The organism is Bacteroides intestinalis (assembly GCF_003464595.1).
Classification (GTDB): Bacteria; Bacteroidota; Bacteroidia; order Bacteroidales; family Bacteroidaceae; genus Bacteroides; species Bacteroides intestinalis_A.
In genome coordinates this window covers 1-57,671 of the sequence record NZ_QRZF01000007.1, presented here as the reverse complement: position 1 = coordinate 57,671, position 57,671 = coordinate 1, and the positions used below count along the sequence as shown (strand labels likewise).

Here is a 57,671-nt window from a genome sequence, read left to right as displayed (position 1 = left end):
GAGAAGCATACAACTAAACCGTTGATGGGTCACTTTAAGAAGGCTGGAGTAACTCCCAAGAAACACTTGGCTGAGTTCAAAGAATTTGAAACAGAGTTAAATCTGGGTGATACTGTTACCGTAGAATTGTTTAATGACGCAACTTTCGTTGATGTTATCGGAACTTCTAAAGGTAAGGGTTTCCAAGGTGTAGTTAAAAGACATGGTTTTGGTGGTGTAGGTCAAACTACTCACGGTCAGCACAACCGTGCTCGTAAGCCGGGTTCTATCGGTGCTTGTTCATACCCTGCAAAAGTATTCAAAGGAATGCGTATGGGTGGTCAACTTGGCGGCGACAGAGTGACTGTTCAAAACTTACAGGTATTAAAGGTTCTTCCGGATCACAACCTTCTTTTGATTAAGGGGTCTGTTCCCGGTTGCAAAGGTTCAATCGTAATAATTGAGAAATAATGGAAGTTAACGTATATAACATTAAAGGTGAAGACACTGGGAGAAAGATTACGTTAAACGAATCTATCTTCGGAATTGAGCCCAACGACCACGCTATCTATTTGGACGTAAAGCAATTTATGGCTAATCAGCGTCAGGGTACACATAAATCAAAAGAAAGAAGCGAGATTAGTGGTTCTACTCGTAAGATCGGTCGTCAAAAAGGCGGTGGCGGTGCACGTCGTGGTGACATGAACTCACCGGTACTTGTCGGTGGTGCTCGTGTTTTCGGTCCTAAACCGAGAGATTACTACTTCAAGTTGAATAAAAAAGTAAAGACATTAGCTCGTAAGTCAGCTTTGGCGTATAAAGCACAGAACAATGCGGTTGTTATTGTAGAAGACTTCAATTTCGAAGCTCCGAAAACGAAAGATTTTGTTGCAATGACAAAAAACCTTAAAGTTTCTGACAAAAAGCTGCTGGTGATTTTACCGGAAGCAAATAAAAATGTATATTTGTCGGCTCGTAACGTGGAAAGTGCAAATGTACAGACTATCTCAGGATTAAATACTTACAGAGTATTGAATGCTGGGGTTGTTGTGTTTACTGAAAGCGCTCTTTCGGCTATTGACAATATCTTAATGTAAAAAGGAGGCTTAAATAATGGGAATTATTATTAAACCGTTAGTAACAGAGAAAATGACTGCAATTACAGATAAGGCGAACAATCGTTTCGGCTTTATTGTACGTCCTGATGCTAACAAATTGGAAATTAAGAGTGAAGTTGAAGCCTTATATAACGTTACGGTAGTTGATGTAAATACAGTTAAGTATGCCGGTAAAAACAAAAGCCGTTATACAAAAGCAGGTATCATCAATGGTCGTACGAATGCATATAAAAAAGCAATCGTTACGTTGAAAGAAGGAGATACTATTGATTTTTATAGCAATATTTAAAAGAAATGGCAGTACGTAAATTTAAGCCCACAACACCGGGGCAAAGACATAAAATTATTGGTACCTTTGAGGAAATTACTGCGCGGGTACCAGAAAAATCTCTTGTTTTTGGCAAGAAATCTTCAGGTGGTCGTAACAGCGAAGGTAAGATGACTATGCGCTACATTGGTGGTGGTCATAAGAAGATTATTAGAATTGTAGATTTCAAGAGAAATAAGGACGGTGTACCTGCAGTGGTTAAAACAATTGAATATGATCCGAATCGTTCGGCTCGTATAGCTTTGTTGTTTTATGCAGATGGAGAAAAAAGATATATAATTGCTCCCAATGGATTGCAAGTAGGTGCGACTTTAATGTCAGGTGAGAGTGCTGCTCCGGAAATCGGTAATGCACTTCCTCTTCAGAATATTCCGGTTGGTACTGTAATTCATAACATTGAATTACGTCCGGGTCAAGGTGCAGCTTTGGTTCGTTCAGCTGGTAATTTTGCTCAGTTGACTTCAAGAGAAGGTAAATATTGTGTTATCAAATTACCTTCAGGTGAAGTTAGACAAATACTTAGCACTTGTAAAGCTACTATCGGTAGTGTTGGTAACTCAGATCATGGATTGGAAAGTTCAGGTAAAGCTGGACGCTCTCGTTGGATGGGCCGTCGCCCGCGTAACCGTGGTGTTGTAATGAACCCGGTTGATCACCCGATGGGTGGTGGTGAAGGACGTGCTTCAGGAGGACACCCAAGATCTCGTAAGGGATTGTATGCTAAGGGACTTAAGACAAGAGCTCCGAAGAAACAATCGTCTAAGTATATTATTGAGAGAAGAAAGAAGTAATCTGATTAATTGAGTAAACTATGAGTCGTTCATTAAAAAAAGGTCCGTATATTAACGTTAAGCTTGAGAAGAAAGTTCTTGCTATGAATGAATCAGGCAAGAAAGTTGTTGTTAAGACTTGGGCCAGAGCTTCAATGATTTCGCCTGATTTCGTAGGCCATACAGTTGCAGTTCATAACGGAAATAAATTTATTCCTGTATACGTTACCGAAAATATGGTAGGTCACAAGTTGGGCGAATTTGCTCCAACTCGTACTTTCAGAGGACACGCTGGTAACAAGAAAAAATAACAGGATTTATCTGAAATAATAAAGTATAAATATAATGGGAGCAAGAAAAAAAATATCGGCTGAAAAAAGAAAAGAAGCCCTTAAGACCATGTATTTTGCAAAGTTGCAGAATGTTCCTACTTCCCCTCGCAAAATGCGTCTCGTGGCTGACATGATTCGCGGGATGGAAGTGAACAGAGCACTTGGCGTTTTGAAGTTTTCTTCAAAAGAAGCAGCTGCCAGAGTTGAGAAATTACTGCGCTCTGCAATTGCTAACTGGGAGCAGAAAAACGAACGTAAAGCTGAAAGTGGCGAGTTATTCGTAACAAAGATTTTTGTTGATGGTGGTGCTACACTCAAGAGAATGAGACCGGCTCCGCAGGGTAGAGGTTACAGAATTCGTAAGCGTTCAAATCACGTAACGTTGTTCGTTGGTTCTAAAAGTAATAACGAAGATCAAAATTAAGGTAAATGGGACAAAAAGTTAATCCAATAAGCAACCGTTTAGGAATTATCAGAGGATGGGATTCCAATTGGTATGGTGGAAATAATTACGGCGATTCTCTGCTGGAAGATAGCAAGATTCGTAAATATTTGAACGCTAGACTTGCAAAAGCTAGTGTATCAAGAATCGTAATTGAACGTACACTGAAACTCGTGACTATTACCGTTTGTACTGCACGTCCGGGTATTATTATCGGTAAAGGTGGCCAGGAAGTTGATAAGTTGAAAGAAGAGTTGAAGAAGGTTACCGATAAGGATATTCAGATCAATATCTTCGAAGTGAAAAGACCTGAGTTGGATGCTGTTATTGTTGCTAATAACATCGCTCGTCAGGTAGAGGGAAAGATTGCCTATCGCCGTGCCATTAAAATGGCTATCGCTAATACTATGCGTATGGGTGCTGAAGGTATCAAAATTCAGATTTCAGGACGTTTGAATGGCGCTGAAATGGCCCGTTCTGAAATGTATAAGGAAGGAAGAACTCCGTTGCACACTTTCAGAGCAGATATCGACTACTGTCATGCAGAAGCATTGACGAAGGTTGGTCTTCTCGGTATTAAAGTTTGGATCTGTAGAGGTGAAGTTTTTGGTAAGAGAGAATTAGCTCCGAACTTTACGCAAAGCAAAGAAAGCGGTCGTGGAAGCAATAGCGGAAACAATGGCGGAAAGAACTTCAAAAGAAAGAAAAATAATCGCTAAACGAATTTGAATTTTTAGGAATTATGTTACAACCGAAAAAGACAAAATTCAGAAGACAACAAAAAGGCCGTCAAAAAGGTATTGCCCAAAGAGGTAATCAGTTGGCTTTCGGTTCTTTTGGAATTAAGGCTTTGGAAACAAAATGGATTACAGGCCGTCAGATCGAAGCTGCTCGTATTGCAGTGACAAGATATATGCAACGTCAAGGACAAATTTGGATTCGTATTTTCCCGGATAAACCTATTACCAGAAAACCTGCAGATGTACGTATGGGTAAAGGTAAGGGTGCTCCAGAGGGCTTTGTTGCCCCTGTTACTCCGGGAAGAATTATTATCGAAGCTGAAGGAGTATCTTATGAAATCGCAAAAGAAGCTTTGCGCTTAGCTGCACAGAAGCTTCCTATTACAACGAAGTTTGTTGTGAGACGTGATTATGATATTCAAAATCAAAATGCGTAATGGATATGAAAATAGCAGAAATTAAAGAAATACCTACCAATGATCTGGTAGAAAGAGTAGAGGCAGAAGTGACAAACTATAATCAAATGGTTTTAAATCATTCTATTTCTCCTTTGGATAATCCTGCTCAGATCAAACAATTACGCAGGACTATTGCGCGTATGAAAACAGAATTACGCCAAAGAGAACTTAACAATAAATGATGAGCTTGATGGAAGCAAGAAATTTAAGAAAAGAAAGAACTGGGGTTGTGCTGAGCAATAAGATGGATAAAACCATTACAGTAGCAGCTAAGTTTAAAGAGAAACACCCCATATATGGTAAGTTCGTTAGCAAGACTAAGAAGTACCATGCTCATGATGAAAAAAATGAGTGCAATATCGGTGATACTGTACTTATTATGGAGACTCGTCCTTTGAGCAAGACTAAAAGATGGAGATTGGTAGAAATAATTGAAAGAGCTAAGTAATTATGATACAAGTAGAATCCAGAATTACAGTATGTGATAACAGTGGAGCAAAAGAAGCTCTCTGTATTCGCGTTTTGGGCGGTACGGGTCGTCGTTATGCTTCAGTGGGGGACGTAATTGTTGTTTCTGTAAAGAGCGTCATCCCTTCAAGTGATATTAAAAAAGGTGCAGTGTCTAAAGCTTTGATCGTACGTACTAAGAAAGAAATCCGTCGTCCCGATGGTTCTTATATACGTTTTGATGATAATGCTTGTGTGTTGTTGAACAACGCAGGCGAGATTAGAGGTAGTCGTATTTTCGGTCCGGTAGCTCGTGAACTTCGTGCTACTAACATGAAAGTTGTGTCACTCGCTCCTGAAGTACTTTAATTTTGTAAAAGATTTAAGTAATGAGTAAATTACATATTAAAAAAGGCGATACAGTTTACGTAAATGCTGGTGAAGACAAAGGCAAAACTGGTCGTGTGTTGAAGGTTCTTGTTGATAAAAATCGTGCAATTGTTGAAGGTATCAACATGGTGTCCAAGAGCACTAAGCCTAATGCAAAGAACCCCCAGGGTGGTATTGTGAAGCAGGAAGCTTCTATCCATTTGTCTAACTTGAATCCCGTAGATCCTAAAACGGGTAAAGCCACGCGTATCAGTCGTAAAGTAACTATTGATGAAAATGGTAAGAAGACTATTGCACGTGTTTCTAAAAAATCAGGAGAGGAGATTAAGTAATGAGTAATACTGCAAGCCTTAAGAAAGAATATGTAGAGCGTATTGCGCCTGCATTGAAATCACAGTTCCAGTATTCTTCTGCAATGCAGGTACCCGTACTTAAGAAGATTGTTATCAATCAGGGTTTGGGTATGGCTGTTGCTGATAAGAAGATTATCGAAGTGGCAATTAATGAAATGACTGCTATCACAGGTCAGAAAGCTGTAGCAACCATTTCTCGTAAAGATATCGCTAACTTTAAGTTGCGTAAAAAAATGCCTATTGGCGTTATGGTAACTTTGCGTCGTGAGAGAATGTACGAATTTCTTGAAAAATTGGTTCGTGTAGCTCTTCCTCGTATCCGTGACTTCAAGGGTATTGAAAGTAAGTTTGATGGAAAGGGTAACTATACTCTTGGTATTCAGGAACAAATCATTTTCCCTGAAATTAATATCGATAGTATTACCAGAATTCTCGGAATGAATATTACCTTTGTAACCTCTGCACAAACAGATGAAGAAGGTTATGCCTTGTTGAAAGAATTCGGTTTACCGTTTAAAAACGCTAAAAAAGATTGATAATATGGCAAAGGAATCAATGAAGGCACGTGAAGTAAGACGTGCTAAATTAGTAGCCAAATATGCCGAGAAGAGAGCTGCATTGAAACAAATCGTTAGAACAGGTGATCCTGCTGAAGCTTTTGAAGCTGCACAGAAATTACAGGAACTGCCTAAGAATTCTAATCCGATTCGTATGCATAACCGTTGCAAATTGACTGGTCGTCCTAAAGGATATATCCGTCAATTCGGTATCTCCAGAATTCAATTCCGTGAGATGGCTTCTAACGGTCTTATTCCCGGTATTAAGAAAGCAAGCTGGTAATTTTTGTTTTAAATATTGTCAGGGTAGGCCTGATTAATTTAATTTTTTATTATATGACTGATCCAATAGCAGATTATTTGACGAGGTTGCGGAACGCTATTCAAGCAAAGCACAGAGTTGTAGAAGTTCCCGCTTCAAATTTGAAAAAAGAAATCACTAAGATTCTTTTTGAGAAAGGCTACATTCTTAATTATAAGTTTGTAGAAGATGGTCCTCAAGGTACAATTAAGGTAGCCTTGAAGTATGATCCGGTTAACAAAGTAAACGCAATTAAGAAACTGGAAAGAATTTCTTCTCCGGGTTTGCGTCAGTATACCGGTTATAAGGACATGCCGCGAGTTATTAATGGTTTGGGTATTGCTATAATATCTACTTCCAAAGGTGTAATGACCAACAAAGAAGCCGCTGAACTGAAAATCGGTGGTGAAGTTTTGTGTTATGTATATTAATAGGAGGAATTAGCAATGTCAAGAATAGGAAAATTACCCATTAGTATTCCCGCTGGAGTAACAGTTACTCTGAAAGAAAATGTGGTTACCGTGAAGGGACCCAAAGGCGAACTTAGCCAATATGTAGATCCTGCTATCAATGTTGCCATCGAAGATGGTCATCTGACTTTGAGCGAGAATGAAAATGCAATGTTGGATAATCCCAAACAAAAGCATGCATTCCATGGCTTGTACCGTTCTTTGGTACACAACATGGTAGTTGGTGTATCTGAAGGATATAAAAAAGAATTGGAGCTTGTAGGTGTAGGTTACCGTGCTTCTAACCAAGGTAATATCATTGAATTGTCTTTGGGTTATACGCACAATATCTTTATACAGTTGCCTCCTGAAGTTAAAGTAGAGACAAAATCTGAAAGAAATAAGAATCCACTTATTATTTTAGAGTCTTGCGATAAACAATTGCTGGGTCAAGTTTGCTCTAAGATACGTTCTTTCCGTAAGCCCGAACCGTATAAAGGTAAAGGTATTAAGTTTGTTGGTGAAGAAATTCGTAGAAAGTCTGGTAAATCTGCCGGCGCTAAGTAATTTACATAAAATTAGAATGTTATGACAACAAAAATAGAAAGACGAATTAAGATCAAATATAGAGTACGCAACAAAATTTCAGGTACTGCTGAACGTCCGCGTATGAGTGTATTTAGAAGTAATAAGCAGATCTACGTTCAGCTTATCGACGATTTGGGAGGTAAGACTTTGGCTGCTGCATCTTCTTTAGGTATGACTGAAAAGTTACCAAAGAAAGAACAAGCTGCAAAGGTTGGAGAGTTGATCGCTAAGAAAGCTCAGGAAGCAGGTATTACTACTGTTGTTTTCGACCGTAATGGTTACTTGTATCATGGGAGAGTAAAAGAAGTGGCTGATGCTGCTCGTAACGGTGGACTTAAATTTTAATCATTATGGCAATTAATAATAGAGTTAAGATTACAAACGATATAGAACTGAAAGACCGTTTGGTTGCTATTAATCGTGTAACCAAAGTAACCAAAGGTGGTAGAACTTTTAGTTTCTCTGCAATTGTGGTTGTAGGTAATGAAGAAGGTATCATCGGTTGGGGTCTTGGTAAAGCAGGTGAAGTAACCGCAGCTATTGCTAAAGGTGTTGAATCTGCTAAGAAGAATCTGACAAAGGTGCCTGTTCTGAAGGGTACTGTTCCTCACGAACAGACCGCTAAGTTTGGTGGTGCAGAAGTGTTCATCAAACCTGCTTCTCATGGTACAGGTGTAGTTGCAGGTGGTGCAATGCGTGCAGTACTTGAAAGTGTTGGTATTACGGATGTTTTGGCTAAGTCAAAAGGATCTTCCAACCCGCACAACTTGGTGAAAGCTACTATCCTGGCGTTGGGTGAAATGCGTGACGCACGTATGGTTGCTCAAAACAGAGGTATTAGTATTGAAAAAGTATTTAGAGGATAAGGAGGAAATATGTCGACTATAAAGGTTAAACAAATTAAAAGTAGAATTGGTGCTCCGGCTGATCAAAAAAGAACTCTTGATGCACTGGGACTTCGTAAGTTGAATCGTGTGGTTGAACACGAGTGTACTCCTTCAATTCTTGGAATGGTGGATAAGGTTAAACACTTGGTTACCATTGTTAAGTAATTATTTGTTGAATATAAAACGAATTACAATATGAACTTAAGTAATTTAAAACCTGCTGAAGGATCTACTAAAACAAGAAAGAGAATTGGACGTGGTCCGGGTTCTGGCTTGGGAGGTACTTCTACCAGAGGTCATAAGGGAGCTAAATCAAGATCTGGTTATTCTAAAAAAATCGGTTTTGAAGGTGGTCAGATGCCTCTCCAACGTCGTGTTCCTAAATTCGGTTTTAAGAACATTAATCGTGTAGAGTATAAAGCTATCAACTTGGATACAATTCAGAAACTTGCTGAAGCTAAAAAGTTGGAGACAGTTGGTATTAATGATTTTATCGCTGCTGGCTTTATTTCTTCAAATCAGTTGGTAAAAGTATTAGGTAATGGAACTTTGACTACAAAGTTGGATGTGCAAGCTCATGCATTCTCTAAGACTGCTGTTGCTGCCATTGAAGCTGCTGGTGGAAGTGTAGTAAAACTCTAATTCAATGAGAAAAGCTATTGAAACATTAAAGAATATATGGAAAATTGAGGATCTGAGACAACGGATCCTCATTACCATATTGTTTGTGGCAATCTACCGTTTCGGTTCGTACGTTGTGCTGCCTGGTATTAACCCGGCTATGCTGACACAATTGCATCAACAAACAAGCGAGGGCCTCTTAGCCTTATTAAATATGTTTTCGGGAGGAGCATTCTCTAATGCATCTATTTTTGCATTAGGAATTATGCCTTATATCTCTGCTTCAATCGTTATTCAGTTGTTGGGGATTGCGGTTCCGTATTTCCAGAAACTTCAACGTGAAGGTGAGAGTGGTAGAAGAAAAATGAACCAGTATACTCGTTATTTGACGATTATTATTTTATTAGTTCAGGCTCCTTCTTATTTGCTCAATCTTAAAATGCAGGCCGGTCCTTCCTTAAATGCTTCATTAGATTGGACTCTGTTCATGGTTACCTCTACCATTATCTTGGCAGCTGGTAGTATGTTTATTTTGTGGCTTGGTGAGAGAATCACTGATAAGGGTATTGGTAATGGTATTTCATTTATCATCTTAATCGGTATTATCGCTCGTTTACCTCAGTCTTTATTCCAGGAATTGATTTCCCGTATGACTGATAAGACAGGTGGTTTGATTATGTTCTTAATTGAAATCGTATTCTTATTACTGGTGATTGCTGCTGCAATTTTGTTAGTACAAGGTACAAGAAAAATTCCTGTACAATATGCTAAAAGAATTGTTGGTAACAAGCAATATGGTGGTGCCAGACAGTATATTCCGTTGAAGGTAAATGCTGCAGGTGTAATGCCTATCATTTTTGCTCAAGCAATCATGTTTATTCCTATTACCTTTATTGGTTTTTCAAATGTAGATCATGTGAGCGGTTTTGTGCGTGCATTTACTGATCATACAAGCTTCTGGTATAATTTCGTATTTGCAATAATGATTATACTATTTACGTATTTCTATACTGCAATTACGATTAATCCGACTCAGATGGCTGAGGATATGAAGAGAAATAATGGTTTCATTCCAGGTATCAAACCAGGAAAGAAGACTGCAGAATATATTGATGACATAATGTCTCGTATTACATTGCCCGGTTCTTTCTTCTTGGCTTTAGTAGCTATTATGCCTGCATTTGCTGGTATTTTTGGTGTGAAAGCTGAATTTGCTCAATTCTTTGGCGGTACATCTCTGTTAATTCTTGTAGGTGTAGTTCTTGATACACTCCAGCAGATTGAAAGTCACTTGTTGATGAGACACTATGACGGTTTGTTGAAGTCTGGGCGTATTAAAGGACGTAGTAACGTAGCTGCATATTAATCTTTTATAAGATGATATTTCTTAAAACGGAAGATGAAATAGAGCTGCTCCGTGAGAGTAATTTGCTTGTCGGGAGGACATTGGCTGAAGTTGCAAAACTAGTAAAGCCTGGAGTTACTACAGGGGAACTGGATAAAGTGGCAGAAGAGTTTATCAGAGATCATGGTGCTGTTCCTACTTTTAAAGGTTTTCCAAATCAATATGGTGATCCATTTCCAGCTTCGCTATGTACATCGGTAAATGAACAGGTAGTACATGGTATTCCTGGAGATATAGTACTGAAGGAAGGTGATATTGTGTCAGTTGATTGTGGTACTTATATGAATGGATTTTGTGGTGATTCTGCCTATACATTTTGTGTAGGAGAAGTAGATGAGGAAGTTCGCAAATTACTGAAAGTTACTAAAGAGGCATTATACATCGGAATAGAAAATGCCGTTCAAGGAAAACGGTTGGGTGATATCGGATATGCAATACAAGAACATTGTGAGTCCAATTCATTCGGTGTAGTGCGTGAGTTTGTTGGTCATGGCATTGGCAAGGAAATGCACGAAGACCCTCAGGTTCCTAATTATGGAAAACGTGGTTATGGAACTATGCTGAAGAAAGGTCTTTGTATTGCTATAGAACCGATGATTACGCAAGGTAGTCGTCAGATAGTAATGGAGCGTGATGGTTGGACGGTGAGAACAAAGGATCGGAAGTATGCAGCTCATTTTGAGCATACAGTGGCTGTTGGAGCTGGTAAAGCTGATATCCTATCATCGTTTGAGTTCATAGAAGAAGTATTAGGAGATAAAGCAATTTAAAAAAATAATATGGCTAAGCAATCTGCAATAGAACAAGATGGAGTTATTGTTGAAGCATTGTCTAATGCAATGTTTCGTGTTGAATTAGAAAACGGACATGAGATTACTGCACATATTTCCGGTAAGATGCGAATGCACTACATTAAAATCCTGCCGGGTGATAAAGTAAGAGTCGAAATGTCTCCTTACGATTTATCGAAAGGAAGAATTGTATTTAGATATAAATAAAATTAAGATATGAAAGTAAGAGCATCTTTAAAGAAACGTACGCCAGAATGTAAGATCGTTAGACGCAATGGCCGTTTGTATGTTATTAACAAGAAAAATCCTAAGTATAAACAACGTCAAGGATAATATTATTATTTTTGCAAAAAAAATAATTTAGTATATGGCTATAAGAATAGTTGGTGTCGATTTGCCTCAGAATAAGAGAGGTGAAGTTGCGTTGACCTATATCTATGGAATAGGTCGTAGTAGTTCAGCAAAGATTTTGGATAAAGCTGGTGTAGATAAAGACCTGAAGGTGAAAGACTGGACGGACGATCAAGCTGCCAAGATTCGTGAGATCATTGGTGCAGAATTTAAAGTAGAAGGTGACCTTCGTTCGGAAGTTCAATTGAATATCAAACGTTTGATGGATATTGGTTGCTACCGTGGTGTACGTCATCGTATCGGTTTACCTGTAAGAGGTCAGAGCACTAAGAATAATGCTCGTACTCGTAAGGGTAGAAAGAAAACCGTTGCAAATAAGAAAAAAGCTACTAAATAATAATTGTTGATATGGCAAAAAAAACAGTTGCAGCAAAGAAGAGAAATGTGAAAGTTGACGCTAATGGACAGTTGCATGTTCATTCATCTTTCAACAATATTATTGTTTCTCTCGCAAACAGTGAAGGGCAGATCATTTCTTGGTCATCTGCCGGTAAAATGGGATTTAGAGGTTCTAAAAAGAACACTCCTTATGCAGCGCAAATGGCTGCCCAGGATTGTGCAAAGATTGCATTCGATCTTGGCCTGAGAAAGGTAAAAGCATATGTGAAAGGTCCGGGTAACGGACGTGAGTCTGCTATTAGAACTATCCATGGTGCAGGTATTGAAGTTACTGAAATCATTGACGTAACTCCGCTTCCACATAATGGTTGTCGTCCTCCGAAAAGACGTAGAGTTTAAGATTTACCTTTAATAAAAATGATCTTGATTTTGTTATTTGGATTACATTAATTTCTCTCTGTAATCGCGGCTGCAACAAATTGAGTTCATGAATAAAACAATTAAAATTTAAAAGAAATGGCTAGATATACTGGACCAAAATCAAGAATAGCCCGTAAATTCGGTGAAGGTATCTTCGGAGCAGATAAAGTTTTGTCTAAGAAAAATTATCCTCCCGGACAGCATGGCAATTCTAGAAAGAGAAAAACTTCTGAATATGGTGTTCAACTTCGCGAGAAACAGAAAGCCAAATACACCTATGGAGTTTTAGAAAAACAATTCCGCAACCTGTTTGAAAAAGCAGAAACAGCTAAAGGTATTACCGGTGAAATTCTGCTTCAGTTGCTAGAAGGTCGTCTTGATAATATTGTATTCCGTTTAGGTATTGCTCCTACTCGTGCAGCTGCTCGTCAGTTGGTGGGTCACAAGCATATCACTGTGGATGGTGAAGTGGTAAATATCCCTTCATTTGCAGTAAAACCGGGTCAGGTAATTGGCGTTCGTGAAAGATCTAAATCTTTGGAAGTAATTGCTAATTCACTGGCTGGCTTTAACCACAGCAAATATCCTTGGTTGGAATGGGATGATAACTCTAAGGTTGGTAAATTACTGCATGTACCTGAAAGAGCAGACATTCCTGAAAACATTAAAGAGCATTTGATCGTAGAATTGTATTCTAAATAAAATAATTAATTTCATGGCGATATTAGCATTTCAAAAACCTGATAAAGTATTAATGTTGGAAGCGGATTCTAGATTCGGTAAATTCGAATTTCGTCCGTTGGAGCCCGGTTTCGGTATTACCGTAGGTAATGCATTGCGCCGCATCCTGCTTTCGTCATTAGAGGGTTTTGCTATCACTACTATCAAAATAGATGGTGTTGAGCATGAGTTCTCTAGCGTACCGGGAGTTAAAGAGGATGTTACTAACATTATCTTGAATCTGAAACAGGTGAGATTCAAGCAAGTAGTTGAAGAATTCGAAAGTGAGAAAGTAAGTATTACAATCGAAAATTCTAGTGAATTTAAAGCAGGTGACATAGGTAAGTATTTGACTGGATTTGAAGTGTTAAATCCTGAATTAGTTATTTGTCATTTAGATTCTAAAGCAACTATGCAAATCGATATTACGATTAACAAAGGTCGTGGATATATTCCGGCTGATGAAAACCGCGAATATTGCACGGATGTTAACGTAATTCCTATCGATTCCATTTATACACCGATACGTAATGTGAAGTATCAGATTGAACCGTTCCGTGTTGAACAAAAGACGGACTACGACAAATTGGTGCTTGAGATTACTACCGACGGTTCTATTCATCCGAAGGAAGCGCTGAAAGAAGCTGCAAAGATTCTGATTTATCACTTCATGCTCTTCTCTGATGAGAAGATTACATTGGAAAGTACTGATGTGGATGGCAATGAAGAATTTGATGAAGAAGTATTGCACATGCGCCAATTGTTGAAAACCAAACTTGTTGATATGGACTTATCGGTTCGTGCCCTCAATTGCTTGAAGGCTGCCGATGTAGAAACATTAGGTGACTTGGTACAATTCAACAAGACGGATCTGCTGAAATTCAGAAACTTCGGAAAGAAATCGCTTACCGAGCTTGATGATTTGCTGGAAAGTCTGAATCTTTCGTTTGGGACCGATATTTCTAAATATAAATTAGATAAAGAATAAAAAATGAGACATAATAAGAAATTTAACCATTTAGGTCGTACTGCTTCTCACAGAAACGCGATGTTGTCTAACATGGCATGTTCTTTGATTAAGCACAAAAGAATCACTACGACCGTTGCAAAGGCTAAAGCTTTGAAGAAGTTTGTTGAGCCTTTGATCACGAAGTCAAAGGATGACACGACTAACTCTCGTCGTGTTGTATTCAGCAACTTGCAAGACAAGCAAGTTGTAACGGAATTGTTCAAGGAAATCTCTGTGAAGATTGCTGATCGTCCGGGTGGTTATACTCGTATCATCAAGACAGGACACCGTCTGGGTGACAACGCTGAAATGTGCTTTATTGAACTCGTTGATTACAACGAAAACATGGCTAAGGAAAAGGTTGCTAAGAAAGCTACTCGTACCCGCCGTTCTAAGAAAGCTACTACTGAAGCTGCTGCTCCGGCAGAAGCTCCGGTTGCTGAAGCACCGGCAGTTGAAGAGGCAAAAGCGGAAGAAGCTAAAGCTGAATAAATCGACTATTCTTTTCAATATAAAAGCCGTCTCTTGTGAAAGGGGCGGCTTTTTTTCTTTGCATTCGGATATTTTGGGAGGAAAGAAGATATATCTTTCCTAAACATTCATTAAAAGGTTCTACTATTAAACAATTAAATGAAACAAACTGTTATCTTTGCAGATAGATATGGCAAAGTTTCTGAAGGTGATATTATTCCTAGTCCTTGCTACTGCCTTTTGTGGAAGTGTGAGTGATGTATTTACCGTACAGACGGTAGATGAAATGGTTATTGCCACCCAAGTTAGTTTAGGAGAAGAGGGGAATACACAGCGAAATGATGTTCGGCAAGGAAGTTATATTCCGGCTCCGAAATTGCCATATTTGTCAGATGCAGAACTTGCAGGTTCCGCTGGAACTACTCAGTTGCTCACCTTTTCACGTGCGCAACGTTCGTATACAACAGAATATATCCTTTCGTTAAAAGACATGATAGAGCGGCTGGCTCATCGTGACGATGTACTGTCATTGCATCGCTCGAAGTTATTTGATACCAGCACCTCTTATCGCTGCCACCCTGCGTGTGAATATTATGTATTTACGCTCAGGCGAATTATCATTTAGACGTTTGAATGAATTCAGATTTTTTTGCCTTATGTGGTCATAGACTGTACGAGGTGATTATTGGTATGTTTTATCAGTTAAATTTTTATTCATTTTAAACGATTTAAATTATGGCAACTCAAGCAATTGACGCAACTATTTTTGCGTCTACACACCCCGATATCGCAAAACGCACAAGTGTCTCCGGACTAATTTTTTCAGTGGCAATGCTGCTGTTAGGTATCCTTATATTCGCATCAACTTTTGAAGTAACTGACCGCTCATCTACGCTTAGTATGTTGTTGATGGTGTTAGGTACGGCATTTTTCCTCTTAGGAATATTCCGTTTGTTCTGGAAATCTAAAGAAGTGGTATATATTCCGACAGGAAGTATTACTAAGGAACGCAGTGTGTTCTTCGATTTGAAACACATGGGTAAGTTGAAAGAGATGATTGAAAAAGGCCAGCTTTCTATTGAAGAAGGTGTAAAGAGTGAAGGAAGCGGTAATGTACGTTTGGATGTTATACTTTCTCAAGATAATAAATTTGCAGCCGTTCAGTTGTTCCAGTTTGTGCCTTATACATACACTCCGGTAACCTCTGTACATTATTATACAGGGAACGACGCAGCAACCATATCGGCTTTCTTGGCGAAGTGTAAAGTGAACTAACCCTCAGGGTTTCTGGACTTAACTTTAAAGTTATGGGGATCAGTCGGTAACGGCTATCCCCATTTTTTTCATCAAGAAACAGGCATTCATATTCTGAGCTACTCCTTCGCGCAGACGATAAGAAAAAGTCAGTTCATTATCTGTGATGTCGGCCTCGAATCGGTAATTACGGATGTCATCAGGATAAATGTCGGCAAGCGTGCCGAGCATCAGGTCGTGAGTAGCGATGATACCATTTGCCTGTAAAGTCATGAATTGTTTGATAAGGGCAAGCGAACCTTTCTGTTTATCCATGGAGTTGGTTCCTTTTAGAATCTCATCAAGGATGATGAAAAGCTCTTCACCGGCTTGCAGTTTGTCGATGATAAGTTTCAGACGTTTCAGTTCTGCAAAGAAGTAGGATTCGTTATCATTCAGGGAGTCGCTGGTGCGCAGACTGGTGATGAGCTGAACTGGATACAGTTCCATACTCCGGGCGTAAACGGGGGTACCGATGCAAGCCAGCAAATAGTTGATGCCTACCGTACGAAGATACGTACTTTTGCCTGCCATATTTGCACCGGTGATAATAATGAAGAAAGGATGTTTTTCTATATCAATGTCATTGCGTACACATTTGTCGCGGTTCATCAGTGGATGTCCCATAGATGCGGCGCGGAGACTGAAAGACCGGGTGGTAATAATAGGGTAGGAGTACTCCGGATGATTATAGGCGAATGTGGCCAGTGAACACAGAGCATCCATGTGAGCGATAGCTGTCAGCCAGCGTGGCAGTTCAGAAGCATATTGCTCTTTCCATCCTTCAATCTGTATGATTTTGCGGATTTCCCAGAAGAATAATCCGTTGAGGGTGGCATATATGTAGGCGTTGTTTCGCTGATCGAGTTCGTTCATAAGCTTACTTAGACGCTGGATGGAGTGAGAAGCCGTTTGTTTTTCATCACCGATCCACTCTCTCACTTCCTTCAATATCGGACTTTTCATGGGTTGGTTCTCTATAAGTCGGAGCAGATTGGCATACGTTGCTAATATCTGTAGCTTCTTTCCGTAGACAGCTTGCATTTTAGTGATTTTACTAGTGAAACAAAAGCTGGCAAAAACAAAGCATAACCATAGAATACCGAAAACAGTGAGCGGAATAATGCCTGCAATAGCCAATGCTATACATAAGATATTTATTCCACCCGCCAATAGCGGTAGCATGCGAAAGAAAACATTCTTCCGGAAGACACTGGGACTCTTAGCCCATGCCTTTAATTCATCTTCATCAGCAGCTTTTCCTTTATAGAGCAGTCCCAGAATACGGAATTCTTGTCGAAAGTTTAATTCCGATGTCAGTTCGCGAATGGCTTCCTGTCGGGATTCTATCTCTTTCTTATTTACCAGATGCGTGCCCAGCCAATTGGCTAACAAGCTTTTTCCAAGTTGCGTACAGGTACGGTTTATATACTGAAAAAGAGAATGTGGACCAAACACATCCAGGTCATAACTGTACAGGTGTGCCGGATCGATAAATTCTGCTCCGTCTTCAAAAGAAGATGTGTCATAGTTCAGCGCCGAAAGTTCTTGCTCATTGATTGCTATCTTTTTTTCCAGATAATCTTTCCGGTGAAACAGCCGGTTGTGATACTTTATCAATAGGATAAAAGGCAGAAGTGTAACGGCAATGATCCCCGTTAATACTATCCAGCCTGATGACCAGAAATATATAATTCCCGCAATTCCTGCAACAAATAACAATAATCGCAGTGAGCCTATGCGGTAAATCTTGTTTTGTACTTTATTTAATTCCGAACGTCCTTCTTCAGCGATGCGCTGATAAGTGGCGGTTATTTCATTGATTGTGTTCATTCTATTGTTTCTTTGCCGCAAAGGTAAAATAAGCCTGCTTTATAACCAAATGCTTCATCTGCTTTCTCTTGCTCTAATGAAGAACTTAGCATCCATATTTATGTTTCCTTTAAGAGAAGCGTTTGTTTCTCAGTGTGAAACTGTCTGTTTCTCGGTGTGAAACTGCTTGTTTCAAAGCATGAAACAGACAGTTTCAAGGCATGAAACTTGCAGTTCCAAGTGATGAAACTATTCTTATCCATCAAGGTAGTAAGTTTTCGCCTTAGATATCCCTTTGATGAGTATTGCTTATTTTTCCAGTTACTCGCAGCTTTGAAGCGTATTATGCAGTATAGAGATAAGCCCAAGTATAAATATGCATGAACATAAATCTGCCGAAATTGCATTTTTCTTTTCAATAATTTGCTCTTCTTGGATAAATAATGTAACTTTCGCTCAGATAAAACTGTTTTAGAAAGAAAAGCTTGGGGTATGAAAAGGTGGTGGTTATTAGGCATATTCGGATTATTGGTTGCTTTGCATGGGAGCGCCCAGCAAGTGATATATGCCAATTTGAAGGAACTGGTGGAAGATCGTGGCGACACACTCTCCACATTGAAGATAGAGAAGCGCTCCAAGAATCAGATTTTACTGATGGGAGGTGCTGACTATCGCGTCTCGGTAGATGACAATCCCGGTCTCTGCCGATATTTGAAATCCCGTTGTTATGCGGTGAGGGCTGACTCGGCGTTATACGTTAACTGTAAGAAAGTGCGTTATAAACGCTTCCGTTTCGGCGGTTGGTATGCCCCTGCCATTTGGATACAGGGGAAAATTTATTTCTATGCACAGCCTGTAGGTTCTGTGGCGGCAAGTACCACACAGCCTGCCGACGCTACAAAGTTGGGTGGAGATGTCGGTACGGCCATTGCCGCTTCGGGGCTGGTCAATGCGCGGGTTTATTATGAACTGAATCCGGAAACGGGTAAAGTAGAGTTCGTAGGAAAAGACAAAATGCTACAGCTACTAAAAAATGAGCCGGAACTTCTGAACGCCTTCTTACAGGAAAGCAGTGAAAGTGCGGAAGTTACAGGTAAATACTTACTACGCTTAAAATGACTAAATGATAAATAAATCCCGGTATCACTTGTTGATATCGGGATTTATTTCTATATTGCGGCAGCTTACAGAAGTAAACTGATGACATTTTGTAACCTTTCATCCTGCATGTTATGGAAATAACCTTAAGTAACACATTGCCCCCTTATCCCACTTTTGTAGAGGGTATCCGGAGGGCTCCTGACCGTGGCTTCACACTTTCGCCCGTACAAACTGCCACGGCGTTAAAGAACGCATTGCGCTATATCCCCAAAGAATTACACGAGACCCTCGCACCGGAGTTTATGGAAGAACTTCGTACCCGCGGGCGTATCTATGGCTACCGATATCGTCCGCAAGGCGATCTCAAAGCGAAACCTATCGATGCTTACAAAGGAAATTGCATTGAAGGCAAGGCTTTCCAAGTGATGATTGACAATAATCTCTGCTTCGATATTGCCCTCTATCCTTATGAACTAGTCACTTATGGCGAAACGGGACAGGTTTGTCAAAACTGGATGCAGTATCGTCTCATTAAACAGTATCTTGAAGTACTGACTCAAGATCAGACACTCGTTATTGAAAGTGGACATCCGCTGGGATTATTCCGTTCTAAGCCCGATGCACCACGCGTGATTATTACGAATGCCATGATGGTAGGTCTTTACGATAATCAGAAGGATTGGCACGTGGCCATGCAAATGGGAGTTGCCAACTACGGTCAGATGACTGCCGGAGGCTGGATGTATATTGGTCCTCAAGGTATTGTGCATGGTACCTTTAATACTCTGCTGAATGCCGGACGTATGAAGCTTGGTATTCCTCAGAACGGTGATTTGCGCGGACACCTGTTTATATCTTCCGGTTTGGGCGGCATGAGCGGTGCCCAACCTAAGGCCGCCGAGATGTCGGGTGCAGCTTCCATTATAGCCGAGGTAGATATGTCACGTATTGAAACCCGGCATCGGCAAGGTTGGGTAGGGCATGTCACGGATTCTATTCCCGAAGCATTCTCGCTGGCGCATGAGGCGATGGACGGCAAGAAACCGATATCCATTGCTTATCATGGGAATATCGTTGACTTGCTGGAATATGCTGTAAACCAAAATATACATATAGACCTGCTTTCTGACCAGACTTCCTGCCATGCCGTTTACGAAGGCGGATACTGTCCGGCGGGAATTACTTTCGCCGAACGTACAAGTCTGTTGCACGAAGACCCGCAGAAATTCTGTAGACTGGTGAATGAATCGTTGGTGCGCCATTTCCGGGCTATAAGAGCCCTTGTAGAGCAGGGTACCTATTTCTTCGATTATGGAAACTCCTTTATGAAAGCCGTTTATGATGCCGGAGTTCGTGAGATTGCCAAAGAAGAAGATGATAAGAATGGATTTATATTCCCCAGTTATGTAGAAGATATTATGGGGCCGGAACTTTTTGATTATGGTTACGGACCTTTCCGCTGGGTATGTCTCAGTGGTAAACATGAAGATTTGATAAAGACCGATCATGCAGCGATGGAATGTATTGACCCGAACCGTCGCGGTCAGGATCTGGATAACTACAATTGGATACGTGACGCGGAAAAGAATAATCTTGTGGTAGGTACTCAGGCGCGTATTCTTTATCAGGATGCGGTAGGACGTATGACGATAGCGTTGAAGTTCAACGAAATGGTACGCAATGGTGAAGTTGGACCTATTATGTTGGGACGCGATCATCACGATGTGAGTGGTACGGACTCTCCTTTCCGTGAAACTTCTAATATAAAAGATGGAAGCAATGTCATGGCGGATATGGCCGTGCAATGCTTTGCCGGAAACTGTGCCCGGGGAATGAGCCTCGTAGCACTGCACAATGGTGGTGGTGTGGGTATTGGAAAAGCCATAAATGGCGGCTTCGGTATGGTATGCGATGGTAGTGAGCGGGTGGATGAAATACTTCGTTCTGCTATGTTGTGGGACGTGATGGGCGGTGTGGCCCGGCGTTCATGGGCACGCAATGGGCATGCTATGGAGACGAGTGAAGAGTTTAACCGGACACATGCTGATGGTTATCATATTACGATGCCATACGTGGCTGATGACGAATTAGTAAATAAATACATATCATAAAAAGAGAATCATGAATAAAATCATCGAATGTGTCCCCAACTTCAGCGAGGGACGTGACTTGCAGAAAATAGATCAAATCATATCCCCTTTCCGTGGTAAACAAGGTGTAAAACTATTGGATTACAGTAACGATGAAGACCACAACCGTCTGGTAGTAACCGTGGTAGGGGAACCGGACCCCCTTCGTGATGCCGTTCTCGAAGCTATCGGTATTGCTGTAAAACTTATTGACCTTAATCACCATACCGGGCAACATCCCCGTATGGGTGCCGTAGATGTAGTTCCTTTCATCCCCATCAAGAATGTGACGATGGAAGAAGCTATCGCCCTTTCCAAAGAAGTAGGTGCAGAGGTAGGCAAACGCTATAATCTTCCTGTCTTTCTCTATGAGAAATCCGCATCCGCTCCGCATCGCGAAAATCTTGCTGCCGTGCGTAAAGGTGAGTTCGAAGGTATGGCAGAAAAGATAAAGCTACCCGAATGGCAGCCCGACTTTGGTCCTGCCGAACGCCATGCCACTGCCGGAACCGTTGCTATCGGTGCCCGCATGCCGTTGGTAGCCTACAATATCAATCTGAATACACCTAATCTGGATATCGCACATGATATTGCCAAGAAGATTCGTTTCATTGGCGGTGGCCTGCGTTATTGCAAAGCAATGGGAGTAGAGTTGAAAGACCGGGGCATTACTCAGGTCTCCATCAATATGACAGACTATACCCGTACCGCCCTTTACCGCGCTTTTGAACTGACCCGTGTAGAAGCACGTCGCTATGGGGTCAGCATCGTGGGGAGTGAGATTATCGGCCTTGTTCCGATGGAGGCGCTCATTGATACAGCTTCTTATTATCTTGGTTTAGAGAATTTCTCTATGCAACAAGTGCTTGAGGCGAGGATTATGGAAGAATAATAGAATGATAAAAGAACGCAAATTACACAAATAAAGTTTTTTAATATGACCGAGAACCTGATAATTTTCAATGCCCGCGTTGTAACCCCCATCGGCTTTTCCGCCCGTTGTGGCAAAGAGATGGGTGAACTATGCATCATTGATAATGCTACAATAGAAGTAACCGACGGTATCATTTCCTATGTCGGTCCTTCCCGGGGCGAGATGCGTGACGGATATTATCAACGCTATTGGCACTACAATGCTCGTGGCAAATGCCTGTTACCCGGCTTCGTCGATTCGCATACTCACTTTGTATTTGGTGGCGAACGTGCCGAAGAGTTCTCCTGGCGATTGAAAGGAGAAAGCTATATGTCTATCATGGAGCGTGGTGGTGGCATTGTAAGCACTGTAAAGGCCACCCGCGAATGTGGTTTTATTCAACTCCGCTCCAAAGCCGAAGGTTTTTTGAAGCAAATGAGTAATATGGGGGTTACTACCGTAGAAGGCAAGAGCGGCTACGGACTGGATAAGGAAACGGAGCTTCTGCAACTCAAAGTCATGCGTAGCCTGAATAATGACGAGCATAAGCGGGTAGATATTGTATCCACTTTTCTGGGTGCGCATGCCGTACCCGAGGAATATAAGGGACGTACGGACGAATACCTTGATTTCATTATCAGTGACGTCTTGCCTTGCGTTGCCAAAAATGAACTGGCCGAGTTTTGTGATGTCTTCTGCGAACAAGGCGTTTTCTCCGTCGAGCAATCCCGGCGTCTGTTGCAAGTCGCCAAGGAATATGGTTTGGGATTGAAACTTCATGCCGATGAAATAGTTCCGCTGGGTGGTGCCGAACTGGCTGCCGAGCTTTCCGCTGTTTCCGCAGATCATCTGTTGCATGCATCCGATGCTGGTATCCGCGCTATGCGGGATGCCGGAACCGTTGCGACTTTACTCCCTCTTACAGCTTTTGCCCTGAAAGAACCTTATGCACGTGGTCGCGAAATGATTGATTCCGGTTGTGCCGTAGCCCTTGCCACAGATCTCAATCCGGGCAGTTGTTTCTCCGGTTCCATTCCGCTGACTTTTGCTCTGGCATGCATCTATATGCATCTTACTATTGAAGAAGCTATCACCGCCCTCACTTTGAACGGGGCTGCTGCCTTGAACCGGGCGGATAGTATCGGCAGCATCGAAGTAGGCAAGAAGGGAGATTTTGTAGTGCTGAATTCTGATAATTACCATTTTCTGCCTTACTATGTCGGTATGAATTGCGTAAATACCACCATTAAAGAAGGTGTGATTTATCCTGTATTGTAAAACCTTTAAAGAAAAATACCATGTTAGTTGATTTAACAGTAAAAGAATTCTTGAATAAAGTGGCGGGCAGTGATCCTGTCCCCGGTGGCGGAAGCATTGCTGCCTTGAACGGTGCTGTAGCTTCGGCACTTACCGTTATGGTCGCTAACCTCACCATCGGCAAGAAGAATTACGAAGAACACGAGGAACTTATGAACCATATCGCTTCTCTCGCACTGAGAGAGAAAGACGTATTCATAGCTGATATAGATCGTGACTCGGAAGCCTATGATGCGGTGTTTGCATGCTTCAAAATGCCCAAGGCTACCGATGAAGAAAAAGCCGTCCGCAGCGCTGCCATTCAGGAAGCTACTAAGTATGCCGCCCTCGTTCCTATGCAAGTAGCCCGTAATGCTTACGAACTGATGTCGGTGATTGCCGATGTCGCCCGTTTGGGAAACCGTAATGCAGTGACTGATGCTTGTGTGGCCATGATGTCCGCCCGTACAGCTGTACTGGGGGCCTTGCTGAACGTTCGTATCAACCTGGGTTCCATCAAAGACAAAACCTTTGCAGATGAACTCCAAAGAGAAGCCGATGTGCTGGAACGCATGGCTTGTGACCGTGAAAAAGAAGTATTGGATGTTGTTAACCAAGAATTACGAGTATGAAAAACGTCTATCATGTAGGGTCCGGTGAACTCACATTCGACATCATCGAACGAATTATCAACGAGAATCTGAAACTGGAACTGGCTCCCGAAGCCAAAGAACGGATACAGAAATGCCGCGACTACCTCGACCATAAGATAGCCGAGTCCGAAGAGCCTTTGTACGGTATCACCACAGGCTTCGGTTCCCTGTGCAGCAAGAATATATCCCCCGACGAACTGGGTACTTTGCAGGAAAACCTGATTAAAAGTCATGCTTGCAGCGTCGGTGAAGAAATACGTCCCGTCATTGTCAAACTAATGATGCTGCTCAAAGCCCATGCCCTTTCTTTGGGACATAGTGGTGTGCAAGTCATTACCGTGCAGCGTATCCTCGATTTCTTCAACAACGATGTGATGCCTATTGTCTACGATCGTGGTTCACTCGGTGCATCCGGTGATCTGGCCCCCCTTGCCAATCTTTTCCTACCGCTTATCGGTGTGGGCGATGTTTATTATAAAGGTAAGAAGCGCGAAGCCATCAGTGTCCTCGATGAGTTTGGTTGGGAACCGGTGAAACTTATGAGTAAAGAAGGTCTTGCCCTGCTCAATGGTACGCAGTTTATGAGTGCCAATGGTGTGTTTGCCATTCTGAAAGCCTTCCGCCTTTCCAAGAAAGCCGACCTTATTGCCGCTCTTTCCCTCGAAGCTTTCGATGGGCGTATCGATCCTTTTATGGATTGTATCCAGCAAATCCGTCCGCATCGGGGACAAATCGAGACAGGCGATAATTTCCGCAAGCTACTGGAAGGAAGTGAAATCATTGCTCAATACAAAGCCCATGTACAAGATCCGTACTCTTTCCGCTGCATCCCCCAAGTACATGGTGCAACGAAAGATGCTATCCGTTATGTTTCTTCCGTCCTGCTGACCGAAATCAATTCCGTAACGGACAATCCAACTATCTTCCCCGATGAAGACCGTATCATCTCCGGCGGAAATTTCCACGGTCAGCCACTTGCCATTTCTTATGACTTCCTCGGCATAGCCCTTGCCGAATTAGGTAACATTTCCGAGCGGCGTGTGGCACAGCTTATCATGGGACTGCGTGGTCTGCCTGAATTTCTGGTAGCCAATCCCGGTTTGAACTCCGGTTTTATGATACCACAATATGCCGCTGCATCCATGGTTAGCCAGAATAAGATGTATTGCTATGCTGCCAGCAGTGATTCCATTGTTTCCTCCAACGGACAGGAAGATCATGTCAGCATGGGAGCTAATGCAGCTACCAAACTATACCGTATAATGGACAATCTGGAACACATTCTCTCCATTGAATTGATGAATGCTGCACAGGGTATCGAATTCCGTCGCCCTCTAAAGACCTCTCCCGCTTTGGAACGCTTCCTGAATGAATATCGTAAAGAAGTCCCTTTTATTAAAGACGACATTGTCATGTACAAGGAAATTCATAAGACAGTGGCGTTTCTGAACCGGACGAAGTTCGATTATTGACATTCTTCCCAATAAATCTGCCGGAAGTATAATAAACATTAATATAGTTAATCTTTCAAAGGAAACTCAATTGGAGAATTGAGTTTTCTTTCTATATTTGCCCAGTTTTATTCCGAAAGTGGACATTCTTCTGCTTGAAATCTAAAAAATTAAAGAGAAAATAGAAATGAAAACGGGCGACAATGTGAAAGAACACCCTCAAAGATTAGAGTTACGGGAGCGTATCATCGATACTGCTCTGAAATCTTTTGCTACCCATGGTATCAAGAGCATTACAATGGATGATATTGCTGCGGCACTGGGCATCTCCAAACGTACTTTGTATGAGGTGTTTTCTGATAAAGAAACCTTACTTATGGAATGCCTCCTGAAGGCCCAGCGTGAGGGAGACGCTTACGTGAAAGATGTCTATGAAAAGGCTTCGAATGTATTGGAAGTTTTGTTAAAACTCTACCAACGGAGTATTGAGAAGTTTCACAATACTAATAAAAAGTTTTTCGAAGATATCAAGAAATACCCCAAAGTCTATGCAGAATTGATGAAGCGTCGCAACCGCGATTCTGAGGAAACGATTGCCTTCTTTAAGCTGGGTATACAGCAGGGATATTTCCGCGATGACGTAAATTTTACGATTGTAAACCTGTTAGTGCGCGAACAGCTAGACTTGCTGATGAATACGGATCTTTGCAAAGACCATTCTTTCCTGGAAGTATATGAATCTATCATGTTCACCTATCTTCGGGGAATATCAACAGAAAAGGGCGCTCGCAAACTGGAAGAATTTATCCGGGAATATCGTAAGGATCGACAGTCCAATACGGAATAAAAGAATAATCCTAATAAACATACAGATTGATTTTTATGGACAGACAACTATTTTTGGCAAGCAAGAAAATTATGTTGACTGTGTTCCTTTTATTGGCTATAGGCCATATACAGGCACAGGAGACGACAGAAACCCTAACCTTGACCCTCGACAAAGCACTGGAAATCGCACTTAGTGATAATCCTACGATAAAGGTTGCCGAAGAGGAAATAGCCCTGAAAAAAGTGGCTAACAAGGAGACCTGGCAGAGTTTGTTGCCGGAAGCCAGTATTGGTGGAACATGGAACCATACAATTACGGCGGCTCAAATGAATCTCGGCGGCCAGTCTTTTAAAATGGGTCAGGACGATTCGAATACAGTAAGCGGAACCTTGAATATCAGCTTACCGTTATTTGCCCCTTCAGTCTACAAAGCAATGTCTATGACGAAAACCGACATAGAATTGGCGGTAGAAAAATCTCGTGCTTCTAAGCAGGATCTGGTGAACCAGGTTACGAAAGCGTATTATCAGTTGATGTTGGCACAAGACTCTTATGAGGTTTTGCAGAAGAGTTATAAATTGTCGGAAGACAATTATAACGTGGTTAATGCGAAATACCAGCAGGGAGCTGTCAGCGAATTTGATAAGATTAGCGCTGAAGTACAAATGCGTAGTGTAAAGCCGAATGTCATTTCAGCGGGAAATGCCGTTACCTTATCCAAACTTCAACTGAAAGTGCTGATGGGAATAACGGAAGACTTCGATCTCAAGATTGCCGATAATCTGGCTAATTATGAGACTGATTTGTTTGCTAACCAGCTGAATGAATTGAATGAAGGTTTGGTGAACAATACCACAATGAAGCAGTTCGACTTGAACATGAAGATGCTCAATCAGAGTTTGAAATCTCTGAAAACAAACTTCATGCCGACACTGGGAATGAACTATTCTTATCAATACCAGTCATTGTATAATAATAACTGGAATGTGTTCAACTATAATTGGGGTGGAAGTTCAGCTTTGGTATTTACCCTGAATATCCCTCTTTATAAGGCCAGTAACTTTACGAAACTGAAAACCGCACGAATTCAGATCAACCAGCTAAAGGAAAACCGCACGGATACTGAGCGTAAACTGAATATGCAGATTACCAGTTACCAGAATAACATGGCAGCAAGTTCAGAGCAGGTGGTAAGTAATAAAGAGAACGTAATGCAGGCTCAGAAGGCAGTGGAAATAGCCGGGAAGCGCTATGAAGTAGGTAAAGGTACAGTGCTGGAATTGAACAGTTCCCAAGTATCATTAACTCAGGCTGAACTGACTTATAACCAATCTATTTACGACTATCTGGTATCTAAGGCTGATCTTGACCAGGTTTTGGGTCGCGACTATTCAATTAAATAAGTAAAAAAGAAAAATCACAACGATATGAAAAAAAGTATTCAATTAATTGCCCTGGTGGCAGTTGCTCTGCTGAGCTCATGCGGTGGTGGAGAGAAAGACAAGGCTACAGCTGAAAAGGTGGATGAAAAACCGAGAGTTAAACTGGCCTCTGTGACCGCACGTCCTGTAGACCAGATACAAGAATATACTGCTACTGTTCAGGCAGAAGTGAAAAACAATATTGCTCCTTCTTCTCCGGTGCGTATCGATCAGATATTTGTGGAAGTGGGTGACCGTGTATCTAAAGGTCAGAAATTGGTGCAGATGGATGCTGCCAACCTGAAACAAGCTAAGTTTCGTTTGGACAATCAGGAAATAGAGTTCAAGCGTACCGACGAATTATATAAGGTGGGCGGTACTTCCAAATCAGAATGGGATGCGGCCAAAATGGCATTGGACGTACAGAAGACAACGTATAAGAATCTGTTGGAAAATACTGCGTTGCTCAGCCCCATCAATGGTGTGGTGACAGCTCGTAATTACGATAACGGCGATATGTACAGTGGAGGTGATCCGGTGTTGGTAGTAGAGCAAATCACTCCGGTGAAACTGATGATCAACGTTTCCGAAGGCTACTTTGCGAAAGTAAAGAAGGGCGCTCCCGTGGCTGTTAAGGTAGACGTGTATGGCGATGAAGAGTTTGAAGGAACGATAAATCTGGTTTATCCGACCATTGATTCGAATACCCGTACTTTCCCTGTTGAAGTGCGTTTAACTAACCGTGACCAGAAAGTCCGTCCGGGTATGTTTGCACGTGTAACACTGAACTTCGGAACACAGGAGCACGTAGTTGTGCCCGATTTGGCTATTGTGAAACGTGCCGGTTCCGGCGACCGCTATGTATATGTATATAAGGACGGAAAAGTTTCTTATAACAAAGTTGAACTGGGACGTCGTATGGATACGGAATATGAGTTGATTTCCGGTGTGGATAACAATTCGCAGGTGGTCGTTGCAGGACAGTCCAAGTTGGCTGATGGCGTAGAAGTAGAAGTCGAGAAATAATTATTAATTATGAATTATTAATTATGAACTACCGTGCGGCATGATAGCGCAGCCAATTCATAATTAATAATTAAAAATTCATCATTAAATAACATGAGTTTATACGAAGGAGCGGTTAAAAAACCGATTATGACCTCGCTCTGCTTTTTGGCAGTAGCGATATTTGGTCTGTTCTCTTTGTCAAAATTACCGGTGGACCTTTACCCGGATATCGAGACCAACACCATCATGGTGATGACTTCCTATGCGGGAGCCAGTGCGTCGGATATTGAGAACAACGTGACCCGTCCGTTAGAAAATACGCTGAACTCTGTCAGCAACCTAAAGCATATTACTTCCAGATCTTCAGAAAATATCTCTGTGATTACACTGGAGTTTGAATATGGATATGATATAGATGTGCTGACGAATGATGTACGCGATAAACTGGATATGGTAAGCTCTCAGCTTCCCGATGAAGTGGAGACACCTATTATCTTTAAGTTCAGTACGGACATGATTCCTATCCTGCTGCTTTCCGTTCAGGCGGAAGAAAGTCAGCCGGCACTTTATAAAATATTGGATGACAACATCGTGAATCCTCTGGCACGTGTGCCGGGTGTGGGTACGGTGTCTATTTCCGGTGCACCCAAACGTGAGGTGAATGTTTATTGCGATCCTAACAAACTGGATGCTTATAATCTTTCAGTGGAGACCATTAGTTCTATTATTAGTGCTGAAAACCGCAATACACCGGGTGGTACCTTCGATGTGGGAAACAATACCTATTCACTTCGTGTAGAGGGAGAGTTTAAGGACCCCAAGGAGATGGAGAATATCGTAGTAGGTACGCACAATGGAGCTTCCGTTTATTTGCGCGATGTGGCAACAGTGGTAGACTCTGTGGAAGAACGTGCGCAAAAGACGTATAGTAATGGTGTACAAGGTGCTATGATTGTGGTACAGAAGCAATCCGGTGCCAACTCTGTGGCTATTTCTCAGAAGGTTATCGATATGCTGCCGCAGTTGCAAAAATCGTTGCCGAGTGACGTGAAACTGGGTATTATTGTCAATACTTCCGATAACATTCTGAATACCATTGACAGTTTGGAAGAGACTATCATGTACGCCATGCTATTCGTAATTCTAGTGGTATTTGTATTCTTGGGACGTTGGCGTGCTACGGTTATTATCTGTATCACTATCCCAATGTCATTGGTAGCCTCATTCATCTATTTGGGTATTATAGACGGCGGTTCGCTGAATATTATTTCGCTTTCTTGTCTTTCCATTGCTATCGGTAATGTGGTGGACGATGCTATTGTAGTGCTTGAGAATGTGACGACCCATATTGAACGAGGGTCCGAGCCGAAGCAGGCGGCGGTTCATGCCACGAATGAGGTGGCCATCTCCGTAATTGCCTCGACACTGACCATGATTGCGGTATTTTTCCCGCTGACTATGGTGAGCGGTATGTCCGGTGTATTGTTTCGCCAGTTGGGTTGGATGATGTGTGTGATCATGACCGTTTCTACCATTTCGGCTTTGTCATTTACGCCGATGATGTGTGCACAACTCCTGCGCTTGCAGAAGAAGCAGAGCAAGATGTTCATTGCATTTTATAGGCCGATTCAACGTGGACTCGATGCTCTCGATGTGTGGTATCAGAACCGTTTGAACTGGGCTGTACGCCATCGCATCACTATTATGGTCGGTTGTGCTACTTTCTTTGTAGCAAGTTTGTTTTGTGCTAAGTATATTGGTACGGAGTTCTTTCCGGCGGCTGATAATAGCCGTATCGGTGTGAACTTGCAACTTCCCATCGGTGCCCGTGTAGAGCGTGCGCAAGCGCTGGCTTCGGAACTGACGGAAAAGTGGATGAAACGTTACGAAGGTGTGATGAGGGTTTGTAATTATACTGTGGGACAGGCTGATTCGGATAATACTTTTGCTTCCATGCAGGACAACGGTAGTCATATTATCAGCTTTAACATCAGTTTGGTGAGCCCGGGCGACCGTAAAGTCAAATTGGAAACGGTCTGTGATGAGATGCGTGAAGACTTGAAGGCCTATCCCGAGTTGGATAAGGCACAGGTAATTTTGGGTGGTAGTACCGGTGGTATGAGTGCCCAGGCCAGTGCCGACTTTGAAGTATATGGTTATGATTTTACCGCTACGGATAAAGTCTCGGCCGAACTGAAAGAGAAACTGCTGAATGTAAAAGGAGTGAGTGAAGTAAACATCAGCCGTCAGGATTATCAACCTGAATATCAGGTAGACTTCGATCGTGAGAAACTGGCATTACATGGACTGAATCTCTCCACTGCTTCCGGTTATCTGCGTAACCGTGTGAACGGAGCATTGGCTTCTTATTATCGTGAGGATGGTGATGAGTACGACATCCGTGTACGTTATGCTCCTGAGTTCCGTACAAAGATTGAAGATTTGGAGAACATCCTTATTTATACACCTTCCGGTGAAGGTATCCGTGTGAAGGACCTTGGTAAAGTAGTTGAGCGCTCGGCTCCTCCTACTATCGAGCGTAAGGACCGTGAACGTATTGTGACAGTATCCGCCGTTATTTCCGGAGTTCCGTTGGGCGACGTGGTGGCTGATGGTAATGCCATTGTCGATAAGATGGACTTGCCGAGCGGTATTTCTATCCAGATTTCGGGTTCGTACGAGGACCAGCAGGACTCGTTCTCAGACTTGGGCACGCTGGCTGTACTGATTATCATTCTGGTATTTATTGTAATGGCCGCTCAGTTTGAGTCTTTGAGTTATCCGTTTATTATCATGTTCTCCATTCCATTTGCATTCAGCGGTGTATTGATGGCACTCTTCTTTACGGGCACCAACCTGAACGTAATGAGTTTGCTGGGTGGAATCATGTTGATTGGTATTGTGGTGAAGAACGGTATCGTGTTGATTGACTACATCACACTCTGTCGCGAGCGTGGTATGGCGGTACTTCACTCTGTGGTTACGGCAGGTCGTAGCCGTCTGCGTCCGGTATTAATGACCACGCTGACTACTATCCTCGGTATGGTGCCGATGGCTGTAGGGCAAGGTGAAGGTGCTGAGATGTGGCGTCCGCTGGGTGTGGCCGTAATTGGTGGTCTGACAGTATCTACCATCTTGACGCTGATTCTGGTTCCCGTGCTTTATTGTTCATTTGCCGGTATTGGTATCAGACGTAACCGTCGTAAGATTAAGAAAGACCGTGAACTGAATGATTACTATCAGGCTCATAAGGAGAAGATGACGAAACCGAAAAAACAGTGATAATAATTATGAATTATGAGTTATGAATTATGAATAGCCGTACAGTGTTCATTGTTTTCTGACTCATAATTCATGATTCATAATTTATAATTCATAATTAATCAACATGAAATCCGTATTTATAACATTCGACCAGGCGTTCTTTGAGCGCATCATGGCGTTACTCGATCGCCAGGGTTGCCGTGGATTCAGCTATTGGCAGCAAGTACAGGGACGTGGTAGCAAGACGGGCGAGCCGCACTATGGTAGTCATGCATGGCCCAGTATGTGCTCTGCTATTATTACTATTGTAGACGAAGCTAAAGTTGACCCATTGCTTGATGCACTCCATCTGATGGACGAGGAGACTCAGCAACTCGGGCTCCGGGCATTTGTCTGGAACATTGAGAAGACGATATAATCTGAAGAAGGTGGTTCTTCAGAGTGAGTGGAAACACTTTCTTGGGAATCTGATAGAGGGAAATCTTACAAAACGTGAAGATTTCCCTCTCTTTTTATGTCTTTTCTCTATCTTTGCAAATCCTTTACGGACAACATGGAAAAGAATTATCTGAAATATACTTGCATTTGGGCATTGATTATATTGGCGGGCTTGTTACTGATGTACTTCCTGCCCGGTTTTACGGTAGGTGAACACGTGATGAGGCGTGTCGACTTGCTGGGTGATGTGCGTATTCAGAAAGAACTTACGGAAGAACCGGACAGTTTGCTTCCGCTTCCGCCGAAGGTGAAACCGGCTTTTGTGGATACTTGCCGTGCGGGTATGACGTGCATTGAAGACTACAGCGACTCCACTCTTCGCGGCATGACACCTTTTTACCGGGCTTTGGATGAATTGACACAACGTCCCCGCCAGGTACGTATTGCAGTTTTCGGAGATTCCTTCATTGAAGCGGATATTCTTACTGCGGATTTGCGCGATATGTTGCAGAATAAATATGGTGGTTGCGGAGTAGGCTTTGTTACCATTACTTCTATGACCAGCGGATTCCGTCCTACCGTGCGCCATTCGTTTGGTGGTTGGCAAAGCCATTCTGTAATGGATTCTACTTTCTTTGACCGCAAGAAGCAAGGTATTTCCGGACATTACTTTGTTCCCCGTCCCGGTGCTTATGTGGAACTGAAGGGACAGAATAAATATGCTTCCCATCTGGATACCTGTGAACAGGCTTCTATCTTCTTTTATAGTAAAGGAGAAGTTACCCTTTCTGTGAATGTCAACCGGAATGAAAAGCAAACCCGTACTTTCCTGGCTACAGATGATTTGCAGGAAATGCAAGTGGATGGAAACATTGGTTCTGTCCGTTGGACGGTTGATGAGGCGGATTCTACCTTATTCTATGGTTTGGCTATGGATGGTAAAAAAGGAATTATCCTGGATAATTTCTCTTTGCGCGGCAGTTCGGGCTTATCCTTGCGTTCTATTCCTGTGTGGATGATGCACGAATTTAATGAGCAGCGTCCTTACGATCTGATTATTTTGCAATATGGATTGAACGTTGCTACTGAACGTGGGCGGAATTATGACAAATACATTGCAGGTATGCAGACTACTATTGATCATTTGAAGGATGCATTTCCACAAGCAGGTATCTTGATAGTCAGCGTAGGTGACCGGGATTATAAGACGGAAGATGGCACTCTACGCACAATGCCCGGTATTAAAAATCTGGTGCGTTACCAACAAAACTTGGCGGCAGATAACGACATTGCTTTTTGGAATATGTTCGAAGCAATGGGAGGAGAGGGAAGTATGGCAAATTTGGTACATGCCAAGCCTTCTTTGGCGAATTACGACTATACGCATATTAATTTCCGGGGAGGTAAGCATTTGGCAGGCCTGCTTTATGAAGCGCTTGTGTATGGAAAGGAACAGTACGACAGGAGGAGGGCTTATGAAGCGGAATAATAGAATAAAAATCGTATTGGAAGTTTCAAAAGCATATTTTTCATCCGCAGATAACACGGATAACGCAGGTTTTAAATATAAGAATCCGTGTCATCCGTGTTATCTGCGGATGAAAAATCTCTTTATCACAACTTTGTTTCTTCTATGCTTTTTCCCGCTCCATGCCCAGGACCCTATTCCATCCTGTCCTCTAATTAGCAAAGTCACAGCAAATTGTGACACACTTCGTTCCTATTCCCAGCGTACGGATACTGTTTCCGTTCCTCAAATAGCTTTTCCTTCCGGCTTTCAGCAACTTGGTGAAAATGAGTTGACGGATAGCCTTGGCATCCTCAATCCTTTTTGGGAAAAGTTGCGTCTGTTACATGCCGGCTTTTCTACAGATACCATCCGTATCGTACATATCGGTGACAGCCATATCCGTGGGCGTATCTTGCCCCGCACTACCGGAACGCTGCTGACAGAAACTTTTGGTGCTATCTCTTATACTGATATGGGTATCAATGGTGCTTTTTGTACCACCTTTACCCGTCCCGACCGTATTTCTGATATTGCCGCCCTGCATCCCGACCTGGTTATACTTTCTTTCGGGACGAACGAAAGCCATAACCGACGTTATAACCCCCTGTTGCACTACCGACAAATGGATGAACTGGTGCGTATGCTTCGCGACAGTCTGCCCAATGTACCCTTACTGATGACAACTCCTCCCGGTTCCTACGACAGTTTCCGGAAAAGTCGTCGTCGCCGCACCTATTCCATTAATCCCCGTACTGCTATTGCCGTAGAAACCATGCGTCGCTTTGCTGATGACAACGGTCTTGCCGTGTGGGATATGTACGAAGCGGTGGGAGGGAGACAGCGTGCTTGTCTGAACTGGCAGGAAGCAAAATTGATGCGTCCGGACCATGTACATTATCTTCCCGAAGGATATGTGCTGCAAGGTGAATTGTTTTATCAAGCTCTTTTAAAAGCCTATAATGATTATGTGGGATATTGACTTTAACCGTCTGCGAGACGTATTCGTTTATGACCCGCAAGCGCCGATGATATTCAGTAGCGGCATTTTCTTGTGGTTGTTTGCAGCATTTATACTGGTTTATCTGCTGTTGCAACGCCGTCTGACTGCCCGCTTGTTGTTTGTTACCGCATTCTCCTATTATTTTTATTATAAAAGTAGCGGAACTTACTTTTTCCTGCTGGCACTTGTCACGGTAAGCGATTTCTTTATTGCCCGTTTTATGGCAGGTACTTCCGTAGGCTGGAAACGTAAGGCAAGTGTTGTGCTTAGCCTTGCTATTAATCTTGGTTTGCTTGCATACTTCAAATATACTAATTTTCTGGGAGATGTCTTTGCCTCGCTGGTAGGCGGTACGTTCCATCATTACGATATATTCCTCCCTGTGGGTATTTCTTTCTTTACTTTCCAGTCACTTAGCTATACCATCGATGTTTATCGCAAAGATATAACCCCTCTTACCAATTTGCTGGATTATGCTTTTTACGTATCCTTTTTCCCGCAGTTGGTGGCAGGCCCTATTGTGCGTGCCCGTGATTTTATCCCACAGATACGCCGCCCTTTGTTCGTATCCCATGAGATGTTCGGAAGGGGGATATTCCTGATTGCAAGCGGTCTGTTTAAGAAAGCGATTATTTCGGATTATATCAGTGTGAACTTTGTAGAGCGTATTTTTGATAATCCTACGCTCTATTCCGGAGTAGAGAATCTGATGGGTGTTTATGGATATGCCTTGCAAATCTATTGCGACTTTTCCGGATACAGTGATATGGCTATCGGAATAGCCTTGTTGTTAGGTTTTCATTTTAATAAGAACTTTGACTCTCCTTATAAGTCCGCTTCCATTACAGAGTTTTGGCGGCGATGGCACATTTCGCTTTCCAGTTGGCTGAAAGATTATCTCTATATATCTTTGGGTGGAAACCGGAAAGGAAAGATTCGCCAGTATGCCAATCTTGTCATTACCATGTTTTTGGGTGGTTTGTGGCATGGCGCTTCTTGGAATTTTGTCGTTTGGGGATTGTTCCATGGCATTGCTTTGGCGGCACATAAATTCTGGATGACGTTGACTGGAAGAAAGAAGGGAGAAGAAAGCCAGGGCATCCGCCGTTTCTTCGGTATACTGATCACATTCCACTTTGTTTGTTTCTGCTGGATATTCTTCCGCAATGCGGACTTTTCCACTTCATTGGATATGCTCAAACAGATCTGTACCACTTTCCGTCCGCAACTTTTCCCACAACTGATTGCGGGTTATTGGGAAGTGTTTGCACTGATGGCATTGGGTTTCTTCCTGCATTTCTGCCCCGACCGTTGGGAGAATGCTTGCTGTAAAACAGTAATCCGCCTCCCCCTGATGGGAAAGGCGGTTCTGATGCTTGCTTTAATTTACTTGGTAATCCAGATGAAGAGTACGGAGATTCAGCCTTTCATTTACTTCCAGTTCTAAAATTTCTCCTCTCCCTTCATCGGGAGAGGTTTCTAATCCACCTCTATTTCATCAATGAACATATAAGCTGCTTTTCCTTCGCCTGCATGTCCTTTTGGCAAGGCAGGGCTTCGCTTGATGACAACTTTCACATACCGTGCTTTCACCGGATCGAAAGTTATCTCATAGTTTTCCACACCTTTCTTATCAATATTTGTTTCAGCCGGAATATCTTTAACGGCTACTTCGCGGAACTCTTTGTTATCATCAGATACAGAGACTACCAATCCTGTGCTTCCCATAATCCAGGCACTCATGTCGACAATAGCATTCGTAGCCACCCGCTTGATTTCTGTTTCCTGTCCCAGGTCGATGATGGCTTCCACATCACCACCTACAAAACCTAACCAGGCTCCGGTGGCATAGCTATCATTCCCCTTCATACCGTCTACCAAGGTGATGGCACCTCCGAATTTATACTTTTCCGAAGGCTGGAAGGTCAGCTCGATAGGACAATATGTAGCTTTATTGAAAGAAATCTTCTTATTCACCACTTTGCTCTTTCCTTCCGGGCGGATAACCACTGCCTGGAAATCTGCTGTTTCGGTAATGGAAACAGGCTCTGTATATTTCAATGAAGCTGTGGTCGGTTCGGTTCCATCTAATGTATAATAAATAGGAGCGTCATCAATAGTACTCAATGTAACTACTACTGCTTTCTTGGCAACATCCGGTGTGAAGTCTACCTTCAAGTCGAATACATGCTTGGCATAGTTGAAGCCATCTCTTTGATAGAACTTCATCAAGCGTGCCAGACGTTTAGTGAAATCTTTGAAATCTTTCTTTTCGGGTTGCGTCCATTGTACTTCGGCAAGGGCGGCCATACGGGGTAATATCATGTATTCCACGTGTTCGGAGGAGTGGATATACTCTGTCCAGAGATTAGCCTGAGCACCGAGAATATGCTTGCTTTGTTCTTCTGTAAGTGCTGCCGGTACGGGTTCCAGACTATATACTTTTTCGATGGGAACATATCCACCGATACCGAGCGGTTCATCCTTAGTGTCTGCTGTCTGATAATAGTCGAAATAGCAGAAAGAGGTCGGAGTCATGATAACATCGTGTCCCAGTTGTGCGGCTTTGATACCGCCTTCCATACCGCGCCATGACATTACGGTTGCGTTAGGAGCTACGTCGCCTTCCAATATTTCATCCCAACCGATGATCTGGCGTCCTTTGCTATTCAGGAACTCTTCGATGCGTGTCATGCAATAACTTTGCAGACGGTCTTCGGCAGTATGGTTCTTATCCGCTTTCAGTCCTTCCGCTTTGATACGTGCCTGGCATTTCGGGCATTTTTCCCAACGGGTACGTGGAGCTTCGTCACCACCGATATGAACATACTTCGACGGGAAGATCTCAATGATTTCACTCATTACATCTTCCAGGAATTGCATCGTCTGGTCGTTACCAATGCAGAGCACATCTTCAAATATACCCCAACGCGGACATACTTCGTACGGACCACCCGTACATCCCATTTCAGGGTAAGCGGCTAATGCGGCAAGCATGTGTCCGGGCAGGTCTACTTCCGGAATTACCGTAATGTAACGTTCCTGTGCATATTTCACGATCTCTTTCGCTTCTTCCTGGGTAAAGAAACCACCATACGGCGTATTGTCATACTCCTGTGTGTTTCTTCCGATTACCGTACGACTGCGCTGGGAACCTATTTCCGTAAGTTTCGGATACTTCTTAATCTCGATGCGCCAGCCTTGGTCGTCCGTCAGGTGCCAGTGGAAAGTATTCATGTTGTGCAGTGCCAGTAAGTCTATATACTTCTTCATGAATTCTTTGGGGAAGAAATGACGTCCTACGTCGAGATGCATGCCGCGGTAACTGAAACGCGGTTCGTCCTTAATTTCACCCGCCGGTATCAGGATGGTTGCTCCTTTGGCTTCGGCGGGAATGGACTTGCGTAAAGTCTGGATGCCATAGAACACTCCGTTTTCGGTTTGGCCGTTGATGCTGATACCTTCGGGGGTGGTAGTCAGCACATAGCCTTCCTTGTTTGCAATGCCTGGGTCGAGTCCCAGTACAATTGCATTTTTTACTTGTTCTCCTGCTACGATGGCCTTTGTCTTCGGTGCATAGTTCGTGGCTTGTTGGATGTACTCCGACAGGAACTCAGCATTGCGTTGCAGTAAGGCATTGTTTTCCGGATAAGCGATGAGAACATTTTCGTTCAGTTTGAACGGGGTTTCCTGGGTTAAGCTTACCTCTTGGGGGAGAGGTATCACTTGGTAGTTAGCTTCTTTCTCCGCGGTACACGAAGCGCATGCCAAGGCGAGAGCACTTGCAAGAAGTGCGTGGTTAAGTTTTCTCATGGTGTTAGTATTTAATTGATTCGTGTACAAAGTTATCAAATAAATGCTAAAAACCTATACTAACCAGTTGTATTGTTTTGTTTTCTTACGGTGTAAGAGGGTTTTGTTCATGCTTGTACAGTAATGAATGAATAGATACGCGGACGACACGGATAAGGCGGACGAACGCGGACTTTAATTTATCATTTATAATATTTTTAAATCCGCGTTCGTCCGCCTTATCCGTGTCGTCCGCGTACCCATTTAATTCATAACCCATCTATAATGGATGGAAGATTGCTAATGGAGCTTTTATTAGCTTATTGATAATCAGCTAATAGCATTTACCGACGGCTTGCTGTAGGATGTAAAAGCATTTACTGCCGTATGTAACGGCCTTTACCCCTTATTGTAACGACCTTTACCTCGGTATGTAACGGTCTTTACTTCGGCATGTAAAGGGAGTTACCGTGCGGGGTTAACAAAGTTACCATTTGGAGTAAACTGAATTTCCATGAAAGGAACAACCGTGTACTTATAAAGGTGAAGTAAGATAACTCATATCGGGATGAAAAGGGAACAAGTTGTACCAATAAGTTTCATTATATTCTTTTTGCCCTGTATTCTTTTGGCGACATCCCCGTATGCTTCTTGAAGTATCGTCCGAAGAACGACTGGTCGGGAAAATTATACCGGTCGGCTATTTCTTTCAGTGAGAGATTGGTGGATTGCAGGGCAACTTTGATTTCCAATGTGAGGAACTCATCGATGATTTCTTTAGCGGAAATCTGACCTATCTCTTTAGTAATGGCAGAAAGGTAGCGTGTAGAAATACAAAGTTGCTCGGCATAAAAGGCTACATCCCGCTGCATGGTACAATTGCTGTGTACCAGGTGAATGAACTTTTTGAACAGTTGCCCTTTCCGGTTGCCTCCTTCCAATTGTTCCTTCGTGAAGTATCTCTGCACCTTATCATACGTATCCAGAAAAAATATCTGAAGCAGGTTTTGGGCAATGCTCTCGCGGAACTGGTTTTCCTTATCGGCATAAATAGCAGCACTTGCCTCTATCATTCTCAGGATGGGACGTATTGTTTCGGGTCTGGTATGTGTATAACAGGAATTTTCCTTCATGAAATGCATGAATGCCGGATCCAGTCGGAAACAGGCCACCTTCATCATCTCGCCTGAATAAGCGAAATAGTGTATCCGGAAGTCCGGACTGGCCGATCTGAGCGAAAGGATAGAGCCGGGCAACAGCATGATATTCGTATTCGGTATAATGTGATGCTTCTCCAGATCTATGGTGATTTCCGCTTCTCCGCTGGAACAGAACAAAAGGACTCCGTTTGTCAGTTTGATGAGCCGGTTGTGGTAAAACTCCAGATTATCGGTCCCGGATCTGAAGGTTTCTGCTTTCGTAGTTAATAATGAATTCATACTTTATCTTTTTAAAGTTTTGCTGGAACAAAGGTAGAAGTTCTTTTTGGAATGTTAAGCAAACCGTTCCGAAAATGAACAAAGGAGTGCGACAAATGAAACAAGTTGTTGTTCAAAAACGGCATACCTTTGCCGCCGACATAACAAAAGATGTTTTTAAAAAGATTGTAGTATGACAACAAAGAAGAGATTGATTAGACAGATGATGACATTCATTTGTGGAGTAACATTGGTAGCATGCGGACAGGCTCCTACCGTGCAGACCAGTTCTGAGTATGAGGTGATGAGAATCACGACATCCGACAAGGAATTGCAAACGACCTATTCAGCGAGTATCCGGGGAAGACAAGACATTGACATTTACCCACAGGTGTCCGGTTTTCTGACTAAGCTTTGTGTGGAAGAAGGTCAGGCGGTCCGCAAAGGACAAGTCTTGTTTATTATCGACCAAGTGCCTTATCGTGCGGCTTTGCAGACTGCGGAAGCCAATGTAGAGGCAGCACGTGCAAGTGTATCTACGGCTCAACTGACGTATGACAGTAAAAAAGAATTGTTTGCCCAGAACGTGATTTCCGAGTTCGATTTGCAGACATCTTATAATAACCTGCTGACGGCGAAAGCACAATTGGCGCAGACGGAAGCGCAACGTGTAAGTGCCGCCAATAACCTTTCTTATACGGAAGTGAAAAGTCCTGCCGATGGTGTTGTAGGCACTTTGCCCTATCGTGTGGGTGCTTTGGTCAGTGCCAGTCTGCCTAAGCCATTGACTACGGTTTCCGATAATTCCGATATGTACGTTTACTTCTCGATGACGGAAAATCAGTTGCTGGATATGACGCGCCGCTACGGTTCCAGGAGTAAAGCACTGGAGGAAATGCCTGCTATTGGGCTGATTCTGAATGATAAATCCACCTATCCTTCACAGGGTAAGATTGAAACAATCAGTGGAGTTATCGATACTTCTACCGGAACTGTCAGCTTGCGTGCCGTATTCCCGAATAAAGAAGGATTGTTACAGAGTGGGGGAGCCGGTAATGTAGTGATTCCTGTTCAAAAACGGAACTGTATCGTTGTTCCGCAAGCGGCTACTTATGAAGTGCAGGATAAAGTGTTCGTATTTAAAGTAGTAGATGGTAAAGCACAGTCTGCTCCGGTGGAGGTGACCCGTGTGAATGGTGGAAAAGAGTATATTGTAGACAAGGGTTTGAATGTGGGTGATGTAATTGTGGCTGAAGGCGTAGGATTATTGCGCGAAGGTACACCTATTCAAGCTAAGTCAGCATCCTCTGCAACACAAGAAACCGTTAATCAACAAACAAAGGAGGATTAATCCATGAATCTGAGAACATTTATTGAACGCCCGGTATTTTCGGCAGTCATTTCTATAACGATTGTCATTCTGGGTATCATCGGGTTGTTTACCCTGCCCGTCGAACAATATCCTGATATTGCTCCGCCTACCGTTATGGTAAGCACCACGTACTACGGTGCCAGTGCGGAAACTTTGCAGAAGAGTGTTATCGCTCCGTTGGAAGAAGCTATCAACGGTGTGGAAGACATGACCTATATGACGTCTACCGCTACCAATGCCGGTTCGGTATCCATTACCGTCTATTTCAAGCAGGGAACCGACCCGGATATGGCTGCCGTTAATGTGCAGAATCGCGTTTCCAGAGCTACCGGACAGCTTCCGGGAGAAGTAACTCAGGTAGGTGTGACCACTATGAAGCGCCAGACCAGTATCTTACAGATGTTTTCATTGCATAGCCCCGATAATTCGTACGATGAAAACTTCCTTGCCAACTATATGAGTATCAACCTGAAACCGCAGTTGCTGCGTATTGCAGGTGTGGGCGATATGATGATTATGGGTGGTGACTACAGTATGCGTGTCTGGATGAAGCCTGATGTGATGGCACAGTACAAACTGATTCCGTCTGACGTGACGGCAGCACTTGCCGAGCAGAATATTGAGTCGGCTACTGGTTCGTTCGGTGAAAATTCGGACGAAACTTATCAATATACTATGAAGTATAAAGGTCGTCTGATAACACCGGAGGAATTTGGTGAAATCGTAATCCGTTCTACGGAAGACGGTGAAGTGCTGAAGTTGAAAGACATTGCAGATGTGGAACTGGGTAAGGACAGCTACGCCTACAAAGGCGGTATGGACGGTCACAATGGTGTTTCCTGTATGGTGTTCCAGACGGCCGGCTCCAATGCTACGGAAGTAAACCAGAACATTGACAACCTGCTGGACGAAGTGCGCAAAGACCTGCCGAAAGGTGTGGAGCTGACACAGATGATGAGTTCCAATGACTTCCTGTTCGCTTCTATCCATGAGGTCGTAAAGACTTTGATTGAGGCTATCCTTCTTGTGATCCTGGTAGTATATGTATTCTTGCAGGATATCCGCTCCACATTGATTCCGTTGGTGGGTATCATCGTGTCACTGATAGGTACCTTCGCTTTTATGTCCGTTGCCGGATTCAGTATCAACCTGATTACTCTGTTTGCATTGGTACTTGTGATCGGTACGGTGGTAGACGACGCCATAGTCGTCGTCGAGGCGGTACAGTCGAGGTTCGATGTCGGTTATAAGTCTCCTTATATGGCAAGTATCGACGCTATGAAGGGGATTAGTAATGCGGTTATCACCTCTTCACTGGTATTTATGGCAGTGTTCATTCCTGTATCGTTTATGAGTGGTACGTCCGGTACGTTCTATACGCAGTTCGGTTTAACAATGGCAGTTGCCGTAGGTATCTCAGCTATTAACGCTTTGACACTGAGTCCGGCCCTTTGCGCCTTGTTGCTGAGACCTTATATTAATGAAGATGGTACGCAGAAGAATAATTTTGCCGCCCGTTTCCGCAATTCGTTCAATGCAGCTTTCGATGTTGTGGTGAATAAGTATAAGAATGCGGTACTGTTCTTTATCAAGCGTCGTTGGTTGTCATGGTCGTTGCTGGCTTGTTCGGTAGTATTGTTAGTACTCCTGATGAATTCAACGAAGACCAGTTTGGTGCCTGATGAAGACCAGGGTGTATTGTTCGTCAACGTAAGTACGGCTCCGGGTAGTTCACTGAAGACTACGGATGATGTTATGCTTCGTATAGAAGAACGCTTGGAAGCTATTCCGCAAAAGTTGCATATTCAGAAAGTAGCCGGTTACGGATTGCTTTCCGGACAGGGAAATACATTCGGTATGATTGTTATGAAGCTGAAACCCTGGGATGAACGTACAAAGAAAGAAGATCAGGTGCAGGCTGTCATCGGACAGATCTATGCCCGCACGGCGGATATCAAGGATGCCACGATCTTTGCAATTGCTCCGGGTATGATTCCGGGTTATGGTATGGGTAATGCGCTCGACCTGAATGTACAGGATAAGTTGGGCACGGATGTGAATACCTTCTTCCAGACTACCCAGCAATACTTGGGTGCTTTGAACCAGCGTCCCGAAATCTCCATGGCTTATTCTACTTTCGATGTGCGCTATCCGCAATGGACTGTCGAGGTAGATGCTGCCAAATGTAAACGTGCCGGCATTACTCCGGATGCAGTGCTTTCCACACTTTCGGGTTACTATGGCGGACAGTATGTATCTAACTTCAACCGTTTCTCAAAGGTATATAGGGTTATGATACAGTCTGGTCCTGAATACCGCATGGATGAGACTTCGTTGCACAACACCTTTGTGCGGATGGCAAACGGTGAAATGGCTCCGCTGAGCCAGTTTGTTACGCTGACCCGTAGTTATGGTGCCGAGACTTTGAGTCGCTTCAATATGTATAATTCCATAGCTGTGAATGCCATGCCTGCCGAGGGATATAGTACGGGTGATGCCATCCGTGCCGTGAAAGAGACAGCAGAAATCAGCCTGCCGAAAGGTTACGGTTATGACTTCGGTGGTATCACACGTGAAGAGAACCAGCAGAGTGGTACGACGGTAATTATCTTCGGTATCTGTATTCTGATGATCTATCTTATCCTGAGTGCGCTTTATGAAAGCTTCATCGTTCCGTTTGCAGTTATTCTTGCGGTTCCGGTAGGTCTGATGGGTACGTTCTTGTTTGCCAAGATAGCAGGATTGGAGAATAATATTTATCTGCAAACAGGTTTGATTATGTTGATCGGTTTGCTTGCCAAGACAGCCATTCTGTTGACGGAATATGCTGCCGAGCGCCGAAAAGCAGGCATGGGATTGATTGCTTCCGCAGTCAGCGCAGCCAAAGCACGTCTTCGTCCTATCCTGATGACGGCACTCACCATGATCTTCGGTCTGTTCCCGCTGGTGGTAGCTACCGGAGTAGGTGCTAACGGTAACCGTTCGTTGGGTACGGGTGTAGTAGGTGGTATGACCATCGGTACACTGGCATTGCTTTTCATCGTTCCGGCTTTGTTTGTCACCTTCCAGTGGTTGCAGGAACGTCTTCGTCCGGCTCAGTCCATGCCTACCAAAGACTGGCAGATTGAGGAGGAGATGGAAGTGAGTAAGAAAGAAATAGAAGAACATCAATCAAAAGAAAAATGAAGAAACAAATCATCGCTTTAGCTGTCGCAGCCTTGCTGTTGAGTAGTTGCGGCATCTATACTAAATATGAACGTCCCGAAGTCAAGACCGACGGACTTTACGGGCAGGATGTAGAGGTGGAAGACACCACCTCTATCGCCTCTCTCTCCTGGCGCGAGTTGTTCACCGACCCGCAACTACAATCTCTCATTGAGCATGCACTGCAAGGCAATACCGACTTGCAGTCCGCTCAGTGGCGTATCAAAGAAGCGGAAGCCACTCTGTCATCCGCCCGTCTGGCCTATCTGCCTTCTTTTATGTTGACTCCGCAGGGAGGTGTCAGTAGCTTTGATAAATCAAAAGGTTCCTGGACGTACAGCGGCATAGCATCCGCCAGTTGGGAAATTGATATTTTCGGTAAACTGACCAATGCGAAACGCCGTGCAAAAGCTTTGTACCTTCAGAGCCTGGAGTACGAACAAGCTGTCACCACTTCGTTGATAGCCAATGTGGCAAATATGTATTACACCTTATTAATGCTCGATGCGCAATACAACGTATCTGCCGAAACTGCCGCTAAGTGGCGTGAGAGCGTGAAGACAATGCGTGCCATGAAAGCAGCAGGTATGACGGATGAGGCCGGAGTAGCCCAGACCGAAGCAAACTGTTATATGGTAGAAGCTTCTTTGCTCGACCTGAAACAGCAAATCCGTGAAGTCGAGAATTCACTTTCTATTTTACTGGGTGATGTGCCCGACGCCATCGAACGTGGAAAGTTACAGGGACAAAGCTTCCCGGAAGAACTTACTGTCGGAGTACCTTTGCAGTTACTTTCCCGCCGTCCCGATGTGAAGAGTGCGGAGCTGTCGTTGGCACAGGCTTTTTATAGTACCAATGAAGCTCGTTCGGCCTTTTATCCTTCCATCACTTTGGGAGGTACGGCAGGTTGGACAAACTCTGCCGGAAGCATGATTATCAATCCGGGCAAACTGTTACTCTCCGCAGTCGGCTCACTGACACAACCTTTATTTAATAAAGGATTGAACATGGCGCAGTTGAAAATAGCCAAAGCCCAACAGGAAGAAGCTAAACTTTCTTTCCAGCAGGCTCTGCTGAATGCAGGAAGTGAAGTGAATAATGCCCTTACCCAAGTGCAGGTGGCCCGTGGCAAAACGGAGTTGCGCGACGGACAGATCACTTCATTGGAAACCGCAGTCCGCAGCACGCAACTGTTAATGAAACATGGTAACTCCACTTATCTGGAAGTACTTACTGCCCAGCAATCGTTGCTCTCTGCCCAACTGACGCAGATAGCCGACCGCTTCGATGAGATACAGGGAATTATCAATCTCTACCAGGCTTTAGGTGGTGGCAGGGAATAAAGAATAAATCAATACTCTCTCTTCTCTCGTTTCTTCATCCCCTTTTATCCTTCACGATGTGGAGTGGTGAGAGGGGATATTTTTAGTGATTAGTGGTGAGTGATTAGTGATTAGTTGCGCTGTCTGCCGCTAATCACTAATCACTCACCACTAATCACTTATTGCAGGTACTGGTCGATCTGCGCCACCGTTGCATCTTTCAGTAATACTTTCTTGTCTTTATCCAGCAGATACAGGGTAGGTATTGCTTTCAGATCATACAGATTTTTTTCTTTTATAACGAGTTTTTTATCATATCCGTTTATCCATTCTTTTGGGAAATCCGGTAAGTGTCTTTCCCATTCTTCCTTATCTTCATCCGGATAAACAGCCAGTATCTTTAAGTTTCCTGCGGCAAACTCATTATTGATGGCGGGTGCCTGTTTCAAGGCTTCTATACCTTCTTCACAAGCATGGCATCCTGGATTGTTGATAAACAGCAGCGTATATTTTGCTTTCACTCCGTAGAGCGTACCGCCTTTCCCGGACGGTAATGTATAGGTGAAATCTTCTGCCGGCCTTCCGATGCGGTTCTGTTCTGCCAGTTCCCTGCGTCCTTGCGGAAGTATTTTCTCCGTATCATTCAACACCTTGCTTTCCAGCATGGCATCCAGCACCGGGATGTAAAATTCCTCATTCCGCATCGGAGAGTTCGGGTCATACAAATACTTTTCGGCTAAATCTGTATAATAGAAGAATACTACTTTCTTTTGGTCTGCCATCTTATACATTTGCTTTATGGCAGCTATCGCGGTAGTGTCCGGAACTACCTTCATAATATCTATAAAGTCCACCCACGCCTGTTCCGTAACATCCGGCAGGTTAATATAAGTGGTATCAGTAAAATCCATATTGTCCCAGTAGTGCCGTACCAGATAATCTGCACGCAATTCGGGGGTATTCAGCATGGCTGGTATAATGGGAAGCGTGAATTTTTTCACGGTGTCTGCCTGAAGTGTTGTTTCCTTGTTGTCATTCGCTTTCCGGCTGCCGCATGAGGCACACAGAATCAGGAACAGGAAGAAAATGTTGAGATAAGTTTTCATAATTCAACTACTTATATATTGAAAGACAAAGATAATGCAAATGTTTTAATTACCATTTGTTAAGTATCAACAAATTAATGAAACCTACCTTTGCACCGCTTTTTTAAAAACAATGAGATATGCAAAGGGATAATTTGGACTTCAAAAACATGAGTGTGAGTAAGTTGTTTACAAAACAACTCTTCCCCACGTTGCTGGGTATGGTATCATCCGCATTGTTCACTGTTGTCGACGGGATATTCGTAGGACGCGGAATAGGCAGTGATGCTATTGCCGCGGTGAATATTGCGGCGCCTATTTTTATGATAGCGGCCGGGTTGGGACTGATGTTCGGTATGGGCGGAGGAATTCTTACTTCCATTAATCTGTCTCGTGGCAAATTGGTGGTTGCCAATATCAATGTCACGCAGTCAATCGTCATGCTGACGATTGTCAGTATCATTATGGGAATACTGTTGACTGTGTTCCCCGAAACTGTAGTAACCTTATTAGGGGCCGAAGGGCATCTGGCGGAATTGTCGGCGGAGTATTTGTTTTGGTTCTCCATATCCATTCCGTCCACGGTTTTACTGGTGGCGTTGCCGTTCTTCGTGCGTCTGACGAACCCTAACTTTGCCATGTGGGCCATGCTGGCGGCCACTGTTGTCAATATTGTACTCGATTATATCTTTATCTTTATTTTTGAGTGGGGATTGTTCGGTGCTGCTATTGCCACTGACTTGGGAGAACTGGTGGGGACACTTTTACTCTTGGGTTATCTGCTTCGCCCGTCCGTATCCGTTCGGTTTGCCAGGCTGAAAATGAGTATCAAGAGTATCCGACTGACACTGAGGAATACATGGTATATGCTGAAACTGGGTGTTTCATCCTGTTTGAGCGAAATGACAATTGCTGTCATGGCTATTGCCGGCAATTATGTGTTTATGAGCCATCTGGGAACGGATGGAGTAGCGGCTTATAGCATTGTCTGCTATCTGTTCCCTATTATTTTCATGGTGTTCAATGCTATGGTTCAGTCGGCACAACCTATTGTCAGCTACAATTACGGTTGCGGACAGTTATTGCGATCCAATAAGGCGTTGCGTTTATGCATCATTTCCGCTGTTGTGTTCGCTTTGCTGATTAGCGGAGTGTTTGTCTGTTTCTCCGGCGATATCGTTTCCTTATTCTTGCCGGATCGGACGAGCCATGCCTGGCAGTATGCGGTTGCCGGTCTGCCTCTGTTTGCTGTCGATTACATTTTCTTCGGGATCAATGTAATCACAATAGGGTATTATACTAGCATTGAGCGTATCAATCTGGCGATGAGACTTACACTGCTGCGTGGTATCTTGCCGGTCTTGTTCTTCTTTATACTGCCTGCATGGTTCGGTGTGACGGGAATCTGGCTTGCGGTGGCGGCGGGAGATATTACTACGACAATCCTTATTTTGCTATGCAGAAAGAAGGTTTAGTATTGATATATCTATGAATTATTTTCGATGTATCCGATATGAAGCGGATAGAAGATACGTGATGGTCTGGGGAAGTAGTAGGAAAGGAGGCAGTCTCTCAAAAAATGAGAGCTACCTCCTTCCGCTTACTGTCAGAGAGAGTTTATACTTATTCTATATATGAAGAAAGTGCATCATTATAATCGACTTCTTTGGCCGGGAATACCCAAGTCCACTGATTGTTGTCCGAAGGCTGGATGGTTATAGCAAACTGTACATGGAAACTGCCTTCCGGATATGCTTTGCGCACGATCGGCTCTTTCCAGCGTTTGTAGTCGAACCAGTCGAAACCTTCGCCCCAGAGCTCTATCCTGCGATACAGTTTTACTTCTTGCAGCAGGTCATCTCCTGTTTTCGTACAGGTATAGGCGGGATTGCGGCCTGAATCCTTATTCAGGGCAACCAGTAATTTTTGTGTTTCTGCATCCTTGCCGCCTATGTGGCAGTTGGCTTCGGCTTCAATCAGATACATCTCTGCCGAACGGAAATTATTCAATTGCCCTATACCCGGTTGGTCGGCACATAATATTTTGAACTGCATATAGGCAAAGATATAACTGGTGCTATAAATTTTGTCGGCATAATCTTTCATAGCCCGGTCATACAGGGCGCCTTTCGAAGCACGTCCGGTAGATGTGGTATATGTTTCACCTTCTTTGGGTCCCAGAAACATGTTCTTACGTACATCGGTTTCAGGAATCTGATCGTACAGTTCTTTACTGATGGAACATGCGTAGGTTCTGCAAATGCTGGCGCTGGAGTTGCTGCCCTGATAGGCAAAGAATGAATAATAGTGCAAATTCTGGTCCGTAGCATTGTAACTGCTCCATATCCATTCTTGGTTAGGGGTATTAAAACCGCCATCCACATACTCGGAGTTTGTCATCAACGGATAATTGGCACGTGCCAATACTGCATAGCGTGCAGCGGTTGCCCAGTCTTCACGAGTCAGGGCCGCACGGGCATAGGTGGCATAAGCCACATCGAGGTTCGGACTGTAATTGTCCCCGCTCGCGCGGTCCAGTTCCGATGCTGTGAAATTGGAGATAGCCTCATTCAAATCTTCATAAATCCGGCCGTAAACTTCTGCCAGTGTAGAAGTTGGCAGTTCACCCGTACTCAGGTCTATGCGCAGGGGAAGTCCGCGGCTGGAACCATTATTACTGTCGCACCAGCGATGACAATAGAGTTGGCTCAGCATCATATAGCTGTATGCTCTGAATGTCAGTGCCTGAGCTTTTATAAACTGCTTTTCTTCATTGCTACCGCTGGCATTGTCTATGTTTTCAATGATGGCATTGGCATTACCTATCAGCTTATAATAGTAGAACCAGGGGTAATAACAATAGCTTGAAGTATTTCTTTCGTGATAAAGCGAATTGATGACGGAAGACCATCCGGTCAGGTTTGATTTCTGAAAATCGTTTCCCGGATAGTTGCCATACCACGTCTTGATAGTTCCTTCGCCATTGAATCCTTGTGAACTGAGATATTGGTTGACCATTAACCTGCAAATACCATTTATTGCGAGTTTGGCATTCTGAGTGGTTTCAAAGATAGTGGCCGTACCCGTAGATGATTGGGGTACAGTGTCCAGATAGTTGCTGCCGCACGAGGTCAACAGAACTGTGAGTCCTAATGTGTATAATATCTTTTTCATAAGTGAGCGTTTTATTATTATAGTTTAATGTTGATACCGACGGAGAATACTCTCGGAGTTACCAGATAGTTGTATTGCGAACCGCCGAATGATTGCTGGGGATTCATGCCCTGGCGGGCTGTGAATGTCCATAAGTTCTCGCAATTTGCGCTCACGCTTATTCCCTGCAGGTCCAGTCGTTTCACAAAGGAAGCCGGTAGTCGGTAGCTCAGTGTGAGGTTTTTAACTACTAAATAGTCCGAACTGACAAGCCATCTGGAAGAAGCGGAATTATTGTTTGCACTCATCGTACTGTTTATCTGAGGAATGCCATCTATCCAGATACGGTCTGCCGAGTTTTCTGACATTCCCTCGGGAACCGCTTTCCAGGCATTCATAATGTCGGAGTGGAAGTTGCCGGGTGAAGTGCCTGTAGTCATTAACGAACGGTATACCCCATCATAGGTTTGACCTCCCAGCGAGTAGGTGAACAAGGCGGAGAAAGTAAGTGATTTGTAAGATACCGTACCGGTAAAGCTGCCGTAGACTTTGGGTAGTGCCGAACCGTGGAATTCTTTCAGGGCGTAAGTCGTGTTGTTGGTATAATAAGTGCCGTTGATGGAAGTCAGGCTTTCATTGTCGCTGATGTCAGTACCTTCTGCATTTCCCAATTTGCTGCCATCGGGCAGTGTGATGAAATAGTCTTCCAGATTGAGTGTGTACAGGGAGTTACCGGTGAGTTGGTCGACACCGACATAAGTCGGCAGGAAGAACTCATAACGGCTTTTACCTTCCACTATCTTGTAGTTCCCCGATATGATCCCATCCTTATTTTGTTCAGGCAGTTTCACAATCTTGTTCTTGACGAATGTGGCATTCGTTGCAAAGTTCACTTTCCATTTCTTATCTCTGTAGATATCGATGTCCGTATTGATTTCGAAACCTTTGTTGGAGATGGTTCCCAGATTCTTTGCAATGGTGGCCTGTGCGGATGTGGTGGAAGTGGCTCCTGCTGACAACGGCAGATAAACATCGAACAAAAGATCCTTGTTCCGTTTGTCAAAATACTCAAGACTGATGTTCCAGCGGTTGAACAAACGGCCTTCAAGTGCTATGCCATAAGCCTCTCCGGTCTCCCACTTCAGATCGAGAGCTTCGTTCTGAGATAAATAATATGCCCCGATGTTTGCATTCTGGCTACCGGCATAAAGCCCCATGTAGCCATAATATCCGGTTCCGGCATCATTTCCCACTTGTCCGTAGTTGGCGCGGAACTTCAAAGAGTTTATCCAGGTGAGAGATTGCATGAAGTCCTCTTCCGATATAATCCAGTTTGCACCGATGCTACCGAAGTTACCCCAGCGGTTCTGTTTGGAGAAGCGGGATGAACCGTCACGGCGGAACGAAACTTCCAGATTGTATTTCTCGGCGTAGTTGTAGCGGATACGTCCCAGGTAACTTTCCGTACGATAGTCTGTCTCGTAGCCGGTCAGGCTGGTAATATCTGTGAAGTTCGACAGATTCGGCTTTCCGGCAAATGTCTCGGTCGTCTTGAATGCATACTCATAATCATAATTGTTGGAGTAGTTTTCGTGTGCTGCCAGTACATCTATGTAGTGTTTGCCATATACATGATTCCAGTTCAGTTGCTGCTGGAAGGTATAATTCTTATAGCGGTAAGTCACTCGCTTGGTACGTCCGTTGTTTCCTTTACCGTCACCGATAGTGGCATTGTCGTAAGAGGTCTGTTCGGAGTTTCGCACGTTGAGGTCGCCTTTCACTGTGAATGTGAAGTCGTTCAGGAACTTGACATCTGCAAAAGCAATAGCTTGCAGTGTGTTGCGTATGGTTTTGTCCGTACTCAATTCGTTTTCCCAGATTACATGACGGTCTACATATTGGTTACGGGTGGAGATCGTTACTCCCTCGTCATCTTTATAGTATCCCGGATCGTACTGTTTGTTGTTCAGGGCATCCAAGCGATAAGAACCATCGGCATTATGCAGATGCACGGGATAGATGGGGGCTATCTGACGACAATACATAAATGCATTGGTATATCCGGCGTCACTGTCCCCATTGGTTGCATGAGAATTTTGGTGCGTGCCGGATAGGTTAATGCCTGCCTTGAACCATTTCTTAGGGGTGAAGCTCATGGAGGTACGGGCTGAGATACGATTGAAATCCGAGTTTGTCACATAACCTTTCTCATCCAGATAGCCAATGGAAAAGTAATAGTTACTCTTTTCGTTAGCGGTATTTCCGCTAAAGGAATATTCCTGCCGGTATCCGTTGCGGATGGCATCCGAATACCAGTCAAGGTCATCGGCATATCCCGGAAGGATTTGTGCATCCGAAACCAGATTACCATTCGCGTCGAACAAAGCATTGTCCGCCTTATTATATATATTAAGGTATAGTTGTTCCGAAATCAGATTTTCCGACGCATACTTGGCCGCGGTGGCTGCATCATCACCTGCAGACATACGTGCATTCTTCAGGTTTTGCCAACTTGCTTCCATAAACTGGTTAGGTGAGGTACGCTTATACTCTTTGATACCGCGTGAATAGACTCCTTGGTTGATTTTTAGGTCGAAACTGATTTTGTTGGAAGTCCCTTTTCTTGTGCTGATCAGGATCACACCGTTTGATGCGCGGTTGCCGTATAGTGCGGCTGAGGCTGCATCTTTCAGAACTGAAATGCTCTCTATATCGGCCGGGTTTATATCCGAAATATTTCCTCCGAAAGGAACACCGTCTACCACATAAAGCGGAGTGCTCGAACCGTTTACAGTTCCGATACCGCGAATACGGATTGACGGATCACTGCCCGGTGCACCGTAAGTACTATTAATCTGTACGCCCGATGTCGTTCCTTCCAATGCTGAAGTTACGCTGGAGGTTGGTCGCATTTCAATCTGATCCTGATTGACGGATGAAATGGCTCCTGTCAGCGATGATTTTTTTGCTGTACCGTAGGCTACTGTTACAATCACTTCATCCAGCATCTGAGAATCGTTTGACATGATGATCCTGAGTTGAGGCTTGATTGCAACTTCCTGCGTTTTCATGCCAACAAACGAGATAATTAAGGTTCTGGCATCATTGGGAACATTGGTGAGTGTAAACTCTCCATTTACGTTGGTAATCACTCCTTGCGAGAATCCTTTCACCAGAATAGATGCACCAACCACCGGCTCATTGCCTTCTTCTGAAATCACGACTCCGGTTACTTTGGAGACTTGGGCCAATGTTGCACTTGTCCATAAAAACAGATAAGCCAGCATGATAAATAGTAGTTTCCTTTTCATAAGCTCTCTTTTTAAAATTAGTATTTTTATTTCTCGAGTTCTTGCAGTACTTAAACATGAATAACATCATTAGAGAGCTTCGAAGGGTATGAGTTGTATTATCACCTAATAGGAATAAATAAATCGTATATTAGGAGTAAATAAACATTTGCATTTTAACGTTTGATTTGTTTGCTTTTTAATATTTATTTATATCTTTGCGCTAATCATAACACTAAGTACTGCAAGAACTTAGCTGTCATTTATTTGTTGAATTTTATGGGCTTATTTGAATATAAATAGAGAAAAGTAAAGCCCCCTTCCACACGGCTGTATTCCTTTATTCATCGGGGTTTGCGTGTGGAAGGGGGCTTTTGCTCCTTATCTTGCTTTTATCTTGTTACTATCTTGTCTTTACTTACTCCGTAGTATCCTGCCACGGGTACATATATCGGTTGCATTTGTCGTCCGATGTTTTCTATTTTTCCTTCTGCTTTCAGTCGTCTCAGGTGTTCCATTGCCTTCGATTTCATGAAACCACATATATGCTGGAAGTCCAGGCGTGTCATCAGTTGATGTTCGGCAAAGTATTCCTTCAGTCGCATGTCTATCTCCACGTCCGATAGCTTGCTGGAGTGCCCGCTATGCTTAAAATTCTTCAGTTTTACATTACCTATCTCGTTCTTCAACGCTTGGTCGGCGCGAAACTTGATGCCCTTCAGTTTCACTTTCTCATTTTTTCGTTTCGTTTCCATTGTGATTCCTTCCTCGCATTTCAGTGTAGGATGGAAGTATCCGATGCCGTCCAGATGTACTTGTCGTCCTTCCGCCAATTCTTCTCCCATTATATGCGATAGTGCATCGAGCACTGCCGACACATCCGTCTCTGTCAGCGAACTGCGTGCCTGTATTTTGTGGCGGATTTCGTCTGTTCCTACTTTTCCATTGAGGGTGATGCGTGCATGGATTGTTTTTGGGTCCGTTTGATCGTTAGGTACCGGATTCTCATACCATTCAAAAAGTATAGCCATTGTTTGTCGTTTTATAGATAGATAATGGTGCAAATGTACCATTTATATATAGGAAGAGCAAATTTTAGATAAAGCATCTGGTAGTGTTGACAGTTGTTGGCAGATCTCTTGACAGATGTAGGTAAATATGTTGACGATAGAAAACAAGATGGTTGACGACTGTCAACACTACCAGATGCTTTATCTAAAACATGACAATACTATATGTATAATGTCAACAAACTATATGTATTTAGTTAGCGGTATTAATTTGTAGTAAACCGCTCAAAATACTTGCAAAAGGTATATCTGTGATGCTAACTTCGTGGCATCAATCACTGAACTAACAATTAAATTATGAAGACAAAATTTATGCAATTTATTGCTTCTCTTTGGGAAGGCTGGGGAGAAGTAAAGCAAGTAGTAGAAAATCAGCCGGAAACGACTCCTTTAGCAGCTAACCCTGCTGCGGAGCTTGTGAAGTCCTCACCGGTCAGTCTGACGGATCGAGTAAACCGCTTTCTGCAATCCGCTTATGATTTCCGTTATAATCTGTTGACGGAAGAAACCGAATTCCGTCCGGTGGGTAAAGTGGGAGAGGGGTTCTCATCTGTTGGAAAGCGAGAACTGAATACCTTTTGCCTTGAGGCCCATGCACGGGGAATTGCATGTTGGGACAAGGATATCAGCCGTTATCTTTATTCCACTTGTGTTCCTGCTTATCATCCTTTCCTTCTTTATATGGATGAACTTCCTGCTTGGGATGGAGTGGATCGTCTTGAAGCACTTGCTCGCCGTGTATCTTCCAATCCGTTGTGGATGAAGGATTTCCATATCTGGATATTGGCTCTCACTGCACAATGGCTGGGAATGACGGGAAAGCATGCCAACAGCGTGGCACCTATTCTTATCAGTGCGGAGCAAGGGTGTTTAAAGTCTACCTTTTGTAAAAGTCTGATGCCTGAAACTCTGGCTCGTTACTATTCGGATGAAGTGGAACTGACTTCAAAGGGAAATGTTACCCGTAAAATGTCGGAAATGGGATTGCTGAATCTTGATGAGTTTGATAAATATCCTGCTTCTAAAATGCCCTTATTGAAGAATCTGATGCAGATGGCGAACCTGAATCTTTGCAAAGCCTATCAAAGGAACTATCGCAACTTGCCACGCATTGCTTCTTTTATCGGTACGAGCAATCGTTTTGATCTGCTTTCCGACCCTACAGGGAGTCGCCGTTTTCTTTGTGTGGAAGTGAAAGGGAAGATAGATTGCTCGCATATCGAGCATAAACAAATCTATGCCCAGTTGAAACATGAACTTCTGGAAGGAGTCCGGTATTGGTTTACAGCGGAAGAAGAGTCTGAGTTGAAGGAACATAATAAGAGATTTCAGCGGCACAGTATGATGGAGGAAATTCTTTATGCTTGTTTTCGCCCTGCCATGACTGAAGATAAGGATGAAATGGTACAACGCCTTTCTGCTGCTGATATTTTCAAGGTTCTGAAAAAGCAGAATCCGGCAGCTATGCGTGGAGTTAATCCGAATGCGTTTGCTCAACAGTTAGCTCCTTTAGGGTTTCCCCGCTCGCGGAGTCGTTACGGTAATTACTATTCGGTAGTTGCCTTGCCTGAAAACACCTTTCCACCCGCTAACCTTGATAAATAGGGCGTTTCATGGGTGTGGAGGGGTGAAAATGTTTATAATAAAGACATTTAAAAGAAAAGTGAGTTAAAGGGTATTTAGACAGCTACTTAGCATTTTGGGGCATATTTTTTTCTGTTTAATTCGAAACAAATAATAGTTTTTGTTGTTGAATGTGAAAAAAAGACATATCTTTGTGACTGAACTAATTGACATGATGATATCTTAATATATAGTCATGTCCTCTTCCGGAACGGTCTAAATGTGGCAATTTAATTGGTACCCGGATGAGCGTAGCCTGTATCAGTCTTTGGTACGGGCTTACTCGTCCTGTGTCAAGGGTGCGCCACATACCTGACTGTTGGGATTGGTAGGGCCCCGTACCTCTAATATACATTAGCCGTATAGGGTTGATTTTAAACTTATAATCAAACACTATATGGCTAATTGGCTTTCTATGCAATCGACAGCCGAAAAATACGGCATACCTGAAGAGCAAATCCGTGAATGGATTAGACTCGATTATGTGACGTACTCTTCTTTTTTTAAAAGAGATCCTTGTGATGACCCCAATCCGATGGTGGATACTGATGAACTTGATAAAGTTCTTGAATCGAATTCCATTAAGTCTTGTCCTGATGATGAAACCATTGAGCGAGTTCCTAAAGGCCATTTAGACTGGCTTTATCAGGAAAATGCCCGATTAGCAAAAATCAATGACGACTTGAGAGAAGAGATTTATTCGCATGTTCAGTGGGAGAAAGAGTTAAATGATGATTTTACTAAGATAACAGAGCTTGCAAACAAGGTTATATCCTTGCATCGCCAAATAATCATAGATTATGAAGGTCTATTAAATGCTAAAATGGGAATTAGGGCTTTTTTACGTTATCTGTTTCTTCCTAAAAAGAATAAATACCTCACCTAACCAGTGGATTTCATTTTTTTTAAATCCTTTTCATCTCTTGAATACGGAGCCCGTGATGAGCTCCGTATTCTTTTTTATAGCTACCCCTTTCATTTATATCTCCTATAACAATACTATCTTAATTCTTCTTCACCGTCGGAATCGCTCTCCCCCGATAACGGAGGAATTGGAGGGGTAGAGTGTTCTTTAAGGGGATATGGTAGGTAAAACAATGACCGAGTACCTTTTCTCCCTTTCGCGCGTGCACGTATATATATAATGTGTGCCCTTCCGTGTCCGTCCACACCTTCTTTCAGAAATATGTTCTACAACATCCTTATCAATCAACGAGTTACAAATTAGTTTCAAAAAACCTGTGAAAAAATGATAGATATATTTGGAGCGAATAGATATATCCGCTACTTTTGCACCCGCTTTCCAAGAGACGGAAAGCCTTGAAATTGACATTCTGACAGAAACGGATACTGAACTCCAGCAAATTTCTCTTCTTTTGCTCTTATTCTAACCAAGAATGACGCTGCAGAAAAGAAATTTGAAAAAAAAACTTCCGAAACATTTGGAAGTTATCTGATAAAGTTCTTACCTTTGCACCCGCTTTTGTAGAAAAGCAATTTAAGAATTGACTTCCTGACAGAAACGGTGCTAAGAACATTTTTCTTCTCCTTTTATCTCCCTTTCGCAAAGAGAGACGACGAGAAAAAGAAAAAAGAAAAAAAACTTCCGAAAATATTTGGAGTATATACTTAAAAGTTCTTACCTTTGCATCCGCTTTCTGAAAAGAAAAGCAGTTTAAAAAAGAAGCGATCTTTGAAGAATTTACATAAACAATACAAGTAGTACAAGAGCAAGGTTACTGCATTAAATTTGAAGTAATCTTGGGTATAAAAAAAGAACCGTCAAGTAACTTATATATATAGGTAATTTGCAAACTTTTAATAAACCGAGCGTCCTGAACAGAGCAAAATACTGTCGCTTTTTAATTATTAATTTTTAATTATTAATTTGCGCAGTC

General features: G+C 43.1%; 58 protein-coding genes (1 of these 58 running past the window's edge). 51 read left to right on the top strand and 7 right to left on the bottom strand.

All coding sequences use genetic code 11. The features are described from left to right. The 31 genes from rplC to DWW10_RS11690 form a co-directional block, all read left to right on the top strand. Window positions 1–450, top strand: partial view of a 50S ribosomal protein L3 gene (gene rplC / locus DWW10_RS11840; RefSeq protein WP_007662140.1) — the 3' portion only. It extends 168 nt beyond the left edge of the window; only the last 450 of its 618 coding nucleotides appear in the window; its start codon lies beyond the left edge, outside the window; the stop codon is at window positions 448–450. Then, window positions 450–1,076, top strand: a complete 627-nt coding sequence (gene rplD / locus DWW10_RS11835; protein WP_118421711.1) for a 50S ribosomal protein L4 — start codon at window positions 450–452, stop codon at window positions 1,074–1,076. Before rplC ends, rplD begins: the two co-directional genes overlap by 1 nt. Before the next feature lie 16 nt (window positions 1,077–1,092). Further along, entirely contained in the window at window positions 1,093–1,386 is a 294-nt protein-coding gene (rplW, locus tag DWW10_RS11830; RefSeq protein WP_007662142.1) for a 50S ribosomal protein L23, read from the top strand. A 5-nt stretch (window positions 1,387–1,391) separates the two neighbouring features. Continuing rightward, window positions 1,392–2,216 (top strand): 50S ribosomal protein L2, encoded by an 825-nt coding sequence (gene rplB, locus DWW10_RS11825; protein ID WP_007662143.1) that lies wholly within the window; start codon window positions 1,392–1,394, stop codon window positions 2,214–2,216. A 20-nt stretch (window positions 2,217–2,236) separates the two neighbouring features. Next, window positions 2,237–2,506 (top strand): 30S ribosomal protein S19, encoded by a 270-nt coding sequence (gene rpsS / locus DWW10_RS11820; protein ID WP_002558070.1) that lies wholly within the window; start codon window positions 2,237–2,239, stop codon window positions 2,504–2,506. A gap of 34 nt (window positions 2,507–2,540) precedes the next feature. Then, the gene (rplV, locus tag DWW10_RS11815) at window positions 2,541–2,951 is read left to right on the top strand and encodes a 50S ribosomal protein L22 (protein ID WP_004291236.1); all 411 of its coding nucleotides are present in this window, start codon (window positions 2,541–2,543) and stop codon (window positions 2,949–2,951) included. A gap of 5 nt (window positions 2,952–2,956) precedes the next feature. Next, on the top strand, window positions 2,957–3,688 hold the full coding sequence (gene rpsC, locus DWW10_RS11810) for a 30S ribosomal protein S3 (protein WP_007212072.1): 732 nt from the start codon (window positions 2,957–2,959) through the stop codon (window positions 3,686–3,688). A gap of 23 nt (window positions 3,689–3,711) precedes the next feature. Further along, window positions 3,712–4,146 carry a 50S ribosomal protein L16 gene (gene rplP / locus DWW10_RS11805; protein ID WP_007212073.1) on the top strand — a complete coding sequence of 145 codons (435 nt, stop codon included), beginning with the start codon at window positions 3,712–3,714 and terminating at the stop codon, window positions 4,144–4,146. Window positions 4,147–4,151: 5 nt separating this feature from the next. Next, the gene (rpmC, locus tag DWW10_RS11800; RefSeq protein ID WP_007212074.1) at window positions 4,152–4,349 is read left to right on the top strand and encodes a 50S ribosomal protein L29; all 198 of its coding nucleotides are present in this window, start codon (window positions 4,152–4,154) and stop codon (window positions 4,347–4,349) included. Then, the gene (gene rpsQ, locus DWW10_RS11795) at window positions 4,346–4,615 is read left to right on the top strand and encodes a 30S ribosomal protein S17 (protein WP_007662150.1); all 270 of its coding nucleotides are present in this window, start codon (window positions 4,346–4,348) and stop codon (window positions 4,613–4,615) included. Before rpmC ends, rpsQ begins: the two co-directional genes overlap by 4 nt. A 2-nt stretch (window positions 4,616–4,617) precedes the next feature. Next, window positions 4,618–4,983 (top strand): 50S ribosomal protein L14, encoded by a 366-nt coding sequence (rplN, locus tag DWW10_RS11790; RefSeq protein ID WP_007212076.1) that lies wholly within the window; start codon window positions 4,618–4,620, stop codon window positions 4,981–4,983. Between the two features lie 20 nt (window positions 4,984–5,003). Next, on the top strand, window positions 5,004–5,336 hold the full coding sequence (rplX, locus tag DWW10_RS11785) for a 50S ribosomal protein L24 (RefSeq protein WP_007662153.1): 333 nt from the start codon (window positions 5,004–5,006) through the stop codon (window positions 5,334–5,336). Beyond that, entirely contained in the window at window positions 5,336–5,893 is a 558-nt protein-coding gene (gene rplE / locus DWW10_RS11780) for a 50S ribosomal protein L5 (protein ID WP_007662155.1), read from the top strand. The genes rplX and rplE overlap by 1 nt, the downstream gene beginning before the upstream one ends. A 4-nt stretch (window positions 5,894–5,897) precedes the next feature. Beyond that, window positions 5,898–6,197, top strand: coding sequence for a 30S ribosomal protein S14 (gene rpsN, locus DWW10_RS11775; protein ID WP_007212079.1), 300 nt, complete (start codon window positions 5,898–5,900; stop codon window positions 6,195–6,197). Window positions 6,198–6,250: 53 nt separating this feature from the next. After that, a complete protein-coding gene (gene rpsH / locus DWW10_RS11770) occupies window positions 6,251–6,646 on the top strand; it encodes a 30S ribosomal protein S8 (protein ID WP_004291226.1) in 396 nt (131 codons plus the stop codon). 15 nt (window positions 6,647–6,661) lie between these two features. Next, window positions 6,662–7,231, top strand: a complete 570-nt coding sequence (gene rplF, locus DWW10_RS11765) for a 50S ribosomal protein L6 (RefSeq protein ID WP_007662159.1) — start codon at window positions 6,662–6,664, stop codon at window positions 7,229–7,231. A gap of 21 nt (window positions 7,232–7,252) precedes the next feature. Next, a complete protein-coding gene (rplR, locus tag DWW10_RS11760) occupies window positions 7,253–7,597 on the top strand; it encodes a 50S ribosomal protein L18 (RefSeq protein ID WP_007662161.1) in 345 nt (114 codons plus the stop codon). Window positions 7,598–7,602: 5 nt separating this feature from the next. Then, the gene (gene rpsE, locus DWW10_RS11755; protein WP_007662163.1) at window positions 7,603–8,118 is read left to right on the top strand and encodes a 30S ribosomal protein S5; all 516 of its coding nucleotides are present in this window, start codon (window positions 7,603–7,605) and stop codon (window positions 8,116–8,118) included. 9 nt (window positions 8,119–8,127) lie between these two features. Beyond that, window positions 8,128–8,304, top strand: a complete 177-nt coding sequence (gene rpmD, locus DWW10_RS11750) for a 50S ribosomal protein L30 (RefSeq protein WP_007662165.1) — start codon at window positions 8,128–8,130, stop codon at window positions 8,302–8,304. Window positions 8,305–8,334: 30 nt separating this feature from the next. Continuing rightward, a complete protein-coding gene (gene rplO / locus DWW10_RS11745; RefSeq protein ID WP_007662167.1) occupies window positions 8,335–8,781 on the top strand; it encodes a 50S ribosomal protein L15 in 447 nt (148 codons plus the stop codon). A gap of 4 nt (window positions 8,782–8,785) precedes the next feature. After that, a complete protein-coding gene (gene secY, locus DWW10_RS11740) occupies window positions 8,786–10,126 on the top strand; it encodes a preprotein translocase subunit SecY (protein ID WP_118294952.1) in 1,341 nt (446 codons plus the stop codon). 11 nt (window positions 10,127–10,137) lie between these two features. After that, entirely contained in the window at window positions 10,138–10,935 is a 798-nt protein-coding gene (gene map, locus DWW10_RS11735) for a type I methionyl aminopeptidase (RefSeq protein WP_118421712.1), read from the top strand. Window positions 10,936–10,944: 9 nt separating this feature from the next. Further along, window positions 10,945–11,163, top strand: coding sequence for a translation initiation factor IF-1 (infA, locus tag DWW10_RS11730; RefSeq protein ID WP_002558052.1), 219 nt, complete (start codon window positions 10,945–10,947; stop codon window positions 11,161–11,163). A 9-nt stretch (window positions 11,164–11,172) separates the two neighbouring features. After that, window positions 11,173–11,289, top strand: coding sequence for a type B 50S ribosomal protein L36 (gene ykgO, locus DWW10_RS11725; RefSeq protein ID WP_002558051.1), 117 nt, complete (start codon window positions 11,173–11,175; stop codon window positions 11,287–11,289). Between the two features lie 34 nt (window positions 11,290–11,323). Then, window positions 11,324–11,704 (top strand): 30S ribosomal protein S13, encoded by a 381-nt coding sequence (rpsM, locus tag DWW10_RS11720; protein ID WP_007212087.1) that lies wholly within the window; start codon window positions 11,324–11,326, stop codon window positions 11,702–11,704. 11 nt (window positions 11,705–11,715) lie between these two features. Then, complete coding sequence (gene rpsK / locus DWW10_RS11715) at window positions 11,716–12,105, top strand: 30S ribosomal protein S11 (RefSeq protein ID WP_004296327.1); 390 nt, start codon at window positions 11,716–11,718, stop codon at window positions 12,103–12,105. Window positions 12,106–12,222: 117 nt separating this feature from the next. Next, on the top strand, window positions 12,223–12,828 hold the full coding sequence (gene rpsD, locus DWW10_RS11710; RefSeq protein ID WP_007212089.1) for a 30S ribosomal protein S4: 606 nt from the start codon (window positions 12,223–12,225) through the stop codon (window positions 12,826–12,828). A 13-nt stretch (window positions 12,829–12,841) separates the two neighbouring features. Further along, window positions 12,842–13,834 (top strand): DNA-directed RNA polymerase subunit alpha, encoded by a 993-nt coding sequence (locus DWW10_RS11705; protein WP_118421713.1) that lies wholly within the window; start codon window positions 12,842–12,844, stop codon window positions 13,832–13,834. Window positions 13,835–13,837: 3 nt separating this feature from the next. Further along, window positions 13,838–14,347: a 50S ribosomal protein L17 gene (gene rplQ, locus DWW10_RS11700; RefSeq protein ID WP_007212091.1), complete on the top strand. Its 510-nt coding sequence runs from the start codon at window positions 13,838–13,840 to the stop codon at window positions 14,345–14,347. A 169-nt stretch (window positions 14,348–14,516) separates the two neighbouring features. After that, window positions 14,517–14,951 carry a hypothetical protein gene (locus DWW10_RS11695; protein WP_118421714.1) on the top strand — a complete coding sequence of 145 codons (435 nt, stop codon included), beginning with the start codon at window positions 14,517–14,519 and terminating at the stop codon, window positions 14,949–14,951. 110 nt (window positions 14,952–15,061) lie between these two features. Continuing rightward, the gene (locus DWW10_RS11690; protein ID WP_007212094.1) at window positions 15,062–15,601 is read left to right on the top strand and encodes a hypothetical protein; all 540 of its coding nucleotides are present in this window, start codon (window positions 15,062–15,064) and stop codon (window positions 15,599–15,601) included. A gap of 39 nt (window positions 15,602–15,640) precedes the next feature. Here the strand turns inward: DWW10_RS11690 and DWW10_RS11685 are convergent, their stop codons facing one another. Further along, window positions 15,641–17,452 carry a MutS family DNA mismatch repair protein gene (locus DWW10_RS11685; RefSeq protein ID WP_118421715.1) on the bottom strand — a complete coding sequence of 604 codons (1,812 nt, stop codon included), beginning with the start codon at window positions 17,450–17,452 and terminating at the stop codon, window positions 15,641–15,643. Window positions 17,453–17,923: 471 nt separating this feature from the next. Between DWW10_RS11685 and DWW10_RS11680 the strand changes: the two genes are divergently transcribed. The 14 genes from DWW10_RS11680 (at window position 17,924) to DWW10_RS11615 (ending at window position 35,891) form a co-directional block, all read left to right on the top strand. Then, on the top strand, window positions 17,924–18,550 hold the full coding sequence (locus tag DWW10_RS11680; protein WP_007219572.1) for a DUF6563 family protein: 627 nt from the start codon (window positions 17,924–17,926) through the stop codon (window positions 18,548–18,550). A gap of 113 nt (window positions 18,551–18,663) precedes the next feature. Then, complete coding sequence (locus DWW10_RS11675) at window positions 18,664–20,643, top strand: urocanate hydratase (RefSeq protein ID WP_118421716.1); 1,980 nt, start codon at window positions 18,664–18,666, stop codon at window positions 20,641–20,643. Between the two features lie 10 nt (window positions 20,644–20,653). After that, window positions 20,654–21,553: a glutamate formimidoyltransferase gene (gene ftcD / locus DWW10_RS11670; RefSeq protein WP_118421717.1), complete on the top strand. Its 900-nt coding sequence runs from the start codon at window positions 20,654–20,656 to the stop codon at window positions 21,551–21,553. Window positions 21,554–21,598: 45 nt separating this feature from the next. Further along, window positions 21,599–22,852: an imidazolonepropionase gene (gene hutI, locus DWW10_RS11665; protein WP_118421718.1), complete on the top strand. Its 1,254-nt coding sequence runs from the start codon at window positions 21,599–21,601 to the stop codon at window positions 22,850–22,852. Window positions 22,853–22,872: 20 nt separating this feature from the next. Further along, window positions 22,873–23,502: a cyclodeaminase/cyclohydrolase family protein gene (locus DWW10_RS11660; RefSeq protein WP_118421719.1), complete on the top strand. Its 630-nt coding sequence runs from the start codon at window positions 22,873–22,875 to the stop codon at window positions 23,500–23,502. Next, a complete protein-coding gene (gene hutH, locus DWW10_RS11655; protein ID WP_026367243.1) occupies window positions 23,499–24,995 on the top strand; it encodes a histidine ammonia-lyase in 1,497 nt (498 codons plus the stop codon). Before DWW10_RS11660 ends, hutH begins: the two co-directional genes overlap by 4 nt. Window positions 24,996–25,161: 166 nt before the next feature. Further along, complete coding sequence (locus DWW10_RS11650) at window positions 25,162–25,821, top strand: TetR/AcrR family transcriptional regulator (protein WP_118421720.1); 660 nt, start codon at window positions 25,162–25,164, stop codon at window positions 25,819–25,821. A 35-nt stretch (window positions 25,822–25,856) separates the two neighbouring features. After that, complete coding sequence (locus DWW10_RS11645) at window positions 25,857–27,206, top strand: TolC family protein (RefSeq protein WP_118421721.1); 1,350 nt, start codon at window positions 25,857–25,859, stop codon at window positions 27,204–27,206. Between the two features lie 24 nt (window positions 27,207–27,230). Continuing rightward, on the top strand, window positions 27,231–28,250 hold the full coding sequence (locus DWW10_RS11640; protein ID WP_118421722.1) for an efflux RND transporter periplasmic adaptor subunit: 1,020 nt from the start codon (window positions 27,231–27,233) through the stop codon (window positions 28,248–28,250). Between the two features lie 93 nt (window positions 28,251–28,343). Beyond that, window positions 28,344–31,514, top strand: a complete 3,171-nt coding sequence (locus DWW10_RS11635; RefSeq protein ID WP_118421723.1) for an efflux RND transporter permease subunit — start codon at window positions 28,344–28,346, stop codon at window positions 31,512–31,514. A gap of 106 nt (window positions 31,515–31,620) precedes the next feature. Further along, window positions 31,621–31,914, top strand: a complete 294-nt coding sequence (locus DWW10_RS11630; protein ID WP_118421724.1) for a PG0541 family transporter-associated protein — start codon at window positions 31,621–31,623, stop codon at window positions 31,912–31,914. Window positions 31,915–32,049: 135 nt separating this feature from the next. Next, the gene (locus DWW10_RS11625) at window positions 32,050–33,423 is read left to right on the top strand and encodes an SGNH/GDSL hydrolase family protein (RefSeq protein ID WP_118421744.1); all 1,374 of its coding nucleotides are present in this window, start codon (window positions 32,050–32,052) and stop codon (window positions 33,421–33,423) included. Further along, window positions 33,377–34,423: an SGNH/GDSL hydrolase family protein gene (locus tag DWW10_RS11620; RefSeq protein ID WP_409012361.1), complete on the top strand. Its 1,047-nt coding sequence runs from the start codon at window positions 33,377–33,379 to the stop codon at window positions 34,421–34,423. Before DWW10_RS11625 ends, DWW10_RS11620 begins: the two co-directional genes overlap by 47 nt. Next, on the top strand, window positions 34,404–35,891 hold the full coding sequence (locus tag DWW10_RS11615; protein ID WP_118421725.1) for an MBOAT family O-acyltransferase: 1,488 nt from the start codon (window positions 34,404–34,406) through the stop codon (window positions 35,889–35,891). The genes DWW10_RS11620 and DWW10_RS11615 overlap by 20 nt, the downstream gene beginning before the upstream one ends. 32 nt (window positions 35,892–35,923) lie before the next feature. Here DWW10_RS11615 and DWW10_RS11610 read toward each other — a convergent pair whose 3' ends face one another. Both DWW10_RS11610 and DWW10_RS11605 read right to left on the bottom strand, forming a co-directional pair. Beyond that, a complete protein-coding gene (locus DWW10_RS11610) occupies window positions 35,924–38,257 on the bottom strand; it encodes a glycoside hydrolase family 20 protein (RefSeq protein ID WP_118421726.1) in 2,334 nt (777 codons plus the stop codon). Window positions 38,258–38,838: 581 nt separating this feature from the next. Beyond that, on the bottom strand, window positions 38,839–39,675 hold the full coding sequence (locus DWW10_RS11605) for a helix-turn-helix domain-containing protein (protein ID WP_118421727.1): 837 nt from the start codon (window positions 39,673–39,675) through the stop codon (window positions 38,839–38,841). 172 nt (window positions 39,676–39,847) lie between these two features. Here DWW10_RS11605 and DWW10_RS11595 point away from each other — a divergent pair, with 172 nt between their 5' ends. The 3 genes from DWW10_RS11595 to DWW10_RS11585 are packed head-to-tail and all read left to right on the top strand — an operon-like array spanning window position 39,848 to window position 45,573. After that, window positions 39,848–41,005, top strand: coding sequence for an efflux RND transporter periplasmic adaptor subunit (locus tag DWW10_RS11595; protein WP_118421729.1), 1,158 nt, complete (start codon window positions 39,848–39,850; stop codon window positions 41,003–41,005). 3 nt (window positions 41,006–41,008) lie between these two features. Then, window positions 41,009–44,212 (top strand): efflux RND transporter permease subunit, encoded by a 3,204-nt coding sequence (locus tag DWW10_RS11590; protein ID WP_118223654.1) that lies wholly within the window; start codon window positions 41,009–41,011, stop codon window positions 44,210–44,212. Beyond that, window positions 44,209–45,573, top strand: coding sequence for a TolC family protein (locus DWW10_RS11585; protein ID WP_118421730.1), 1,365 nt, complete (start codon window positions 44,209–44,211; stop codon window positions 45,571–45,573). The genes DWW10_RS11590 and DWW10_RS11585 overlap by 4 nt, the downstream gene beginning before the upstream one ends. 158 nt (window positions 45,574–45,731) lie before the next feature. On the opposite strand, the gene DWW10_RS11580 is transcribed toward DWW10_RS11585, so the two are convergent. Continuing rightward, a complete protein-coding gene (locus DWW10_RS11580; protein ID WP_118421731.1) occupies window positions 45,732–46,658 on the bottom strand; it encodes a DUF5106 domain-containing protein in 927 nt (308 codons plus the stop codon). Window positions 46,659–46,777: 119 nt separating this feature from the next. Here DWW10_RS11580 and DWW10_RS11575 point away from each other — a divergent pair, with 119 nt between their 5' ends. Then, on the top strand, window positions 46,778–48,112 hold the full coding sequence (locus tag DWW10_RS11575) for an MATE family efflux transporter (RefSeq protein ID WP_118421732.1): 1,335 nt from the start codon (window positions 46,778–46,780) through the stop codon (window positions 48,110–48,112). 148 nt (window positions 48,113–48,260) lie between these two features. Here DWW10_RS11575 and DWW10_RS11570 read toward each other — a convergent pair whose 3' ends face one another. The 3 genes from DWW10_RS11570 to DWW10_RS11560 all read right to left on the bottom strand — a co-directional run bounded on the left by DWW10_RS11570 (window position 48,261) and on the right by DWW10_RS11560 (window position 54,111). Next, entirely contained in the window at window positions 48,261–49,811 is a 1,551-nt protein-coding gene (locus DWW10_RS11570; protein WP_118421733.1) for a RagB/SusD family nutrient uptake outer membrane protein, read from the bottom strand. 17 nt (window positions 49,812–49,828) lie between these two features. Next, window positions 49,829–53,101: a SusC/RagA family TonB-linked outer membrane protein gene (locus DWW10_RS11565; protein WP_118421734.1), complete on the bottom strand. Its 3,273-nt coding sequence runs from the start codon at window positions 53,099–53,101 to the stop codon at window positions 49,829–49,831. A 371-nt stretch (window positions 53,102–53,472) separates the two neighbouring features. Beyond that, window positions 53,473–54,111, bottom strand: coding sequence for an HU family DNA-binding protein (locus tag DWW10_RS11560; protein WP_022391846.1), 639 nt, complete (start codon window positions 54,109–54,111; stop codon window positions 53,473–53,475). 336 nt (window positions 54,112–54,447) lie between these two features. Between DWW10_RS11560 and DWW10_RS11555 the strand changes: the two genes are divergently transcribed. After that, window positions 54,448–55,755, top strand: coding sequence for a VapE domain-containing protein (locus DWW10_RS11555; protein WP_022391847.1), 1,308 nt, complete (start codon window positions 54,448–54,450; stop codon window positions 55,753–55,755). 415 nt (window positions 55,756–56,170) lie between these two features. Continuing rightward, on the top strand, window positions 56,171–56,659 hold the full coding sequence (locus tag DWW10_RS11550) for a hypothetical protein (RefSeq protein WP_022391848.1): 489 nt from the start codon (window positions 56,171–56,173) through the stop codon (window positions 56,657–56,659). Window positions 56,660–57,671: the final 1,012 nt, after the last annotated feature.

Coding starts and splice junctions, on each gene's coding strand:
- rplD (WP_118421711.1), top strand. CDS start 450: ATGGAAGTTAACGTATATAACATTAAAGGTGAAGACACTGGGAGAAAG.
- rplW (WP_007662142.1), top strand. CDS start 1,093: ATGGGAATTATTATTAAACCGTTAGTAACAGAGAAAATGACTGCAATT.
- rplB (WP_007662143.1), top strand. CDS start 1,392: ATGGCAGTACGTAAATTTAAGCCCACAACACCGGGGCAAAGACATAAA.
- rpsS (WP_002558070.1), top strand. CDS start 2,237: ATGAGTCGTTCATTAAAAAAAGGTCCGTATATTAACGTTAAGCTTGAG.
- rplV (WP_004291236.1), top strand. CDS start 2,541: ATGGGAGCAAGAAAAAAAATATCGGCTGAAAAAAGAAAAGAAGCCCTT.
- rpsC (WP_007212072.1), top strand. CDS start 2,957: ATGGGACAAAAAGTTAATCCAATAAGCAACCGTTTAGGAATTATCAGA.
- rplP (WP_007212073.1), top strand. CDS start 3,712: ATGTTACAACCGAAAAAGACAAAATTCAGAAGACAACAAAAAGGCCGT.
- rpmC (WP_007212074.1), top strand. CDS start 4,152: ATGAAAATAGCAGAAATTAAAGAAATACCTACCAATGATCTGGTAGAA.
- rpsQ (WP_007662150.1), top strand. CDS start 4,346: ATGATGAGCTTGATGGAAGCAAGAAATTTAAGAAAAGAAAGAACTGGG.
- rplN (WP_007212076.1), top strand. CDS start 4,618: ATGATACAAGTAGAATCCAGAATTACAGTATGTGATAACAGTGGAGCA.
- rplX (WP_007662153.1), top strand. CDS start 5,004: ATGAGTAAATTACATATTAAAAAAGGCGATACAGTTTACGTAAATGCT.
- rplE (WP_007662155.1), top strand. CDS start 5,336: ATGAGTAATACTGCAAGCCTTAAGAAAGAATATGTAGAGCGTATTGCG.
- rpsN (WP_007212079.1), top strand. CDS start 5,898: ATGGCAAAGGAATCAATGAAGGCACGTGAAGTAAGACGTGCTAAATTA.
- rpsH (WP_004291226.1), top strand. CDS start 6,251: ATGACTGATCCAATAGCAGATTATTTGACGAGGTTGCGGAACGCTATT.
- rplF (WP_007662159.1), top strand. CDS start 6,662: ATGTCAAGAATAGGAAAATTACCCATTAGTATTCCCGCTGGAGTAACA.
- rplR (WP_007662161.1), top strand. CDS start 7,253: ATGACAACAAAAATAGAAAGACGAATTAAGATCAAATATAGAGTACGC.
- rpsE (WP_007662163.1), top strand. CDS start 7,603: ATGGCAATTAATAATAGAGTTAAGATTACAAACGATATAGAACTGAAA.
- rpmD (WP_007662165.1), top strand. CDS start 8,128: ATGTCGACTATAAAGGTTAAACAAATTAAAAGTAGAATTGGTGCTCCG.
- rplO (WP_007662167.1), top strand. CDS start 8,335: ATGAACTTAAGTAATTTAAAACCTGCTGAAGGATCTACTAAAACAAGA.
- secY (WP_118294952.1), top strand. CDS start 8,786: ATGAGAAAAGCTATTGAAACATTAAAGAATATATGGAAAATTGAGGAT.
- map (WP_118421712.1), top strand. CDS start 10,138: ATGATATTTCTTAAAACGGAAGATGAAATAGAGCTGCTCCGTGAGAGT.
- infA (WP_002558052.1), top strand. CDS start 10,945: ATGGCTAAGCAATCTGCAATAGAACAAGATGGAGTTATTGTTGAAGCA.
- ykgO (WP_002558051.1), top strand. CDS start 11,173: ATGAAAGTAAGAGCATCTTTAAAGAAACGTACGCCAGAATGTAAGATC.
- rpsM (WP_007212087.1), top strand. CDS start 11,324: ATGGCTATAAGAATAGTTGGTGTCGATTTGCCTCAGAATAAGAGAGGT.
- rpsK (WP_004296327.1), top strand. CDS start 11,716: ATGGCAAAAAAAACAGTTGCAGCAAAGAAGAGAAATGTGAAAGTTGAC.
- rpsD (WP_007212089.1), top strand. CDS start 12,223: ATGGCTAGATATACTGGACCAAAATCAAGAATAGCCCGTAAATTCGGT.
- DWW10_RS11705 (WP_118421713.1), top strand. CDS start 12,842: ATGGCGATATTAGCATTTCAAAAACCTGATAAAGTATTAATGTTGGAA.
- rplQ (WP_007212091.1), top strand. CDS start 13,838: ATGAGACATAATAAGAAATTTAACCATTTAGGTCGTACTGCTTCTCAC.
- DWW10_RS11695 (WP_118421714.1), top strand. CDS start 14,517: ATGGCAAAGTTTCTGAAGGTGATATTATTCCTAGTCCTTGCTACTGCC.
- DWW10_RS11690 (WP_007212094.1), top strand. CDS start 15,062: ATGGCAACTCAAGCAATTGACGCAACTATTTTTGCGTCTACACACCCC.
- DWW10_RS11685 (WP_118421715.1), bottom strand. CDS start 17,452: ATGAACACAATCAATGAAATAACCGCCACTTATCAGCGCATCGCTGAA.
- DWW10_RS11680 (WP_007219572.1), top strand. CDS start 17,924: ATGAAAAGGTGGTGGTTATTAGGCATATTCGGATTATTGGTTGCTTTG.
- DWW10_RS11675 (WP_118421716.1), top strand. CDS start 18,664: ATGGAAATAACCTTAAGTAACACATTGCCCCCTTATCCCACTTTTGTA.
- ftcD (WP_118421717.1), top strand. CDS start 20,654: ATGAATAAAATCATCGAATGTGTCCCCAACTTCAGCGAGGGACGTGAC.
- hutI (WP_118421718.1), top strand. CDS start 21,599: ATGACCGAGAACCTGATAATTTTCAATGCCCGCGTTGTAACCCCCATC.
- DWW10_RS11660 (WP_118421719.1), top strand. CDS start 22,873: ATGTTAGTTGATTTAACAGTAAAAGAATTCTTGAATAAAGTGGCGGGC.
- hutH (WP_026367243.1), top strand. CDS start 23,499: ATGAAAAACGTCTATCATGTAGGGTCCGGTGAACTCACATTCGACATC.
- DWW10_RS11650 (WP_118421720.1), top strand. CDS start 25,162: ATGAAAACGGGCGACAATGTGAAAGAACACCCTCAAAGATTAGAGTTA.
- DWW10_RS11645 (WP_118421721.1), top strand. CDS start 25,857: ATGGACAGACAACTATTTTTGGCAAGCAAGAAAATTATGTTGACTGTG.
- DWW10_RS11640 (WP_118421722.1), top strand. CDS start 27,231: ATGAAAAAAAGTATTCAATTAATTGCCCTGGTGGCAGTTGCTCTGCTG.
- DWW10_RS11635 (WP_118421723.1), top strand. CDS start 28,344: ATGAGTTTATACGAAGGAGCGGTTAAAAAACCGATTATGACCTCGCTC.
- DWW10_RS11630 (WP_118421724.1), top strand. CDS start 31,621: ATGAAATCCGTATTTATAACATTCGACCAGGCGTTCTTTGAGCGCATC.
- DWW10_RS11625 (WP_118421744.1), top strand. CDS start 32,050: ATGGAAAAGAATTATCTGAAATATACTTGCATTTGGGCATTGATTATA.
- DWW10_RS11620 (WP_409012361.1), top strand. CDS start 33,377: ATGGAAAGGAACAGTACGACAGGAGGAGGGCTTATGAAGCGGAATAAT.
- DWW10_RS11615 (WP_118421725.1), top strand. CDS start 34,404: ATGATTATGTGGGATATTGACTTTAACCGTCTGCGAGACGTATTCGTT.
- DWW10_RS11610 (WP_118421726.1), bottom strand. CDS start 38,257: ATGAGAAAACTTAACCACGCACTTCTTGCAAGTGCTCTCGCCTTGGCA.
- DWW10_RS11605 (WP_118421727.1), bottom strand. CDS start 39,675: ATGAATTCATTATTAACTACGAAAGCAGAAACCTTCAGATCCGGGACC.
- DWW10_RS11595 (WP_118421729.1), top strand. CDS start 39,848: ATGACAACAAAGAAGAGATTGATTAGACAGATGATGACATTCATTTGT.
- DWW10_RS11590 (WP_118223654.1), top strand. CDS start 41,009: ATGAATCTGAGAACATTTATTGAACGCCCGGTATTTTCGGCAGTCATT.
- DWW10_RS11585 (WP_118421730.1), top strand. CDS start 44,209: ATGAAGAAACAAATCATCGCTTTAGCTGTCGCAGCCTTGCTGTTGAGT.
- DWW10_RS11580 (WP_118421731.1), bottom strand. CDS start 46,658: ATGAAAACTTATCTCAACATTTTCTTCCTGTTCCTGATTCTGTGTGCC.
- DWW10_RS11575 (WP_118421732.1), top strand. CDS start 46,778: ATGCAAAGGGATAATTTGGACTTCAAAAACATGAGTGTGAGTAAGTTG.
- DWW10_RS11570 (WP_118421733.1), bottom strand. CDS start 49,811: ATGAAAAAGATATTATACACATTAGGACTCACAGTTCTGTTGACCTCG.
- DWW10_RS11565 (WP_118421734.1), bottom strand. CDS start 53,101: ATGAAAAGGAAACTACTATTTATCATGCTGGCTTATCTGTTTTTATGG.
- DWW10_RS11560 (WP_022391846.1), bottom strand. CDS start 54,111: ATGGCTATACTTTTTGAATGGTATGAGAATCCGGTACCTAACGATCAA.
- DWW10_RS11555 (WP_022391847.1), top strand. CDS start 54,448: ATGAAGACAAAATTTATGCAATTTATTGCTTCTCTTTGGGAAGGCTGG.
- DWW10_RS11550 (WP_022391848.1), top strand. CDS start 56,171: ATGGCTAATTGGCTTTCTATGCAATCGACAGCCGAAAAATACGGCATA.